The organism is Halorhabdus sp. CBA1104, assembly GCF_009690625.1.
Classification (GTDB): Archaea; Halobacteriota; Halobacteria; order Halobacteriales; family Haloarculaceae; genus Halorhabdus.
In genome coordinates, this window is record NZ_CP033878.1 from 1,908,601 (window position 1) to 1,965,456 (window position 56,856).

Here is a 56,856-nt window from a genome sequence, read left to right on the forward strand (position 1 = left end):
TCACGGCTTTACCACCCTCGATCACGAGGTTCACTGCAACGAGTGGCTCCGGGAAGAAGGCTGGCTGAGCTACGACGCCGACGAGCCCGAAGAACTGGGCGATCTCGACGAGTCGACGAAAGCCTACTCGTTGATTCCCGGCCGCTTCTACGTCAACCTAGAAGACCGCGAGGCGAACGGTAGCGTTCCGGAAGACGACTACGAGAGTGTCAGAGCCGACCTCAAAGCGAAGCTCGAAGCCTGGGAAGGGCCGGACGGCCGCCCCGTGGCCGATCGTGTCGTCACCAAAGAGCAAGCGTTCCGTGGCGAACACGACGATATCGCCCCCGATCTGGTCGTCATCCCCAACCACGGCTTCGATCTGAAAGCCGGGTTCAAGGGCGATTCAGACGTCTTCGGTGTCGGGCCACGCAACGGTATGCACAGCTTCGATAACGCCTGCCTGTTCGTCGACGACGATGACGCCCGGATCAGCGACGTCGATCTGTACGACATCGCGCCGACGCTCCTCTCGTTGCTGGACGTCGAGTACGATCGGGCTGCATTCGACGGCTCGAGCCTGGTCTGACGGGGCGATCGACCGCCCGACTCACCTGCGGGCGCGTGCCACAGATTTTTGCGCTGAGGTCGCGTATCAGCGGGCGAATGGAGCTGGATCTCGACGGGGACTTGGCTGGTGACCTCACAGCCGAGGCGACCGAGCGTGGCTTCGACAGCCCCGAGGCCTATGCCCGGTGGCTACTCGAACACCGAGAGGCCGTACTTCGTCCGCCCGGCGAGCAACTCGCGTCCCGTATCGACGCCCTGGAAAGCGAAATCGAACGGCTCCGGGGCGCGATCGAGGCTACCGGCTCGCTCGAGGACGTATCGATCGAGGCCGAAGAGTGGATCGACGAGTCTCGCGACCAAACGGCGTGGGACGACGACACGGAGACGGCTGAAGCCGGCGGTTTCGAGTTTGCCGGCGACACAGAGACGGAGAGTGATGGGCCGGACACACCGGCGGAATCGTCGCCTCCCAGCGAGACCGAAGCCGGATCCGCGACGAGTCTCGACTCCCAAGACGAGCAGCCCACGCCCGACACTCTCGAAGACACGGGCGTCAGCGAGTTCGCCTATTCGGACGATCTCGAACCGCCATCGGAGAGTGGCGACGAGCCAGCTGAAGCCGACGACGCGGGCGAGAAGCCGGAAGGCGGCGCCGACGACGACGAGATCGCCGACGCGATCGCCGATATCGATCTGGCCGAAGAAGACAAAGCGGCAGACGCCGACTCGAACGGCGAGTAAGCGACCGTCAAAAGAGGTCTTCGAGTTCGTCGTTCTGGAAGTCGTCGACCGGATCGTTCGGTTGGTCGTTTGCGCCCTGGTAGGCTTCGGCCGCACGGTCGAGGAAGGCTTCGAGCCGCTGGGAGCGTTCGACGCCGCCAAGCAACACCAGTGCGGCGAGGCGCTCACTGTCTAGTGGAAAGTCACCGCCCCGTACTTCGAGACTGCCGGTCTCTTCTTCGAGCCAGCGACGAGCGCGCTCGACGCCCTTCCGTGAGATACGGTCGGGCTGGCCGGCGATGACGAGCAGGGCCGTTTCGGCCTCGACGGCGTTCGGGAGGCTGGTCCCAGTCAGGAGGGCGTTGCGCGTGAGGCTCGTGATCGTGTTGACGTTCTCGGCGCTGTCCTCGCTTGCCTGTGCGCTTGCGTAGCCAAGCGCCGCGAGTCCACCCGGCCGGAGCGTGTTGATGATCTCACTGGAGTCGACGACGCTCTCGCCGACACCCTCGACGACTTCGCCCGAGGCAAGCAGGAGGCCGATCCGCTGGGCGATGTTGTCGTTGATCGTCGAGAACCCTTCCGCGACGCTCTCCTCGGCAGAGTGCCAGGCGTCGTTGTCCACGAGTAGCGTCGCATCGGCTTCCCGGGCAGCGGTCTTCAGCGAGCGGCCCGCGTTGGCCTGGTAGATCGAGCCCTCGCTCCGTCCGGGGAGGATACCCAGAACGTACACTGGCACGTCGTAGATCCGCTTGAGTTCCTTTGCCAGCACTGGCGCGCCGCCCGACCCGGTGCCACCGCCCAGGCCGGCCACAACCATCAGTGCCTCAGCCCGGGACGTAATTCGGCCGTCGAGGCCGTCCAATACTTCCGTCGCTTCGGCTTGCATGATCTCGGCGCCGAGTTCGTTGTCACCACCCACGCCGTGACCTTTAACCCGATCTTGGCCAATGACCATCGTCTCGATATCGAGCGCCTGGAGGTCGGTCTTAGCCGTATTGACGGCTAATGCCCCCTGAACGGCGTCGTATCCCCGTTCGTAGTCGTGGGTTGCCAGCGCCTCGGTGACCTTCCCACCGGCCTGGCCGAGACCAATCAGGACGACCTTCATACCCACAGCCTTGAGTCAGCGGGTATTCAACCTTGTGACAATTCACGAGTCGACGGAGGTTCGTCCCACCGCCGGTTCGCGTTCCGGTGGCGACGCGCCCTTGTAGGGCCAGGCCCTATCGAATCCATGTTCGACGATATCGATCCCGGCGAGCACGATGCCGTGTCACTCCGGCAGGCCTTCGAGACGGCTCTGCAGACGACCGTCGAGACGGCCGGCGTCGAGACGGTCCGGGACCAGACGGCCCTCGATCGGGAGACGATCGCGGCGATTGCCGCCGGGGAAGGACTCGATCTGACGGTCGCCGATGCGGCAGCGATCCGCGCCCTCGAGGATAGCCGTGATGCCCACGCAATCGCCGCCGACGCCCGCGACCGCCTGCTGTTGGCGATGTCGAGTGCCGTCCTCGACGTCGACGGACTGGCGGGCGCTCTCGACGCCGACGTGACTGCCAAAGAACTCCAGCAGAAAATCGAGGGGCGCCACCCGATGGGTCTCGGGGAGTATGCAGACGTGCTGGCCGCCGTCACGGAGGAACGGTGACCCGGGTCGTCATTCTTGGCTGTGGGTACGTGGGCTGTGCGCTGGCGGGCCAACTCACCGACTCCGATGTCGTCGGCGTGCGCCGGTCGGACGCAGGACTGGCAGCCGTCGAGGCAGCCGGTGGACGGCCGGTACAGGCAGACGTGACTGTGCCGGATGCCCTCGAAGCTGTGCCCGACGCCGACTGGCTGGTCTTTGCGGCGAGTGCCGGCGGTCGCGACGCCGAGGCGGCCCGGGACACCTACGTCGAAGGCCTCAAGACGGCCATCGACCATTTCGCCGCTCGATCCTCGCCCCCCGAGCGAATCGTCTACACTTCGAGTACGGGCGTCTACGGCGACCACGATGGAGCCCAGGTCGACGAAGATACCGCCCTGCAGCCGACGACCGAGAAGACCCGTGTGCTGGTCGAGGCCGAACGGATCGCCCGCCAGCGGCCCCCGGCAGGCATCGACGGGACAGTGGCTCGGTTCGGTGGGCTGTACGGTCCAGATCGGTACCGACTGGAGCGATATCTCGACGGGCCAGTCACGGCGGGCCATCTCAATATGGTCCATCGAGAAGACGCGGCCGGTGCGGTTCGCTTCCTGCTCGAAGCAAACCACGGGCGGAACGCTGTCGTCAACGTCGTCGACGACGAACCCGTCGAGAAGTGGGCGTTCGCCGACTGGCTCGCGAGTCAGTGTGAGGAACCCGACCCGCCCAAAGAGACACTGGCGAGCCGTCTCGAAGCTGTCGACTCCGACCAACGGCGACAGCGCCTTCGAGCGAACAAGCGCGTCAGTAACGACCGCCTCCGGGAACTCGGATACGAGTTTGCCTACCCCACGTTTCGTGAGGGGTATCGAGATGCGATCGCCCAGTACCTCGCCGACAGCGACGAGACCTGACGGGTGGCCCACCCGGGCCGAAAGTTCTTAACAGCCGGGGGAGACAGTGACCGGTATGTCGGCTTCGGTGCCCGCGGACATCGGGGAGGCGGCCGCGTCGCTGCTCGCCGAGGGCAGGGAGTTCGTCGCGGCCGACCCGCTTCTCGCTGGGGCGATCGTCCTCACGGGGTTGCTCGTCGTCGTCGGGCTCGCGGTGATCGTTCGCCGTCGCAGGCGCACGCCGGGCACGCGCCTTCGCAACGTACTGGCCGGGTACGATCAGGTAAGCGTCTTGCTGCACCCGAACCCCGATCCGGACGCGATGGCGGCCGCCCAGGGCGTCGCCGAACTGGCCGCAAGTGTCGACACCGATTGTACTCTCAAATACCCCGGACAGATCCGCCACCAGGAGAATCGCGCCTTCGAGACGGTTTTAGAACTGGATCTCGATCGAATCGAGGAGGCGGCTGCACTCGACGGCGAGGCGGTAGTGTTGGTCGATCACAACGAGCCACGCGGATTTGCGGGCGCTGACGGTGTCTCACCCGTAGCGGTCGTCGACCATCATCCGGGCGACGGAACGGGGTCGTCGTTCACCGACGTTCGCCCGTCGTACGGCGCCTGTGCGACACTCGTCACCGAATACCTCGACGCTCTCGGGTTCGAGCCGATCGATCCAGATGCCGCGACCGCGATCGAGACCGGCGAGCATCTCCCCCGGACGTTGCGACAGGCTTGCTGTATGGCATCCAGGCCGATACGAGCCACCTCACGAAGGGCTGTACCTCGGCCGAGTTCGAGGCTGCCTCGTATCTCTACCCAGGTATCGACGAAGATGCCCTCGATCGCGTCGCGAATCCGGAGATCGATACGGCGGTCCTCGAAACCAAAGCCCGGGCGATCATGGAACGGGACGTCCGTGGGGCCTTCGCCGCCAGCGACGTCGGCGAAGTCTCGAACGTCGACGCGATTCCACAGGCGGCCGACGAGCTCCTGTGTCTCGAAGGCGTGACAGCAGTCGTCGTACTTGGCGAGTCCGACGGCCGCCTCCACCTCTCGGGGCGCTCGCGTGACGATCGCGTCCACATGGGAAAGGCACTCCAGGCAGCCGTCGACGGTGTCCCGATGGCCGAAGCCGGCGGGCACGCTCGAATGGGCGGCGGTCAACTGCGTCTCGATCACATGGCCGGTCTCGGACCGAGCGAGGGCGTCTCCAGAGACGAGCTCTACGAACGCCTCTTCGAAGCGATGACTGGCGATCGACAGTAGCAGCCCCTGAGATGCTGCTTTTCTCGATCACTCGCAAAGGAGAGAAGCCGGCCAAGCGGTATCACGGCGGGCCTCACGAAGTGGCTGTGCGGACGTTTCGAGCCGACGAGGACCTACAAGTGTGTCGACACGAGTGGCGTCTGCGAAACCGACACGACCAAAATCAGGCGCTTCCGGAGAGAGCGAAGCGTTAGCTCGCGGCGATGACGTCGTCGATGCGGACGATCATCGTCGCGGCCTCGGTCGCACTCTCGAGGGCTTCGCGTTTGACGGCAGCAGGATCGATCACGCCTGCTTCGAGTGGGTCGGCGACGACGCCGGTCTGGCCCTCACTGATGAGCCCAGAGAGATCGCCGCCCTCGTAGGCAGCCCGGAGGTCGACCAGGGCGTCGATCGGGTCCATGCCGGTGTTCGTCGCGAGCGTGCGGGGAACGACATCGATAGCATCGGCGAACGCTTCGACGGCCAACTGCTTGCGACCCTCGACGCCGGCGGCTTCCGAGCGGACGTGGTCGGCGACCGCGATCTCGGTCGCACCGGCACCCGGGACGACACCACCGTGTTCGAGGGCAGCGGTCACGACGTCCAGGGAATCCATGATCGCGCGTTCGAGTTCGTCGACGACGTGTTCGGTGCCACCGCGGGCGAAGATCGTGACGGCCTCGGCGGCCGTGCCGCCTTCGATAAACGTCAGCTCCTCGTCGCCGTACATGCGGACGGACACACTGCCGGCCTCACCGAGGTCGCCGGCCTCGATATCTTCGACGGACCCGACGCGGCTCGCGCCGGTCGCGCCGGCGATGGCTTCCAGATCGTCCGAGCCCTCGATCGCCAGGATGCCGTGCTTGGCGAGGTACGCGCCAACCCGATCCTCGACGTCACCACTGACGAACACGACCCCGACGTCGAGATCGGCCAGTTGCTGGGCGTAGCCGCGCAGTTCCTCCTCTTCGGCCTCGATAGCGGCGTTGAGCTGATCGACGTTGTTGACGTTGTACTCGGCGTCGATGTTGCTCTCACGCAGGTCGAGATCGCTGTCGATGACGGCGATCGCGGCGTCCTCGACGGTACGAGGCATGTTGTCGTGGACCGGTTCCTCGTCGACGATGACACCTTCGACGAGTTCGGTCGCGCTAGAGGAAGAACCGACCTGAGCGTGGATCGTAATGTTCTCACGCTCGACGCGGCCGTCACGGACGTGGCTGATCGCTTCGACGACCGTCTCCGCGAGGGGGCCAGCAGCGACATCGCCGGTCCCTTTGCCAGTCATGCTGGATTCGGCGACCTCGATCAGCGATTCGTCGTCCAAGTCACCGTCGACGACGAGATCGTCGACGGCCTCGCGGGCGATCCGAGCAGCCTCGTGATACCCCTCGACGATCGTCGTCGCGTGGACATCGTCATCGAGCAGGTCCTCGGCTTTGGCCAGCAGTTCGCCGGCGAGGATCGAGGCCGTCGTCGTGCCGTCGCCGACTTCCTCTTCCTGGGTCTCGGCGACTTCGACGAGCATGTTCGCGGCGGGATGCTCGATGTCCATCTCGTCGAGAATCGTCGCCCCGTCGTTGGTGATGACGACGTCACCGTCGGAGACGAGCATCTTGTCCATCCCACGGGGGCCGAGGGTGGTGCGGACGGCCTCGCTGACCGCCTTCCCCGCGGAGATATTCGAACTCTGTGCATCTTTGCCCTGTGTGCGCTGGGAGTCGTCGCTAAGAATAAACATCGGCTGACCGCCCATGCGCGGCTGTCCGGACTGTGACATAGTGGATCTTCACTTAGTTCATCCATTGCGGTTCTATATAAATATTGCTATCCGCGCTTAGAATCCACCCAGAGCGGGACGCCCCAGGGTAGCACCGTTGGCCGTGCCAAGGGCCGTTAAGACGGCTATAGCGGCAGTCGACGGAACGTACCGCAACAAGCCACCGAGGCCGCCTTCCGAGCAATTCCAATGTGTGAACTGGGACGATCGACAGCCCACGGCACTCCCAGACGACTGTGTACGGACAACGCTCGCGGCGTGCGGGAAGGGCACCGGGGAAAGCTCGTCGGCCCACGATTGGTACCGGGACGGCGTTTGAGTGGCAGGGAGACGGCGTGATGGAGCGATGTAGCATGCATCGTTCGGGATTGAAACGCAGAAATCGCGGTTCGAATCCAACAGCCAAGGTGCCAGGAGCCGGCAGGGTTGGGTTTTTCAGCGGACGCAGAGTAGGAACAACTCGGCGACATTGGGACACTGGTGGTGAACCACCAAGAGAGGCGACCGAACTGCCGGACCGGAGCGCTGTCTCGGTCAGGAACACGCCGACAGCCTGGCGAAGTGACGGCCGGCACCGAACATCACGTCACGGTCGAGCGCCACTGAGTGCCGATTCCGACGGCGACCGCGCCCTCAGCGTTCGAGGACGAGGATATGGCGATCGAGGGACCGGTGGACACGACGCTGGAAGTGGGCTGTGACGGTCCAGCCAGCTTCCTCGGCGACGGTCTGCCAGGACCGATCGCCGACGATGACTGTCCGGGCCGCGAGTCGTCGGGCGTCCGCGAGTGCGTCGCCAACCAGCGCCGCCAGCGTCTCGCCGGTGATCTTCGTCTGTCGGCCGTAAGGCGCATCGAAGACGACCGCGTCGGCGGCATCGTCCGCGAACGGGAGTCGACGCGCGTCCCCCCGGCAGACGGCAAACTCCTCGTCGATCAGGGTGCCCAAATTCTCTCGGGTACCCTGGACCATCTTTTCGAGTGCGTCGACGCCGACGGGCGTGGCACCGACGAGCCCTGCCTCGATCAACAGCCCGCCGGTGCCACACATCGGGTCGAGAACGGTCGTGCCGGGCTGCGCACCAGCGATATTGACCAGCGCACGGGCGAGTGTGGGATCCATGCTACCGGGCTGGAAGAACGGGCGCTCGGTCGGGGCGCGTTCGGTAAACGTCCGTGGTGGGTCGGTAGCGAGCCACCCGATCGCACAGGCCCCTGCGTCCGCGCCGGACGCGACGTCAGCAGCCGGAGAGTCGCCAACCGACGGGGAGCCAGCGAAGACGACACGGAGTTCGTGATCTGGGTCCTCAAGATCGACGGTAAAGCCCGCTTCGACCAGCACCGAGCCGAGTTCGCGCTCTGTGGCCTGGGTGCTCACACCAGTCGCCCCCCTGACGTCACGGGCGCGGACGGCAACAGATCCCGTGCGGTGGAGCGCCGCCGATTCGAGAGTCTCTCGGGCCGCCGCAACTGTTGGCTGGGCCGTCCCGAGGAGGTCGCTCACGCGATGGGTAAGCGCCAGCTGTGAGATCCGATCCGAGAGAGTCTCAGCCGTCGCGAGCCCGCCGGCAACGACGGTGACGTCACTAGCAGCACTGGCTGCCTCGGTGGCCGCGAAATCGTCGTCGGTGCCGGCTAGTTCCAGCAGATACACGGTAGCACGGTCGCGGCGTCGGCGCTTGGCTCTGGCGGTTCGGTGTCGCAAACGGACGGTGGTGAGCATCGTTGGAGCAGCGTGTCAAAGAGCCCGTTATAGTCGATTTACTGCGGGGCAACCTGGGATGTGAAAATATGAAGACAGATATAGTGACAGAAGGCAGTGCAAGAGATAGAGGGTATATTCAACACGACGACCCGTTTTTCGTATCACAACTCCTGAACTCTCCGTTCACTGTGTCTTGGCACCCACGCAGAGAGCGTTCGCTTGCCGGTTCGGAAGCGGCTTTCCCACCACAAAGCCTATCCCGGCAAACTCGGTCGCTCCGCTATGACAGGTTCATCTCGTCGTGCAGTCCTTCGGTACATGGGGATCGGGTTCGGGGCTGGTCTCACAGGGTGTTCAGGCCTCTCTACTGACCAAACAGAACCGACCACCGAGCCTGTAAAGGATACGACAACAACCGCCGGGCCGACCACCGAACCGCCAGAGCCCACAGCAACCACCGAGCGGACGGACACGCCGTCCCCGTGTGCGACCGACCACGAACTCCCGTACTCAATCCCGGGAGCAGCGGAGACATACCAATCGGGAAGTGTCGAGATTCGAAACCAGACTGCATCCGAAACAACGGTCACGCTCGCCATCGCGCACGACGACAACACATTCTTTGCATGTTCACAGACACTCACCAACGGCGAATCACTGTCGTTCGACGGCGTGACAGCCACAGCTGGTCGGTATACCGTTACAGTGTCCGTCGAGGAGGGCCGGTCAACGACAACGGAGTGGCGGATCCCGTCAGAGCAGAACTATCCGATGTTACTCGTTAGTATTCGCGGCGATGATGAGCCAGTCATCGGGTGTCCAGGAGACCGCGAAGTCTCGATACAGGTCCGTAACGTGACCGACAGCAGTGCCAGGGCCGAGTTGACCCTCCGGCGTGACGACCGGGTTGTCACAGAGAGATCTGTCCAAGTAGACCCGATGTCCAACACAGATGTGTCACTCCCGCTTCCGATTGGGGATTTGTACGTACTTGAAGTTTCCAGCGAAGAAGGACGGGCTGAAAAGCGCATCTCGGCGTGTCGGGGGTACGAAGAGAAGCGAATCACGGCCACCATCGATTCTGGACAGGTCGAACTCGATTCGAGACGAATCGTTTGGGAGTAGAATCTCACTATCGTTGGGACTTACATCGCCAACATCTACCAAGATGCGTCGTCGCTGAATGGCAACCAACCGGTGACCGATCCGCACCCTGTCTCTTGGACGGAGGACCTGACAGATGTGGCAAAGGAAAGCGCCAGAATTTCGCTATGACACACTTCGGGATACCCAAGGCATATCGCCGATCCCGCCTGTCCGGGCCTGAAATGGCCGGGACCCCGAATATGGGGGTGCTTATATATCTTAAATACCAACCTTTATAAGACTTAAATACGATTTATGACGCGAACCATGGCTGATCCCAAGGAAACGATCAACATCGAAAACGTAGTGGCCTCGACGGGCATCGGTCAAGAGCTCGACCTCCAGAGCGTCGCGATGGACCTGGAGGGGGCCGACTACGACCCCGAGCAGTTCCCCGGGCTGGTCTATCGGACCCAGGAACCGAAGTCGGCGGCGCTGATCTTCCGCTCGGGCAAGATCGTCTGTACCGGTGCCAAAAGCACCGACGACGTCCACCAGAGTCTCCGCATCGTCTTCGACAAATTGCGGGATCTGGAGATTCAGGTCGACGAGGATCCCGAGATCGTCGTCCAGAACATCGTGACGTCGGCGGATCTGGGCCGGAACCTCAACCTCAACGCGATCGCCATCGGACTGGGCTTAGAGAACATCGAGTACGAACCAGAGCAGTTCCCCGGGTTGGTCTATCGTCTCGACGATCCCGACGTCGTTGCGCTACTCTTTGGCTCGGGTAAACTCGTCATCACCGGTGGCAAAGAGCCCGACGATGCCAGAGAAGCCGTCGACAAGATCGTCTCCCGGCTCGAAGAGTTAGGCCTGCTGGAGTAAGCCAGCCCCGGATCGTAGAAGACGGCTCGATTCGGATCGGTCTCTCTCGTCTGTAACCGTCGAGCGTCTGTCGACGGTCAAATCTGTTCTCTCAGGACGTCCGCCAGTCACGGATTCGGACACCGAGTTCGATCGCCGTCCAGAGTAGCGCTCCGAGTATCGCCCCGACCACCCCGTAGAACTCGACGAAGCCGATCCAGGTTGGCAAAATGTACAACGACAAGTCGTAGAACTGCCGAAAGATGGAAACGCCGCTCTCGCCATCGTCGAGCGTCGACGCGTTTCGGAGCCGGTCGATCGGCGGGCCATCCGAACCGGGGCCTGTCCCGAGGCGTTCGGCGTCGTAGGGCATCGTCGAGAGGTCCCGTTCCCAGACGATTTCGTGGTCGGGTGTGACCTCGAGAACGCGTTGTCCGTAGGTATCGACGATCAGTGTGTTACCATTCGGGAGTCGGTCCGCGTCTCGCGGCCAGTGGAGACTGCCACTGTAAGCCCAGGTCCGGGTCCAGGTGTCGTTGGTCCGACGATACTCGACGACACGATCGTTCTCGCTGTCGGCGATCAAGACGACTGGCGGATCGCGCTGGAGAAGGTCCGGATTGTGCTGTTCTTTGATGATGTCGTGGTTGTCCTGTTCGCCGAGTGTCCACTCGACGGTCTTCGTCGAGCGGTTCACGAGCACGACCCGGTCGAAGTTACGGGGACTGAGCAGGAACGCCGAGCCGTTGTCGACGACATCGACGTCGTTGAGGTGGGTGTACCCGCCGACACCGGATGGTTCACTCGACGGGGCCTCACCCGCTTCAGGATACTCCGGGAAGTGCTCGGCGAAGCGATACTCCCAGACGATTCGCTGTGCGCTTGCATCGTAGACGTAGGCGCGGTGGTTGTACTTGTCAGCGACGACGTAGCGATCGTTTCCGAGAGCGTCCACGTCGTGAGTGTCGGAAGGCACCTCGAAGCGGTCGATCAGTTCGTCCGTTTGCCAGTTGTAGACGATAGCCGATCCGTTGCCGCTTGAACGCTCTTCGACGAACAAGAGCCGTTGGGCCGAGAGGGGGTCGACGTCGTAATAGAGGACGTTCTCGGCAGCCGACTCGTTGGCGTACTCCCAGAGCAACTCCCCGGAGTCGGTATCGACTGCGACCACTCGGCCGTGCCCGGACGTGCCGAAGGGTCCCTGGATGCCAGCGAACGTGACATTCGAGAGGGCAGTCGCGTTCCCGTCCACCGTGACGTTCGTGTGAACAGTGTCGGGTTCATGCGTGAGTCCACTGACGACGGCGGGAGCGAGCAACACGAGGACGACCCCGAGGACCACTAGCCGTCGAAATCGCCAGGACGAGGTGTCGAGGGTCATGGTCCCGTCACTGTCTCTCGAACCGCACGGCCTAGGCTCAGACCGCTGTCGTGAGTCGAGTGACGCTGGACAAGATGCGTCTCGGCGAGGGACACAACCATACTAGCTGGGTGAGTAGTCAAACAGCGGCGATATCTGTCTTGTGATCTGTAGGTGAATTGACCCAGACGGCTGCTTGGTCCCCAGGAAGGCGATCGAAACCCGATCGTACATACCGGCGGCGTTCCAACGGCGAGTATGCTGCTCCAGACCGGGATCGCAGCCCCGATCGTCGCGACGATCGCGATCTTCCTGGCCGTCTCGGTGTTCTATGCGCTTACCCTCCACCTCGCTGCAACCTTCTTCCTCGGCGACGTCCCCAGTCAGAAGGCCGCCACGGTTGGTCCCGTGCCGGCGATCGTCTCGATTCTGCTGGGCCGGTGGGGCATCGAGAGTGTCGCCTTCATCTCGGCAGAACTGGGCGTGCTGGTCGTCGTCAGCGCGACGCTACTGGCCGACGGGCTAGCGATCGCGAGGACCTATCGACTCGATAGATGGGCGACAGTAGCCCTGACGCTGTTGCACTTCGCGTTCGCGACCGCACTCGGGATTTCGCTGGCGAACCTGCTGGGCTTTGTCTGACAGTATTGCTACTCCCGACCACTTCTGCGATCGTATACGAACCGAATATTTTGTCTAGGCAGTTCGTTTGAGATATATACACGCATATCGAGCGGTTTATCACTGTACGGTATTGTACTACTTACACACAATGACAGACGTCGCGATCATCGGTGGCGGGCCGGCCGGTTTGGCCGCCGCCGTCTACACGGCACGCGCAGACCAGGAAACGCTCGTCTTCGATAAGGGCGATGGCACGACCAGAGACGTCGACTGGATGGAGAACGTCTACGGCTTCCCGGAGGGGGCAAGCGGTCCCGAACTCGTCGACGTAGGCCAGGAGCAGGCGACGAAGTTCGGCGCGGAGATCGTCGAGGAGGAGGTCGTCCAAGTCGGCGAGGAGGGCAACGGCTACTCGATCGAGACCGAGGTCGACGACTACGAGGTCAAAGGCGTCATCCTCGCGACCGGCGCGTCCTACGAGAGTCCCGCGATCAAAGACGTCGACGACTACGAGGGCGGCGGCGTCTCCTACTGTGTCGAGTGTGACGCTTTCTTCTACCGCGACAAGCCGGTCGCAGTCGTCGGCGCGGGCAACTACGCCGCAAAGGAGGCGATGATGCTGCTGGATTACACCGACGACGTCCGCGTACTGACCAACGGAAACGACCTCGACATGGACGAGGCGCTGCTCGAGCAGCTCGACAGCGAGGGCATCGAAGTCATCGAAGAGCCGGTCGATCACATCGTCGGCGACGAGGTCGTCGAGGGCGTCGAACTCGACTCCGGCGAGCAACTCGACGTCGAAGGCGTCTTCATCGCGCTGGGTGCTGCTGGCGGGACCGACATCGCCGACATGCTGGGCATCGCGCGTGAAGGCTCGTACCTCGACGTCGACGAGGACCAGTACACCGGCGTCGACCGCGTCTACGCTGCCGGCGACCTGACTGGCGGCCAACGCCAGGTCAACGTCTCCGTCGGCGAGGGGACCACCGCGGCGATCAACCTGCTGGAGGACTTCCGGGGCGGCGAGTACATCGACTACAAGAAAATCGAAGCCTGAGGAGCCAGTTCGAGTCGGCAACAGAGAGCGGTCCCAAGCGTCTTCGTCCGTCGCCGACCAGCAAGCCGCCCAGGCGACGAGAGACGGGAGTTATGGATGAAAGCAGTTATTCGTCGGGACGGGAAACAGGGGGGTAATGATCCACAGTCACACAGGAGGGGGTCTCGCATGCGCGTCGTAGTGAAATTCGGCGGGACCAGTCTCGGCAGCGGCGAGCGCATCGAGCGAGCGGCCGACTCGATCGCCCAAGTGGTCGAACAGGGCCACGAAGTCGCCATCATCGCGAGTGCGATGGGGTCGACGACCGACGACCTGCTGAGCGAGATCGAGTTCGAGGCCGACGAGGCCGATCGAGCAGAGATCGTCAGCATGGGCGAGCGCACGTCGGTCCGGATGCTCAAGGGAGCCCTGGCGGCCCGCGGGATCGACTCTGCGTTCTTCGAGCCGGGCGTCGAAGACTGGCCGATCATCACCGACGAGTACGGCGAAGTCGATGTCGACGAAACCCAGAAACGTGCCCACGCACTCGCTGGCCAGCTACAAGACGTCGTGCCCGTTATCACCGGATTCCTGGCGGAAGACCACCACGGTGACGTCACGACGCTCGGCCGCGGCGGCAGCGACACGACCGCCGTGATGCTCGGCAGCTACATGGAAGCCGACGAGGTGATCATCGTCACCGACGTCGAGGGTGTCATGACCGGCGATCCGCGCGTGGTCGAAGGCGCTCGCAACGTCGGCGAGATCACCGTCGACGAACTCCGGAACCTCTCCTTTCGGGGGGCCGAAGTCGTCGCCCCCAGCGCGCTGGCGTACAAGGGCGGCACGATGGACGTCCGGGTCGTCCACTACCAACACGAGAATCTGCTGTCTGGCGGGACCTCGATCGAAGGTGAGTTCCAGAAGCTGATCGACCTCCAGGAGAACAAACTCTGCTGTGTGACCGTCGCCGGGCGGGCGATTCGAAACCAGGCGGGAATCCTCGCTGAACTCTCGACGGCACTGGCCGAGGAGGACATCAACGTCGAAGCAGTGTCCAGTGGCATGGACTCGGTCACGTTCTATCTCGACACGGACGTCGCCAAAGACGCCGAGGCGATCCTCCACGACGAGGTCGTCGACGACGACACCCTCTCGAGTATCACGGTCAAACACGAGATCGCCATCATTCGCGTCACCGGCGGTGAACTCCCGGACGAACCGGGCGTCATCCAGCAGGTAATCGATCCCGTCTCCGCGGCCCACATCAATCTCCTCGATGTCGTGACGAGTGCGACATCGATCGCCGTGTTCGTCCCCTGGGAAGACCGTGAACAGGCACTGAAGCTGATCCAGAAGGCGTTCTGACTGCGACGCGGGGCGATCTTTCAGACGAATGTCGACAGCGGTCACTGGCCACGGCTGAGTCGGGTCCCGACCCGGCGTGGTAAGGATGTCCCTCGGACAGCTGTCAGCACTTCCCCGACGTCGTATTCGACGCGGCGCAGTTCAAACGTCATCGCATCGAGATCGACGACCGCGTAGGCCGCCCGCGGGTCGCTGTCGCGAGGTTGCCCGACGCTACCCGGATTCAGGACGATCCCCTCCGTGAATTGCTCGGCGTGTTGGACGTGGGTGTGACCGAGCACCAGGACGTCTTCGTCGCCGAGCAACCCCGGCCCGAATTCCTCGGGAAACGTGTAGTGATCGGGATTGTCGGGATGGCCGTGGACGACTTTCAGCCGGCCGTCGAACAGTTCTTGCTCGGTCGGCAGCGACGCGAGCCACTCTCGCTGGTCGATCGATAGTTGCTCACGTGCGTACTCGACCCCGGCGGCCGCCATGTCGTTGAACGACGGGTACTCGCCGGTCGCGACAGCCCGGTCGTGGTTCCCCTGGACGGTCGGGATCTCGCGCTCGCGGACCCACTCCAGACAGTCCGCCGGCCACGGACCGTACCCGACGACGTCACCAGCCGAGACGATCCGATCGACGTCGGGAAGGTCGGCGACAACCGCCTCCAGGGCGACCTTGTTCGAATGAATATCGGAAATGACAGCGATTTTCACACGCTCCGTTCACACTCAAGAAAGTTAGAAGTGATAGTTTCACGTTGGCAAGACAAGACGATAGCGGCGCAGTCGTCGTGGCTCGCCTGTTGGCAACTCGCCTTACTCGTTGACGATCGCCGTCTCGAAATCGCCCGGGCTGCCGGCGACGCCGGCCGCACAGACCACATGTTCGAAGCGATGATCGTACACCTCGCGTGCGGCATCGGCGGCGGTCGTGGCGTCGAGGTCGAAGCCCACTGGCTCGTCACGCTCGTAGGTCGCCACGAGCGTCGGTTCGGTGACGGCTTCGACCAGCAGTGCGTCCCGGCGAACGATGCCGATTGCCGCCCCGGCTTCACCTGCAGTCGGATCCTCGCCATCGAGGCCGACGATCCCGGCGATCCGGGGCGTGTCGTAGTCGTCCTTCTCGAAGTCGAGGGCTTGCAGGGGACCGGCCAGTGCGTCCCGGGCCGGGACGCCGAGGGCGAGTTTCTCGGCGATCGGATCGACGTGTGAGCCGTTACCGATGACGGCACCGCGATCAGTCACCTGCACGCAGTTGTAGGAGATGTAGGGGTTGTCCGTCTCGGGGGCGTCTGCGGTCGGCGCCACCGTGATCGTCCCGTCACGATCGAGTGCCTTCCGGTTTGGAAACGAGCGCGAGGAGACCCGATACGCGCCCACGTCCGGTCCAACGACGACGAATCGGCCAACGTACATAGACGACCCCACCCAGCCATCCCAGAAAGCACGTTCGGTTTCCACTCGAAACGGGTGGCCTCACTCCAGCAACGCGAACCGCTCGGTGTGGGCAATGTCGTCGGCGGCGTGGCCCACCATGAGGTCGAATTCGCCGGGTTCGGCGGCCCACTCACGGTCGGCCGTCCAGAACGCCAGGTCAGTATCCTCGATCGTGATGGGCACGTCGGCGCGTTCGCCGGGCGCGAGTTCGACGGTCTCGAAATCTAGTAGTTCCTTCTCGGGTCGAGAGCGACTCCCGACGAGATCGCGAACGTAGAACTGGACGACGTCCCGGCCGGCGACGTCACCGACGTTCTCGACGGTGACTGTCGCTTCGAGGGTCTCGCCGGCATCGATGGCATCCGTCGACAGCGTCAGGTCGGTGTAGGCGAAGCCGGTGTAACTCTGGCCGTGACCGAAGGCGAACAGCGGTTCGTTCGGCGCGTCGATGTAGCCCGTCGTGTACCCGCTCTCGGCATCCTCAGCGGGACGGCCGGTCGGCAATCGGTCGTGGGCGAGAGGGACCTGTCCGACGGAGGAGGGGAAGCTCATCGGGAGATGGCCCGCAGGGACGTGTTCGCCAAAGAGCGTCTCGGCGACGGCCGGCCCGCCTTCGACCCCGGGATGCCAGACGTCGAGAATGGCCGGGACCGACTCGGCCAACCAGTCGATCGCGAGCGGGCGGCCGTTCATCAACACGGCCACGACAGGCGTGTCAGTCTCGGCGAGCGCCTCGACCAACCGCCGTTGGTGGCCGGGCAAGTCGATATCCGCCCGGCTGGCCGCCTCACCCGTGATTGCAGCCGTCTCGCCGACGACGGTGACTGCCACGTCGGCGTCGGTGGCCGTTTCGACCGCCGCCTCGATCGACGCCTCGGTCACCTCACCCGGGAGTTCGTAGCCCGGCGCGAAGGGGACCGCCCGATCGAGGAACGATTCGAGCCCCTCGCGGACCGTGATCGCGTCCTCGGGCCGGCCCTCGAAGCTCCAGGCCCCGAGCGTGTCCTCGCCGCTGTCGGCCAGCGCGCCGACCAGTGCGACATCGGCCTCGGGATCGAGTGGGAGCCGGTCGCCCTCGTTTTGCAGGAGGACGAAGGACTCGCGAGCGGCTTCGCGGGCGGCCTCGCGGTGTTCGTCGGCGAGCATGGCCTCCTCGCGGCGCTCGGCGTCGAAGTACCGGTAGGGGTCCTCGAAGAGGCCGAGCAGGCCCTTGACCGTCAGCACGCGCCGGACGGCGTCGTCCAGACGCTCCTCGCTGATGTCCCCCTCGCGGACGAGACCGGGGAGTTCGTCGATGACGACCTCGCTCGCCATGTCGATGTCCGAGCCAGCCTCGATGGCCTTGCGCGCTGCCTCGCGGCGGTCCGTGGCCGTGCCGTGCTGGATCTGTTCCCGGAACGAGGCCCAGTCCGAAACTAGCACGCCCGAGAAGTCCCAGTCGCCCTTGAGCACGCCGTCGACGAGCGATTCGTGGCCGCTGGCGGGGATGCGCTCGTGGACGTTGAAGGCGTTCATGAGCGAGCCGACGCCAGCCTCGACGCTCGCTTCGAACGGCGGGAGGTGACGTTCACGCAGGGCCGTCTCGGAGACGTTGACGGTGTTGTACTCCCGGCCACCCTCGACGGCGCCGTAGGCAGCGAAGTGTTTCGCGCAGGCCAGAACTGTGTCGGGATCGCTCAGATCCTCGCCCTGGAAGCCGCGGACTCGGGCCTCGGCGAAGGCACTGCCCAGGACTGGGCTCTCGCCGGCCCCCTCCATGACGCGACCCCAGCGTGGATCCCGCGAGACGTCGACCATCGGCGCGAACGTCCAGTTGTGGCCGGCGGCGGCCGCTTCCGTGGCTGCGATCCGTTCGGCCCGCTCGGCCAGGTCAGGGTTCCAAGAGGCCGCCTGGGCAAGTGGGATCGGAAAGATCGTTTCGTAGCCGTGAATCACGTCGAAGCCGATCAACAGCGGGATACCCAGGCGTGACTCCTCGACGGCCAGTTGCTGAAGGTGGCGTTTCGTCTCGAGATCGGTCGCGTTCAGCAACGAGCCGGCTTCGCCGTCGGCGACGGCACTCTCCAATGCTGCCCCTCGTCTTCGGTCCCCGTGACGAAGTGGACCGACCGCTGGTTGAGTTGGCCGACTTTTTCTTCGAGCGTCATTTGCTCCAGTAGCGAACTGACACGCGACTGGATCTCGGCCCGACGTCCGTCCGCAACGTACTGGCCGAGCCGACCGTCCGAAAGTGGCATGATATAGAGCGCTACGCTCCCGCGCCCATTTTAATCTTTGCAGAACAATTTCATCCTCGAAATAGCCGCGGCGGAATGAAGACGGTCCAACCAGCCAGTGAGGCTGCCGATCACGGACAAATATTCGCATTTCTAATACATATAGAAATTGTTAGGTTGGATGTTACACATACATCTGCGAATATCTATTCCGCCGAAAAACGGGGTTAGAAAGTTATTCAAGGCAGGTTTCCGTTTCTTGACGCATGGCGAAACGACATTTACACGACAACGAAACAACTGTCGATGACTGGGCGTTCGTCGACGACGAAGGAACGTTCAAACTGGACGCCCCCCAGCGGTCGAGCTATCTGTATTTCCCGCTGGTCAACGAGGCCGGCATCATGTCGGCGATCACGCCGAAACTCCACGGCGATATCAACGCGAGCCAACACGAGTTCCTGACGCCGCCGACAGCCGTCGAGGACCTGCACAACAAGCGCACGGCCCGAAACTTCTGGGTGTACGAACACGGCGAGGGGCCGTGGTCGGCCGCCGGCAACAGTGCCACACAGATTCCCGACGAACGGTCCGACGGCGTGGAGTCTGTCTCGATGGAGGGGGCCTCCTTTATCACGAGATCACCCGTCAAAACGACGAGCGCGGGCTGAAAGCCGAGATTACCAACTTCGCGCCGGTGCGCGACGACATGGTCGAACTGATGCGTGTCCGGGTCACGAACACCGGCGACGACGCCAAGACCATCACACCGACTGCTGCGGTACCTCTCTACGGCCGTTCGGCCGACAACATCCGCGATCACCGCCACGTCACTTCGCTGCTGCACGAGACCTGGACCGACGAGTACGGCGTCCTCGTCAGTCCGACGCTCTCCTTCGACGAGCGTGGCCACACGCGCAACGAGACGACCTACGGCGTCCTCGGAACTGACGCCGACGGGACGGCTCCCGAGAGTTTCTACCCCGTCGTCGAGGACTTCATCGGTGAGGGCGGTAACCTCGAATGGCCTGAAGCCGTCGTCGAGGATCTAGAGGGCGTTCCGGCCGGCACCGAGGTCGACGGCTACGAGAGCCTGGGTGGCCTGCGCTTTTCGACGACCGAACTCGATCCCGGCGAAACCGCCGAATACGTCGTCATGCAGACGGTCTGGGACGGGGAGCCCGATCCGGCGACGCTTGTCGACCGGTACGGCTCAAGCGAGGCCTTCGCCGAAGAACTCGAAGCCTGCCAGGCCCACTGGACCGAGAAGTCCAGTGCCGTCGCGTTCGACACCGGCGACGACACCTTCGACCAGTGGATGCGCTGGGTCACGCTCCAACCGGTCTTCCGACGTCTCTTTGGCAACTCCTTCCTGCCGTATCACGACTACGGCCGCGGTGGCCGTGGCTGGCGGGACCTCTGGCAGGACATCCTCTCGCTGTTGCTAACTGAACCCGACAACGTCACCGATCTCCTCTATCACAACTTCGCCGGCGTGCGCTTCGATGGCTCGAACGCGACGATCATCGGCGACGAGCCCGGCGAGTTCAAAGCCGACCGAAACAGCATCCCCCGCGTCTGGATGGACCACGGCGCCTGGCCGTGGCTGACGACCCGCTTCTACCTCGATCTCAGCGGCGATCTGGAGTTCCTGTTGCGCGACCAGCGCTACTACAAGGACCTCCACGTCAACCGGGCCAGCGAGCAGGACGACGCGTGGTCGCCCGCCGAGGGCACCGAGTTGTACACGGAGGACGGCGAGGTCTACGAGGGCACCGTCTTAGAGCACCTGCTCGTCCAGCACCTCACCCAGTTCTTCAACGTCGGCGAGCACAACGTGATGCGCTTGGAAGACGCCGACTGGAACGACGCCATGGACATGGCCCCCGAGCGCGGCGAGAGCGCCGCCTTCACCGCGCTGTATGCATGGAATATGCGCGACATGAGCGAGTTGCTCGGCGATCTCCAGACCGAACTCGGCGTCGAAGAGATCGAGATCGCTCAGGAGATGGAAACGCTGCTCGACACGCTCGGCGAGTCAGTCGACTACGAGGACCCCGAAGCCAAGCAGGCCCGACTCGACGAGTACCTCGACACCTGGGAACGGACGGTTTCCGGCGAGACGGTGGCCGTTTCGATTGAGGCCCTGGCAGCCGACCTGGAAACCAAGGCTGCGTGGTGCTACGAGCAGTTGCGCGACCAGGAGTTCATCGAGAACGAGGACGGCCACCAGTGGTTCAACGGTTACTACGACGACAGTGGCCGGCGCGTCGAAGGCGACCACGAGAACGGCGTCCGGATGACTCTGACCGGGCAGGTCTTCACGCTGATGGGCGAGGTCGCGACCGACGAACAAGCCGATGCGATCGTCGACGCCGCCGACGAGTACCTCTACGAACCGAAGATGCGCGGCTACCGGCTGAACACCGACTTCGAGGAGGTCAAGACCGACCTCGGGCGTGGCTTTGGCTTTGCCTTTGGCCACAAGGAGAACGGCGCGATGTTCAGCCACATGGCCGTCATGTACGCGAACGCGCTGTACCGCCGGGGCAAGGTCGAGGCCGGCCACAAGGTCCTCGCTGGCATCTACGAACAGAGCAAAGACTTCGAAGTCAGCCGCATCTACCCCGGGATTCCGGAGTACTTCAACGAGCGGGGCCGCGGGCTGTACACGTTCCTCACCGGCTCGGGGAGCTGGCTGCTGTTGACGACGGTCACGGAGGTCTTCGGCGTCACGGGTGAGCTCGGGGACCTGCTGCTGGAACCGAAGTTACTGGCCGAGCAGTTCGAGGACGGCGAGGCGAGCGTGACCTGCCAGTTCGCCGACCGCCGACTCGACGTGACTTACCACAATCCTGCCGAGGCTGACTTTGGCGACTATGCGATCAGCGAGGTCACACTGAACGGCGAAGCTATCGCCTTCGAACGGACCGACGACGGCGTCGTGATCGATCGCGACCGCGTGACTGCCCTCGACAGCGAGGCAGTCCACGACCTCGACGTCACGCTCGAATAGCGACAGAGAGCAACGATACGATCCACACTACCCCAACTATGGACCGACACTCATTCGACGACCGCAACCGATTCGTTATCAGCGAGTACGACGACCGCGATCCCTTTTCGAGCTTCCTGCCCGGCATCGCCGGCGAGATGGGCATCCCGCTGTGGGTGCTGTACGTCAACCGCGGGCAGGCCATCACCAGTATGGGCGTCGGCGACAAGGACAGCGCGATCATGGAGTTCTTGCCGGCGAACAAGGCCTACCGCCAGACAGCGAAGGTCGGCTTTCGGACCTTCCTCGACGTCGACGGCGAGTTCTACGAACCGTTCGCCCCCGATTCGGCGGGCAACCGGGAGATGGCCGTCGGCGCGAACGAACTCGAACTCACCGAGACCCACGACGAACACGGCCTCGAAGTGACCGTCCGGTATTTCACTGTGACCGAGGAGCCGTTCGCGGGACTGGTCCGGGAGGTCGATATCGAAAACACCGGGACGGAATCGGTCGAACTTTCGGTACTGGACGGTCTGCCAGTCGTCGTCCCCGACGGCGTTCCCGACGAGGAGCTCAAGTTCGTCGCCCGGACCAGCGAGGCCTGGATGGCCGTCAAGCACCTCGAGTCGGGCGTACCCTTCTACCAGGTCAACCCGACGATGGGCGAGGAAGCGACGCTCGAGGAGGCCGACGGCGGGCACTTCTACACGGCCGTCGCCGACGGCGAACAACTCGACCCGGTGGTCGATCCGAACGTCGTCTTCGGCCAGGAGACGTCCCTCTCGGCCCCCGATCGGTTCCGTGACGGCGGGCTCGATGCCGTCTACGACGCTGAACAGATCACCGTCGGGCGGACGCCGTGTGGCTTCTTCGGTACCGAGGAGACCCTCGCACCCGGCGAGACCCTCTCGCTGGAAGAGCTCGTCGGCCACGCCAGCGAGCACGAGCAGGCACTCGATCACGCCGCACGGCTGGACGCCGAGTTCGCCGCCCAGCAGCGCGAGCGAGCCAACGATCTCGCCAGGGACCTGACGGATCACGTCGCCGTCGAGACGGCAGACGAGACCTTCGACGAATATACCCGCCAGACGTTCTTCGACAACGTGCTCCGTGGCGGCTGGCCGGTCTTGCTCGGCGAAGACGAGGATGTCGTCCAGCACGTCTACTCCCGCAAACACGGCGACCTCGAACGGGACTACAACGACTTCTACGTCGCCCCCGAGTTCTACTCCCAGGGCAACGGGAACTTCCGTGACGTCCTGCAGAACCGCCGGGAGGACGTCTGGCTCAAGCCCGGCGTCGAGGACTTCAACGTCGTCTCCTACATGAATCTCGTCCAGGCCGACGGGTACAACCCGCTGGTGCTTGAGGGCAACCGCTTTTTCGTCGAACCCGCGGATCGAGACGCGATCCTCGATCTGGTCGAGGCACCCGACGCCGTCGAGGACACCCTCGAAGACGCCTTTACGCCCGGCGGGCTCCTCACCGCCGCGATCGTCGAAGACGGCGGTCTGACGGTCGATGCAGCGGCGTTCCTCTCGGTCGCCCTGGAGAAAGCCACCCGCCACTTCGAGACCTCCTTCGGGGACGGCTACTGGGTCGACCACTGGACGTACAACCTCGATTCCATCGAGAAGTATCTGGACATCTACCCCGATCGCAAGGCCGATCTGTTCTTCGGCCGCGAGGAGTACACCTTCCAGGACACCGCCGTCAAGGTGCGCCCGCGAAAGCTGAAGTACGTCGACATCGACGGCCAGATCCGCCAGGCCAACACGCTCGAACACGACGAACAGAAGCGGGAACTCATCGAATCGCGGGACGCCCGACCGTACGCGGTCCGGACCGACGACGGCCACGGCGAGGTCTTCGAGACGAACCTCCTCGGGAAACTCACCGCACTCGGGCTGGTGAAGTTCGCAACGATGGACCCGAAAGGCATGGGCATCGAGATGGAGGCCGGCAACCCCGGCTGGGACGACGCGATGGCCGGCCTCCCAGCGATTTTCGGGTCGTCGATGCCCGAGACCTACGAACTCTCCCGGCTGCTCGCGATGGCAAGAGACGCCATCGCGGACGCCCCGAGCGAGGTCGAGAGCCTCACGCTGCCCGTCGAGATCTACGATCTGCTGGAGGAGGTCCGGGACGCACTGGCGTGGTACCGCGAGACCGATCGCGATGACCGCGATCACGCCTACTGGGATCGGATCGCGACCGCCCGCGAGCGCTATCGCGATCGCGTCCACTGGGGCTTCGACGGCGAGACCGTCGACCTCGACCTCGGGGAACTGGACGAGGCCCTCGCGGCCTTCGAGGGGAAAGTCGACGACGGGATCGCTCGCGCCAAAGACCGCAACGACGGCGAGGTCCCGACGTACTTCCGGTTCCACGTCGAGGAGCACAGTGAACGCAACGTCGATGAGGTTCCCGAAGGGCTCGATCACGACGCTGCCTTCGTCGAGGTGGAGTCCTTCGAGCCCGAGCCCCTCCCGCTGTTCCTCGAAGGCCCCGTCAGAGCGCTCAAAAGCGGTGCCGAGGCGGGCAATGCGGCGACGATCTACGAGCAGGTCAAAGACAGTGGGCTCTACGACGAGAAGCTGGGCATGTACAAGGTCAACGCCGATCTCTCGGACCAACCCTTCGACATCGGCCGCGCCCGCACGTTCACGCCCGGCTGGCTCGAAAACGAGTCCATCTGGCTCCACATGGAGTATAAGTACCTCAAGGCGCTGCTGCGGGCTGGCCTCTACGAGGAGTTCTTCGCCGACCTCCAAGAAGCGGCGATTCCCTTCCAGGATCCCGAGCAGTACGGACGGAGTCCACTGGAGAATTCCTCGTTCCTCGTCTCCTCCGATCACCCCGACGAATCCCTGCACGGCCGCGGGTTCGTCGCCCGGCTGACCGGCTCGACAGTGGAGTTTCTCAGCATGCTCCATCACATGTTGTTCGGCGAGCGTCCGTTCGGGCTCGAAGACGGCGAACTCACCCTCACCCTGGACCCGCGACTGCCCGACTGGCTGTTCGACGACGGCCGCCTCACGGGCACGTTCCTGGGTGAGACGACCGTCGAGTACCGCAATCCGGCGGGCGAGGACACCTTCGGGGACGGTGTCGCCCCGGCGGCCGTGACCATCACGTTCGAAGGCGGCGAAACCGTGGAGGTCGACGGTAGGACGGTCGGCGAACCGTACAGTCGACGGGTCCGGTCGGGAGAGGCCGAACAGATCACGGTCGAGCTGCGCTGACACCCGATACGGAGACGCTCACGAGACGCCCTCTTCTTTTCCGGCGAATATCCGGCCGTCGGTGAGTCGATAGACGGCTCGTGCCGCCAGCAGTGCGATCGCGATTTCGAGGCCCCCAGCGGCCAGAAAGGCAGTGAGGAAGCCATAGCGGTCGGCGACGACGCCGCCGACGAGGAACCCCGCAAGCATCCCGAGACTACCAAAGACGTTGAACCCGCCCATGGCCGACCCACGCTCGCTGGCTGGGACGAGATCAGTCACGAGCGCCATCGTCGCTGGGGCGACCGCCGCCCCGCAGACCCCGACGACGACCATCAGCGCCGCGGCGAGGGCGAACACCGGCGCAACTCCCACGGCGACGATCGTCACACCGTAGAGGAGTGAGCCGACGACAACGGGGAGAAACCGCCCGACACGATCGGAGAGATGCCCCATGGGATACTGCAGCGCTGCGAAGGGGAAGAAAAACAGCGCGAGGGTGACGCCGGCGAGTGCGGGGCCGACGCCGAAGGCATCGGTGAAGTAGGCAACCCCAGTGAGTGCAAAAAAGCCGGCCGTCAGGCGATCGATGAACCCGAACGCGTAGGGCACGATCAATGCCGGTCTCCCGCGCAATCGAGCCAGCAGCGGGCCGAAGTCGAGACCGCCGCCCGACGTCCGGTCCGGGACCGTCGCCGCGAGTAGCGCTGCGCCGGCGAGGACGGCTGCACCCGCGTACAGCGGAGCGAGGGGATCGACCGTCGAGAGCCCACCGCCGGTAATCGAGCCAAGTGCTGCGCCAAAGCCGATCGCCGCCCCGGCAGCACCCATGTTCCGGCCGTGGCCACCGGCGAGATCCATCAACTTCGTGATCGACAACGAGAACGCACCGATCGTGAACGCGCCGCCGAGCACCCGAAGCACCAACACACCGTCGAAGCCAACACCCAGACGCGGCGCGAACGCGACAGCGAGGTAGCTAGCTGCGCCCCCGGCCGCCCCGACGACGACCAGCGGCGTCCGCCGGCCGAGCCGATCGCTTGCCAGTCCCCACAACACCGCACAGACCACGAACGCACCGAACTCGGCGACCAGAAACCAGGTTCGCGGGAGGATTCCCCCACCACCGCCCAGCGCCCGGACCAGCTGCTCGAGGCCGGGATAGAGAAACACCTGTGAGACCAACACGGCCCAGACAACGAAGGCCAGGCGCCTCCGCTCGGTCATGGGTGAGGAAAGCGAGCAGCCTGCTCGAACAGCCGACACTCCGGGGGAAGGCTGATCCAGACAGCTCCGCCTGGCTGTCCCGTTTCGAGACGCATCGTCAGGACGATCGCACCACGTCCCCTTCAATGCTGTCAGGAGGGACCAGTGGGTCCGACCAGGAGTCGAATCCAGCTACGGAAGCAGTCGCTCACGGATTCGTTCGCGACAGAAGTAGTCCATCCTGGATTCGAACCAGGGTCGCGAGCCCCAGAAGCTCGCAGGATTGGCCACTACCCTAATGGACTGGGCGTACTGCAAATCTGGTGATTCCACAACTAAACACTGTCGCTTTACCGCGAGTCTGTCATCGATTCGCGAGCGTCGAAGCGGCTAGTTCCGAGATGTCGTCGTGCCCTGTACGATGACCGTTTGGGCACGACACGTGACAGCACCCGCTGTCGGCCCGTTCGCTGCAGAAGCCGAAATCGGCATATCGTGGCCCCTCCAATGGCGCGTGTGGACGAGCAGACGATTATCGCGGAACTGACCGTAGCATCCGCACGCGTCGTGCTCGGGCCGACACTCGCCAGTGATCACGACGTGACGGTGTACGCCGAGCGATTGCCGGTCTCCCACGAGGAGACGACCTGGTTTCACGTGACCGTGCTGACGTCGGATTTCCCCGCCTTCGAGGAGGCGCTTGCGGCCGATCCGACTGTCGCCGCAAGCGAGGTCTTTGGGGCCGACGCCGACCGGCGAACGTATCGCCTGACTATCGCCCCGGACGTCCCGGTGATGACCGAACACGTGGCCAGTTTCGGCGACGAACTGCTCGATCTGCGTTCGACGGCCGAGGGGTGGCGCGTCCGTATCCGAACGACCGACCGGGAGTCGATCCGCGAGTTCCTCTCGTTCTGTGGCGACCACGATATCGATTGTCGACTCGAACGAGTCTTCGAAGCGCGCCAGCCGATCGGTGAGCTGCCGGTCCCCCTCGAAACTGATGCCCACGAGGTCTTGTCTGTGGCTCACGAGGCAGGCTACTTCGACGTACCCCGCGAAACTGACCTCGCGACCCTGGCCGACCGCTTCGACGTCGCCGAGTCCACGATGTCGGTGCGGCTCCGCCGGGCACTTGGACACCTCGTCGAGAGCGTCCTCCCCGGGGAGGACTGACGACTCCGCTCGGCGCGATCGCCGGGCGTGCCGGTCGATCGAACGCCGTGCCGTATAAACCCCGAAGTACTTCGCGACAACAGGCATTCAGCCCCATCACATACCATCGAACGGTATGACACGGAACACACCGATCGACGAAACGCTAGAACTGTCCGAGGGCCGCGCGGCGGTTCGCGTGACGGTGGACGTCGACGGTCGCCGACTCGTCTACGACCGGGCTGACCTGGCGTCGATCGGCTTCGACGCCGGCAAAGCAGAACCGCAGTGAAACCGCCCGACAACAACACGCTCCGGAGCCAGGTTAGTCGTTAGCGTCCGCCGTCGGCGTCAGTCCCCGGAGTGCTCCGTCCGAGAGTTCCCGGGCTTTGGCTTCGAGGCGATCGGCGACGGCCTCGGTCGGGTCGTCGTTGTCCGTGCCTTCGGCAACGATGTCGACCAGTGCGCTCCCGACGATGATGCCATCGGCACCGGCTGAGACGATCCGCTCGGCGTGATCGCCGGTTTTGATGCCGAAGCCGACGGCCTTGGGGACATCCCACTCGGCGAGGCGTGCGAGGCTCTCGTCGGTCTGATCGCTCACGTCGTCGCGAGCACCGGTCGTGCCCAAGCGTGCCTGAACGTAGACGTACCCCGAGACCCGCTCCATCATCCGCTGGAGGCGCTCGCCTTCCGTCGTCGGCGCGACGATGAAGACCAGATCCAGTCCGTACTCGTCACACGCTGCCCGGAGTGGGTCGGCCTCCTCGGCCGGGAGGTCGGGGACGACCAGCCCCGCGATCCCGGATTCAGCGGCCCGCGCGACGAAGGCCTCGGGTCCTGGCTCCTGGCTCGTGGCTTCGCCGCTTGGCGTTTCCGAGGCGCTGTGGGCCTCCCTCGCCCCGTATTGATAGATCAGATTGTAGTAGGTCATACAGACCAGCGGGGCCTCGACGTCCAGATCGTCGACGAACGAAAAGAAGCGGGCGGGCGTCATCCCCGCCTGCAGGGAGCGAACGATCGCGTCCTGAATCGTCGACCCTTCGGCGATCGGCTCCGAGAACGGGAGCCCGAGTTCGATGATGTCTGCCCCGCCACGGTCCAGTGCCTCGACGTACGAAAGGGAGGACTCGTAGTCCGGATCACCGGCGACCAGGTAGGGGATAAATGCGGGCTCGCCGGCCGCGAACACCGCCTCGATTGCGTCGTTGCTCATCGTTCGGCCTCCGCGAAGACACTCATGTCGACGTCGACGTCCAAATCGCGTTGCTCCGTTTCCTCGATGACAGTCTCTAAGTCCTTATCACCGCGTCCCGAGAGGTTGATGACCGTCACGTCGCCGACGGCATCCGGGTGCTCTTGGAGATACCCGAACGCGTGAGCACTCTCCAGGGCGGGGATGATCCCTTCCCGTTGGGAAAGACGATGGAACGCCTCCAGGGCAACCTCGTCGTCGACGTTTACCGCTCGGACGCGACCCGAGTCGACGAGATGAGCGAGTTCGGGGCCGACACCGGCATAGTCCAGGCCCGCGGAGACGCTGTGAGACTCCATTATCTGGCCGTCGCTGTCCTGCAGGAGTTTCGTCCGCGCGCCATGGAGGACGCCTTCCTCCCCGGTCGATAGCGTCGCGGAGTTGGGGGCAACGCCCGTCTCCTCGTCGACGTCGAGGGAGGAGCCACCGGCCTCGACGGCGATCAAATCGACGGCCTCGTCCTCACGAAACGCGTCGAAGGCACCCATCGTGTTCGACCCCCCGCCGGCACAGGCGACCACAGAATCCGGGAGGGCGCCAGTCTCCTCGCGGATTTGCTCGCGGGCCTCCTGGCCGATGACCGACTGGAAGTCACGGACCATCCGCGGGAACGGGTCCGGGCCGACGATCGACCCGATGACGTAGTGGGTGTCCTCGACGTTGGTCGCCCAGTCGCGCATCGTCTCGCTGATGGCCTCTTTCAGCGTCCCGCGGCCAGTCGTGACCGGGTTGACCGCCGCACCGTTGAGTCGCATCCGGAAGACGTTGGGCCGCTGACGGTTGATATCGGTCGACCCCATGAAGATCTCACAGGGCATGTCCAAATGGGCGGCAGCCATCGCGGTCGCGGTGCCGTGTTGGCCTGCACCAGTCTCGGCGATGATGCGGTCTTTGCCCATGTACTTCGCCAGCAGGACCTGTCCCAGCGCGTTGTTGAGTTTGTGGGCGCCACCGTGAAGCAAGTCTTCCCGTTTGAGGTAGACGTCGGTGTCGTAACGGTCGCTCAACTGCTCGGCGTACTGGAGTGGCGTGGGGCGGCCACCGAAGTCCGCCAGCCGCCGTCGAAACTCGTCCATAAAGCCGTCCTCGTTTTCGAGGACGTATCGTTCGTAGGCGTCGCGCAATTCCTCGATCGCGGGCATCAGTGCCTCGGGGACGTACTGGCCGCCGTAGGCACCGAACTTGCCGTCAGTGTCGCTGCTCATAGCTCTGTGTTCTCCGGGAGTGTTGTCAGTCGTTCCGTGTTCGCACGCACGTCGCCGTCCATGATCGCCGAGCCGATCAGTTGTCCGTCCGCACCTGCGTCCCGCATCCGGGTCACGTCCGCGGTCGTCTCGATCCCGCTCTCGGCGATCAGCGTCACGTCGTCGGGGACCGTAGGTGCAACCGACTCGAACGTCGAGAGATCCAGCTCCAAGTCGGCGAGATCGCGGTTGTTGACGCCGATGAGCTCCGCACCCGCGTCGATCGCTTGCTGGACCTCCTCGCGGGAGTGGGTCTCGACGAGTACCTGAAAGCCCCGGTCACGGGCGGCCGCGAGCATCGCTTCGAGGTCGTCTGTCCCGTCCGCTTCGAGGAATCGGACGATCAAGAGGACGATATCTGCCTCGACCACGTCGAGTTGGGCCTCATAGAGCAGGAAATCCTTCCGGAGGATCGGCACGTCGACGGCCGCCCGAACCCGCCGGAGCGTCTCGGGCGACCCCCCGAAGTGGTCGGGTTCGGTAAGCACCGACAGCGCGGCCGCACCGCCGTCGACCATCTGCTCGGCGAGGGCCACTGGATCGTCAGCGCGCGTCCCCTCTGTCGTTGGACTCGTCGGCTTGACCTCGGCGATCGTCGGCACGCGCCCGTCGCCCTCGGCCCGCTGGAAGGCCCCAGACACCGACCGGGGCTGGACGTCGATCCGCCCGTCGCCCTCGCCACGGTCGCGGGCAGCCTCGATGATCGATCGTACTTCGGGCGCCATCTCCTCACTAGCGTCCATTACCGTACACTAACGTACAGACATGTTCATAAGACTTGCGACACAGACCCGTCCCTACACGGAAGCGAAAGTGGAAAAACCGCCGTTGCCAGGGCGTTCAGAAAGTGTACCCTTCGTCGGGGTCGTCGTCGTGGATCGCGGGATCCTGCTGGTCTTCGACGGTCTGGGAGAACAGATCGTCTTCGGCCAGTTCGGTCGCTTCCTCGGTCGTCTCGTAGGCCGAGACACCCATCGTCAGGAGTTCTTCGACGGCCTGGTCGCGATTGACGAACTCACCTTGCTCGATGAGTCGGTCGATGTCGCTCTCGATACGGTCGGCCAACGAGATCGAAATTTTCGGCATATCCGACGGTGAGTGTTGCATCCGGATGAATCTATCCCTCGGTGCCGGCCGCCCAGACACACCCCAGGCCCGAAACCAGTGGCGGAGGGACCCCGTCCGTAGTGAGTAGCGGATCAGTGCCGCTGTCGTTCCCAGTGTTTTAGGCTAGCCAAAACACTGATACGTGCCACGCCACCTACGGAGAGGTAATGGCCCGAACCGACAATGGTGACGGCGGTCGCGACCGAGAGGTCCCAGTGCAGTGTTTCGAATCGTCTCCCAACCGGACCGTATTCACGGAGGACGGCAATCCCGATGGGTGGATTGCGACCGATCTGACCGTCCAACCGGACCGATGAGGATTCGCTCGGGTCGCGTCCGAACGTTTTAGCGCCCGCCTGCCCTATGCGTTGAGCGTGAGTTCCGTACCCGAACGAAGCGAGATCGACGAGGAGTACAAGTGGGCTCTGGAGTCACTGTATGCAGACGTCGAGGCGTGGGAAGACGCCTACGAGGACGCGGAGGAATTGATCGAGGTCGTCGCCAGTTACGAGGGAGAGGCAACCGCAGACGCCGAAACGTTGCTATCGGTCCTCGACGATTACGAGCAGCTGATGCGCGCGGTCTCGAACGTCAGTTCGTTCGCGCGAATGCGCCGCGACGAGGACACCCGCGACGACGACGCCCAAGCGATGGCTACTCGCGCCCAGTCACTCTCGGCACGAGCCTCCAGTGCGGCGAGTTTCCTGGAACCGGAAATACAGTCCCTGGACCGCGAGGAGGTCGAGGCGCTGATCGAGGCCCAACCGGAGCTCGAAGAGTACGAGCACTACTTCGACGACGTGTTGCGGATGAAACCGCACACGCGCTCGACAGAAGTCGAGTCCCTGCTGGCCGATCTGGGTGAGGTCATGGGCGCACCGGGGGAGGTCTACGACATGCTGACCAACGCCGACATGACCTTCCCCACCGTCGAGGACCCCGACGGCGAGGCCGTCGAGATCACGCTCAACAACTTCACCACCCTCCAGCAGCGTCACGATCGCGAGTTCCGAGAAGACGTCTACGAAGCCTTCTACGACGAGTGGGACACGGTCCACAACGCCGTGAGCACGGCCTACAAGAACACGGTCAAAACGGGGTCGAAGCTGGCGACCGCCCGCAATTACGACACTGCCCGCGAGGCGTCGCTCCATGGCCCGAACATCCCCGTGGAAGTCTACGACACGCTGATCGAAACGGTCCGGGACAATCTCGACCCGCTGCACCGCCACGCCGAACTCAAGCGAGAACACACCGACGGCGACGACCTGCAGATGTGGGACCTGTACGTCCCGCTGACCGAGACCGAGAGTCCAGATATCGAGTACGAGCAGGCCTGTGAGTACGTCGTCGAGGCTCTCGCACCACTGGGAGAGGACTACCAGTCCCGCGTCGCCGAGGGTCTGGAGTCGCGGTGGGTCGACGTCTACGAGACCCGCGGGAAACAGGCCGGGGCCTATTCGGGCGGGACCTACGACTCCCAGCCGTTCATTCTGCTGAACTACCAGGACGACGTCGAGTCGATGTACACGCTTGCCCACGAGTTGGGCCACTCGCTACACAGCGAGTACACCAGCGAGAACCAGCCCTACGTCTACTCGAGCTACGAGATCTTCGTCGCCGAGGTCGCCTCGACGGTCAACGAGGCACTGCTGACCCGCCATCTGCTTGCGACCGTCGAGGACGACCACCTGCGTCGCCACGTGCTCAATCAGTACCTCGAACGCTTCCGGTCGACGCTGTTCCGCCAGACGATGTTCGCGGAGTTCGAACACCGTGCCCACGAAATGAGCGAGGCGGGCGAGCCGCTGACGCCCGACCGGCTGAACGATCTCTATCGAGAACTCAAAAGCGACTACTACGAGCCCGCCGAGGTCGACGACCGGATCGCCCGCGAGTGGCTGCGGATCCCACACTTCTACCGGTCGTTTTACGTCTTCCAGTATTCGACCGGGATCTCGGCGGCCGTCGCGCTGGCCCGGGCCATCGACGAGGAGGGCGATGAGGCAGCCGAGCGCTATCGGGCGTTCCTCGCCAGTGGGTCCAGCGACTACCCGCTCGAGTTACTCCGAACCGCCGGGGTGGACATGTCCGAGTCCAGCCCGATCGAGGACGCGATCGCCGAGTACGACGACAACCTCGATCGGATGGCAGACTTGCTCTGAGACACGCCCTGGCGGCTAGACAGGGCGTCACGAAACGTCGGTGACGTGTCGATCGGGCGGGCAAAGCCGCGACCCAAAGGCACTTTTTCTCCGACCGACTACGTTCATACGTTAGATGTCCCGCAGTCCCTCGCTGCCGGATCGCCCCACGCTGGACCTCGACCCCGAGATGTCGCCTTCTGAGCGGCTCGCAGCGCTCAGAGAGCACTACGTCGACGTCGTTCGGGTCAACGAAGAGTTGAACGAACAACTCGCGGCCGTCCGCCAACGGCAGCGCTCGCTCGCCGAAGAAGTCGACACGCTCGAACGAGAAAACCAAGCGCTCAAGACGTCCTCGCTGTACATCGGCACCGTCGAAGAGGTCGCCGACGACGGCGTGATCGTCAAACAGCACGGTAACAATCAGGAAGTGCTGACCGATCTGCCGACCAACTTGGAAGGCGAGATCGAAGCGGGCGAGCGAGTCGCGATCAACGACTCGTTCAACGTGAAGTCGACGCTCGAAGCCGAGACGGACGCTCGCGCCCAGGCGATGGAGATTTCGGAATCGCCTGGCGTCACCTACGACGACATCGGTGGACTCGAGAGCCAGATCCGGGAGGTCCGAGAAGCCGTCGAACAGCCGTTGATCAACGCCGATCAGTTCCGCAAAGTCGGGATCGACCCGCCCAGTGGCGTCCTCTTGCACGGCCCGCCGGGAACTGGCAAGACGATGCTGGCCAAAGCCGTCGCCAACGAGACCGACGCCACATTCATCAAGATGGCCGGCTCGGAACTGGTCCGAAAGTTCATCGGCGAGGGTGCGAAACTCGTCCGTGATCTGTTCGAACTCGCCGAGGAACGGGAGCCAGCGATCATCTTCATCGACGAGATCGACGCCCTGGCCTCCGAACGGACCGACTCGAAGACCTCCGGGGACGCCGAAGTCCAGCGGACGATGATGCAACTCCTCAGCGAAATGGATGGCTTTGACGACCGCGGGGAGATCCGCATCATCGCCGCCACCAATCGCTTCGACATGCTCGATCGCGCCATCCTCCGGCCCGGTCGCTTCGACCGTCTCATCGAGGTGCCCGAACCCGATCAGGAAGGCCGCGAACGCATCCTGGAGATCCACACCCGCGAGATGAATCTCGCCGAAACAGTCGCCCTCGACGCCGTCGCGACCGAAACTGATGGGCTGACCGGCGCGGAACTGGAGAGTTTGACCACCGAGGCCGGAATGTTCGCCATCCGGGACAGTCGCACCGACGTCCGGCGTGAGGACTTCACGGACGCCATCGAGAAGATTCAGGAAGACGACCACGAGGACAGCGTCGGAACGCCGGTCATGTTCCACTGATCCGGAACGACCGCCCCCACCCCGTTACTCGAACAGCCCAGAGACGTCGTCTTCTCGGGATTGTCGTCGGCTGACGTGTTCGCCGAGTCGCTGGGTCACAATGGCCCGCGCCTGCGGTTCCCGCACGTAATCGAACAGGAACGTGACGAACTGGCTTCCCTCCTCGCCAGCATCCAGATCAGCTCTGGCATATTCGATCGCCTGCTCGATCAACGCTTCTTCGCTCTCTCCCTCGCTCTCGGCGATGGCGTCGGCCGCCAGCACAGTCCCGTCGAAGTCCAGATCGTCGAGTGCGATCGCCTCGCCGTGGTGGGTCAGGGTCGGCGGCTCTCGCCGGTCGACGACCGTCGGATCCTCTCGGACCGCAGCGAGATAGCTCCTGGCAGGCTTGAGATCGACGCCGGCGAAGGCGTCGCCGTAGCCATCGAGGTACGTCGGGGCTTTCTCGGCGAGACTTATCGCCCCGGCCGCGTTGCCCGAGGTCGCGTGGTGGATCGCGACGGCAAACTGGATCAGCCCCTGCAGGAAGTCCTTGCGTTCGTCAGCGTCGCTCATCCCGATCCAATCGTGTTCCCAGGCGTCGTGGGCGGTCCGGTAGCGCCCGGCGTTGTACAGCGCGATACCTGCCCGTAAGGCCGTGTCCATGCGCCCGGCTTGCGGACGAGCGGACTAAACGGCTCCGACGCCGGCCAGTGCCATCCGCCAGCCTATGATCACGACGCCATCAGCCAACGCGTCCGGAGTCGGCACGGTTTTTATTATCGAGTGGTATCACCGATACATGAATCGGCCGACGACTGCTGTCACAGCCGTGCGGGAGGGTGCTATCGGTGAATATCTCGGGAAGATGGGGCCGTCGTGGGTCGCAGGGGCGATCGCCGCCGGCCCGGCCACCATGGCGAGTCTGGTCACGGCGGGCGCACAGTTCGATTACGCACTGCTTTGGGTCGTCGTCCTGTCGGCGTTTGCCGGCGCGATGGCGCAGTATCTCGCGATGCGACTGGGACTGTTGACCGAGCGTGGGATCGTCGCCGTCGTCGAGGATCACGTAGGCGAGTGGTGGGCCTGGGTCCTCGTCGCCGACGCCGTGATCGCGGCCGGGGTCGCCCAGTTGGTGATCATGAACACCGCGGCGACGGTCTCGGCGTCGATCACCGGTTTCGACGCGGGCCTGTGGGGCGTCGTCTGGGCGCTCGTGCTGGCGGCCGGGCTGGCCGGGCGCGGCTATCGGTTCGTCGAACTCGTCGCGAAGCTGCTGGTCACGGCGGTCGTGATCGCGTTCGTCGCGTCGCTGTTCGTCGTCCCGATCGACCCCGGCGCGGCAGCGGGTGGCCTCGTCCCGTCGATCCCCGGCGGGGGCGCAGTCGTCGCAGCGGGCATCCTCGGGGGGCCGTCCACATCACCCTGATCACGATGCACTCCTATACGATGCGAGCGCGGGAGTGGACGATAGACGAGTACGGCCTGGCGACCGTCGACGTCGGCGCGTCGATGCTGGTCGCCTTTGGCGCCTACAGCGTGGCGATCTTCCTCGTGACTGCAAGCGTCCTGAGCGACCCCAATCTCACGACGGTCGGCGCGGCCGAGGCCCTCGGCCCGCTGGTCGGGACCAGCGCCGAGTGGCTGTTCTTGCTGGGACTCGGTGGCGCGGCCATCTCGACGCTGGGCGGCAACACGATCGTCCCACCGTTCCTCCTCGCGGACAAACTGGGATGGGGCACGACCGTCGCGGACAGTCGCTACCGGGCGCTGCTGGCTGGCTTCGCCTTGCTGTCGGCCCCCGGCGCGTTCATCGGCGGCGAGGTACTGGGCCAACTCGTCCTCGTGCTGGCGCTTGGCACCGTCGGGACCCCCTTCGCTATTGCCGTCGTCCTCTATCTGCTGAACTCGGGGGCTGTTCCGGAGGCCAACTCCACGCTTTCGAACCTCGGGGGCCTCGCGTTGCTGGTGGTCTCTAGTGGGCTGGCGGCGAACTTCGTCCGCGAGCAAGTGAACGCCGGCATCGATCCGCTTTCCGGGGCCGTGCTGACGTTCGGAGGGATACTGGGCATCGCGACTGTCGCGCTGGTTGGCAAGTACATCCACGATCGACCGAGTGCCCGGATCGACTCTGAGCCGGCATGACGGACTCGCCGGTCCCACTCAGCGGGACGACGTTGCTGGCCGGTCCCTCACAGGTCGGCAAGACCCGGACCACTGCACGGGCCTTCGAGGCGTGGCTGGACCGACACGGGACCGACGGCGTCGTCGTCCTGGAGTTCGCACCGGAAGTCGAACGCGACGGGGAGTTGCTGGGCGGTCGCCTGGATCGGTTCACGTCTGTCCCAGACGACGTCTGGCACGGCGTCCTGGACGCACACGCGCCACGGGCCGACGCCACGAGCGACGACGAAGCGCTCGCGTTGGCCCGTGAAAACGCCGAACACGCCCGGACAGTGCTGGAAGCAGCGCCGAAACCGACGGCCGTGTTCGTCAACGACGCGACGATCCCGTTCCAGGCCGACCACGGGAACGTTAGCCTGCTCGTCGATCACCTGGCCGACGCGGAGTGTGCCGTCCTCAACGCCTTCGAGAGCGACGAACTCGGGGCCGAAAATCCGGTTTCACGGCGAGAACGCGACGTTGTGGGGACGCTTCGGGAGCGCGTCGATCGGACGATCAATCTCGAATGAGCAGTCTCCGGGTTGTCGAACGCGTCAGTACTGGGAGACGCGGCCGGCGGGAGCGCCTCGGAAACGGCCAAGAGCGTGGAACGAAGTTCCACAGACAGTCGAACAGCGGGGCCGCGAGACAACGGCAAAGCCATGAGCGGTGAGGGTGGGGCACGCCCGGACGTGAACGTAGCGAGCAGAAAACTGCGAACGAAGTGAACGTCCGGACGGAGATTTGAACTCCGGTCCCTGGCTCCGCAAGCCAAGAGGATAGTCCACTACCCTATCCGGACTCAACTCACCATTTCGCGCTCCCGGATAAAGGGGTTACGGTTCAGCGAGGGCGACGGGACAAAGGCTCGTTTGAACCTACGGAAGGCCCATTTTCACCCCTCCCAACCTATCGGATATGGAACGACGCCGATTCCTCAAGACAGCAGGCATCGTCAGCGCGATCGGGCTCACGGCTGGCTGTATGGACAGTGGCGCTGAAACAGACCAGCCAAGCGAAAACGACACCGACGAGCCGAGCGATTCCGCGACGCCGACCGACGACGCCACGCCGACAGAGCGTGACAGGACGGAACCGACCGAGGACGGGGGCCAGACCGGGGATTCGACAACGACCGAAGGTGACAGTTCCAGTAGCGTCGGGTGGGCCAGCGGCGGACGGATTGACGGCGTTGCCTTCGAGTTTTCGTCCGGCCCGCCGGAGTGTGGGCAAGGAGCCGACGAGACCGATATCGAATTCGACACGGACGCCAGTGAAGTCATCGTGCAGGGGATCATCAGCGGCAGCGATCTCTGTGAGCGAGCCCAACTCACCGACATCGCGTACGACAGTGGGGAACGCTCGGTCTCGATCGCCATCGAATCTGTCGAGCGCGAGGACTGTGAGGTGAGTGCCCAGTGTATCGCCGACATCACCTACGAGGCGCGACTGACCTTCGAGGAGGAGTTGCCCGAAAACGCCTCGGTCAGTCACGACGGCCAGGGCATCGCGAGTGCGGCCCACGGGTCCGTCAGCGCCGGCCCAGACGACAGCTGAAGAGAGGGCGAGAATCGCACGCAAGCAGCGACCCCAAAGCCGACGACAACGCTTAAACGGAACGCTACCGTGCCCATCGGTAGACAGATGGGCGCGATCGAGGACGTATACGCGGATCTTGACGCCGATATTTGCGAAGCGGAGTTCCGCGAAGCAGTCGAGGAGAAAGTCGAACAGATGGGGGGCCTGGCAGACGAGGAGACAGCGGCGATGCTCATCGCCCACGAGCTCACCGAAAACGAGGTCGAAACCGTCTCAGATATCGAGGCCGGCATGGAGGAAGTGCAGTTCGTCGCCAAAGCCCTCTCGATCGGCGAGTTGCGGACCTTCGAACGGGACGGGGAAGACACCGAAGACGGCCGCGTCATCAACGTCGAGGCCGCCGACGAGACGGGCACAGTCCGGCTGGCCTTCTGGGACCAAGAGGCGACAGCCATCGACGACGGGGCACTCGAAGTCGGTGACGTCCTCCGGATCCAGGGCCGCCCCCAGGACGGCTACAACGGACTGGAGGTCAGCGTGGACAAGGCCGAACCGGACGAAGCGGTGACGATCGACGTCGAGCCAGGCGGCGGCGAAACGATCGACGCGCTGTCGCTGGGTCAATCGAGCGTCACCGTTCGGGGTGTCGTACTCGATACCGAGCCCATCCGGACCTTCGAACGGGACGACGGCTCGGAGGGGCAGGTCGCCAACGTCGCGATCGGCGACGAGACAGGTCGCGTCCGCGTGACGCTGTGGGACGAACAGGCCGACCGCGCCACGGCAGTCGAGTCGGGCGAGGCCGTCGAAGTCGTCGACGGGTACGTCCGCGAGCGCGACGGCGACCTCGAAGTCCACCTCGGCGAAGAGGGGGCCATAGAGACCATCGCAGACGCCGACGTCGAATACGCCCCGGAAACGACACCTATCGACGACGTCCAGAGAGACGAAACCGTCGACATCGGTGGCGTGGTTCGCTCGACCGATCCCACGCGGACGTTCGATCGAGACGACGGCTCGGAGGGACAGGTCAAGAACATCCGCATCCAGGACGACAGCGGTGACATCCGGGTCGCGCTCTGGGGCGAGAAGGCCGACCGTGACCTCGCGCCGGGCGAGGAAGTCGTCTGTGCCGACGTCGAGATCCAGGACGGCTACCAAGACGATCTGGAGGCTTCGGCCGGGTGGCAATCGACGGTCGTCGTGCTCGAAGACGGGGCCTCGATGGCACCCTCCGCCGACCAGGGAGAAAGCGACGCCGGGGGCGAGGAAGGCCACACCGGCCTCTCCGAGTTTGCCGACGAAGGCACGAACGACGAGAATGGATCGAGCGTCGACGAGAGCGGCGAGCAGCGCGACGGCGAAACGGTCGAGTTTACCGGCACCGTCGTCCAGACCGGTGATCCCGTCATCATCGACGACGGTGAGGAGACGGTCAGTGTCGAAACCGGTGAGTCAGTGCGTCTCGGGGAGGAAGTGACGGTGCGAGGACAGCGCCACGAGGGACGCATCGACGTCGAAGAACTGTTCTGAGAACAAAGTGATCGCCGCCGGGTGGAAACCCTTAAGACCCAAACCGCCCCCGTGTGGCGTATGAGCGTCGAGCTACCGTTCGCCCCCGTCGATTCGATCATCCGGCGCAACGCCGGTGGATTGCGGGTGAGCGCCGAGGCGACCGAGGAACTCACTCGCCGGATCCAATCCCGCGGGGCGGAGTTGGCCGTCGACGCCGCTGCACAGGCCGACAACGATGGGCGAAAGACGCTGATGGCAGCTGATTTCGGCGTCGAAACCGTCCCCGAAAAAGACGCGCTCGAAGTGCCGATCGCACCCGTCGATCGGATTGCTCGTCTCGATATCGACGACCGGTACCGGGTCGCGATGGACGCCAGGATCGCATTGGCATCGATTCTGGAAGAGGAAGGCGACGACATCGCTGCCGCCGCGGCGTCGCTGGCCGAACACGCGGGACGCCGAACGATTAAGGCAGCGGACGTCGAAGTCTACTTTCAACTCCAGCAATACGTTGAATGAAATTCGGGTACCGCGAGATCTGCCTCGAACACGACACCGGCAGCCGCCATCCGGAGAGTCCGGACCGGTTGCGGGCCATCAGGCAGACGCTCGAAGACAGTGAAGACGTCACCTACGTCGCGGCCGAGGCCGCGAGCGAGGCGGAAGTGCGTGACGTCCACGACGAGGCGTATGTCGAGTCAGTCCGGCAGTTCTGCGCCAACGGCGGCGGTAACTGGGACGCCGATACGGTCGCTGTCGAGGCAACCTGGGACGCGGCGATGGCGAGTGCCGGCCTGGCCGCCTGGGCGGCCGAAGCCGCACTCGACGGTGCGAACGGTGCCCAGACGCCGTTCGCGCTCGGCCGGCCACCTGGCCACCACGCCGTCGGCGACGACGCCATGGGCTTTTGTTTCGTCAACAACGTCGCCGTCGCCGCCGAGCGGGCACTGACCGAACGGGACGTCGATCGCGTGGCGATCTTAGACTGGGACGTCCACCACGGGAACGGGACGCAGGACATCTTCTATGACCGCGGTGACGTCTACTACGCGTCAATCCACGAAGAAGGACTCTATCCCGGGACTGGCGACATCAGCGAGACTGGCGAGGGGCCGGGAGAGGGGACGACACTGAACGTCCCGTTCCCGCCCGGATGCGGTGACGCCGACTATCGCTCGGTGTTCGACGTCATCGTCGAACCGGAGTTCGAGGCGTTCGATCCGGACCTTCTGCTGGTGAGTGCCGGGTTCGACGCCCACGAACAGGATCCGATCTCGCGGATGCTCGTCTCCACGGGTGGGTACGGAATGCTCACCGAGCGGTTGGCGACCCTGGCCGACCGTATCGACGCACCGCTGGCGTTCGTACTGGAAGGAGGGTACGGATTAGAGACCCTCTCTGCGGGAGTGCGGGAAGTCCAAGACGTACTCAGTGGCAAGGATCCCGAACCAGTCGAGGGAGATCCCGGCGAAGACGGCCGTAACGTTCGAGACGCACTGATTTATCAGGGCTTTGGCGCGCAGTAAGCGGCCAATTCCGTGCCGAAATCGGTCGCGAGATCGGCGGCCGCCGAGCCAACGAGGACCTCGTAGCCGTCTTCGAGCGCGTCTTCGATCGCCGTGCCGAGTGCGACCTGAAAGAGTTCGTCACTCCGGACCAACGCGTCGGCACAGCGGTAGTCCCGTTCCCGTTCGACGACGTACCGATCGCCCTCGACAAAGGGGCCATACGCATCAGTATCTTGATACGACTCGTAGAAGCCTTCGGCGTGGTCGCGAACGTGCACGGGTGGCCCGACGTGGCGTTCGACGGCAGGTCGCTCGGCGACCGCAAGTTCGGCCAGCAGGACAACCCGGTCGCCGGCAAACCCATCGGCACGAAGCACGTCGAATCCCCGGCGATCGAGCAGCCCGACGATACCTTCGAGGGACTTTTCGAGTTGTGGGTAGAGATCGTCCTCGACGAGATCAGGCGTCGGCAGCGTCACGGCGAGAGGAGTCGTCCCACGCCGCTCGAAGAACGCACGCACGTCGTCGGGCGAGATCGGGTCGGGATCGGCCGGCTCGAAGAGTGACTCACGGGGGTCGGCCAGTAGTTGACGGGCGTAATGCTGGAAGGTTGCGACGTTGGCTTTGGCGAGTGCAGCCCCGACGTTGCGCTCGGGATCGGTGGGATCGATCACGACGAGGGAATCGTCGAACGTCGCCTGTCCGTGGGCCGCCGGATCGAAGCGAACGGGTGGCTGCCAGTCGGCCGCAGCTTCGACGAGTGGCCGGAAGCCACCGTGTTCGACCACCAGTAATTCGGTCAGATAGCCCGAAAAGCCCCGCGTCCGCAAGTCGCTCCCGTAGACGCCGATACCTTTGAGAAAGGCCTTACAGAGCCGGACGTCGGCCGCGAGCTCGTCAGTGAGTCGAGCGTGGAGATACTGCGTGTGGAACGGCGTTCGATCGACAGCGGACTGGATGGCGGTCGCATCCTCAACGTCGTAACAAGGGACCAGATCCACGTCGTAGCCGTCGATCTCGCCGACGACGTATGGGTGTTCAGCGTATTCCTCGTGGCCGTCCGGCAAGACGTCGTGGCCGATTTCGAGGCCACGTGTCTCGAGTCGCCCCCGATCAGTTTCGGGCGGAAACCGGACGAAAACGTCGATATCACGATCGCCGGCGATCCAAGTGTCCCGGGCGGTCGAGCCGACGAGCATCACGTCCGCCGCGAGGTCGTGGCTCTCTATGGCACGCTCGGCTCGCTCGATAACCGTCTCGGTGACGTCTCGGAGTTTTCGGCGCTCCTCGGCGTCGGGGTCGACGCGTTCGCGGACGGTATCGAGCAGAGCCGTGACCTCGTCGCTCATGACTGGGAAGATTCGGCAGTGACGGGAAAGCGTAACGGTGCGCCCGCGACCGCCGGCCGGCAGCGGACTCGAAACGAAAGCCCTATCAAATAACTCCGATTACCTCGGGATGCCTGCCGCCGTAGCTCAGATGGTAGAGCACCACGCTGTTAACGTGGTTGTCCCAGGTTCGAGTCCTGGCGGCGGCGTCGTTCTACTGCGAACATGACGACGAGCGTAGCGAGGGCGAACGAAGTGAGCCCTCGATGCGAGCGGTGAAACTGCGAGCGATAGCGAGTCGTCCGTGAGCAGTGTCGACGAAATTCCGTCAGGACTCGAGCCCGGCAGTCCCAGCCCGCAAAACGAACATAGTGAGTGAGCAGGACCGTCTTGGGTCGGTTCGAGTCCTAGCGGCGGCCGTGAGTTGGGGTGAAAGTCACGGCAGGCCAGAGTTTGCTCTGACGGCGGCGTGGTTCTGCCAGCGGCAACTTGTGAAGAGCGACAGTCTCCCTCTTGACGAAGACGGTACAATTTTAGTGACCGACCGGATATGGCCGTGTGAGGGCCCGTATCTCAGTCTGGTTAGAGAGAGCGGCTCATAACCGCTTCGTCCTTGGTTCAAATCCGAGCGGGCCCATCCAGTAACTGACCGTTTTGGATTTTTTCTAATACGGCTAGTTGCTGCCTCACGACCCCGAAATCGCGTAGTATAGATTTTTCGGAAACGTGATTGTGAGATCTCGTCCAACTGCTGGACAGCCCTCTCGCGGTTGTGCGACGTTGAGACCCGAAACGAGGGGGTGTGCGTACCCGTTCGTGCTGGCAAGGCGTTCTCTCGGTGACCGCCACCGGCCACGGAGATCAAGACACGCCCTCGTGGTTCGAAGCGGCGACGAGACGGGTACGTTGGCGGTTGGCCGACGGGTACTCGATCCGTCGAGGGAGTCGCGTCAGTCGTCGTTGTCGGCAGTCTGACCCTGTGCGTCCCAGATTTCGCGCATCTTCTCGGCGAAGGCCGCCGTTCGTTGAGGATGGCCGGCCCGGCCAGTGTCGTCGATGGAGACCTCGGCCAGTTCACTGACGAAGTCGCCGTTGAAATCCATGTCTGTGATGGCCTCCGTCACGTCGAACGTGAGCGTGTTGTCTTCCAGTTCGTTCTCGAGCCACGGGACTTTCGACTGGTCGTCGTCGTACTCGATCTCGTAGGTGTCCCCGCCGAGTAGGTCACGGATCGTCGCCATCGACCCGAGTTCGAGCCAGCCATCGTCCCACTGGACGTACAGTGTCCCGTCGTCGAGTTTCGTATCGTATCGCTCCATACCTCGGGATACACCGGTGATTGTATAATACCCTCACGAAGCACGTTCGATACGTCGCTGCTCAAACTCCCGACGCTGATCGACGAACCGGTCCAGAGGGCAACTACCACTCGCCGGCGTCGACACGATCGAGCGCATCGAGAAAGCCATCGGCGAAGGCCGCGCTAGTGACATGATCGGCGGCGTCGATCGCCGCCTCGTCGGCGTTCGCGACGGCGATTGCGGTCCCCGCTCGCTCGAACGTCGAGACGTCGTTTTGGGAGTCACCGATGGCAACGAAATCGTCGGTGTCGTAGCCGAGGGCCGGCGCGACCGATTCGAGTGCATCGCCCTTGCTCATGTTCGGCGATTTGACGTGGTAGGCGTACTGGGTATCGACGACTTCCAGACCGTGCTCGGCGGCGATCGATTCCAGCGGTTCGACCGCGATATCGTGGGCTAGAGCGATCTCCGTCTCCCGCCAGCGGTTGACCAGATCGGCTGGCCCCCAGCCGAGATCGTAGCCGGCTTCGACGTAGGCGTCGGCGACCGCCTGGGCGGCCTCGCGATCGCCGTGGATACGGACTGTATCGGCCCCGTCGACGAACGAGAGGCCGCCGTTCTCGGCGATAACGTTGCGTTGCAACCCCATGTAGTTACAGAGCGCAATCGGAAAGGGGAGGACTTTCCCCGTGGCGAGGACGACCGGCCCGTTCCAGGCCCGCAGTGCCGTCCCGACGCGGGGATCGAGGATCATCTCGTCGTTGGTCAGCGTTCCGTCGATGTCTGTCACCAGCGGCACCGAGGCGGCGGACATACGTCTACGAACGCGGGCGGCCGGCATGCCGGTTGCGTTTCGCCGTCACGCTGTGAGCGTCTCGTAGGCCTCTTGGACGCGCTTGAACTGATCGGTGTCGCCATCAGGAGCATCCGGGTGGACCGCCTTGACGCGTTCACGGTAGGCCGCTCGGATCGTCGCCTGATCGGCGTCCGGATCGACGTTCAAGACGTCACGGGCGTCGCTGGGGGCCATCGACGGACCGGCCCCTGGCGCTGTACCGGGCGTTCTCTGGGAGTGACTGGCGTCGCCACTCGCCGCCCGGTGACGCCGGCCAGTGGTCCGGGGGCCACCGCCGTTGGCTGCCCGTCGATGTCGGCGCTCAGCACTCGCCCGAGCGCGGCCACCCGAACGATCCCCGGCCTGGCGGCCCGGGTCCTGGGATCCGGCGCGCCCGCCGTTGGTCGCGGCGCGGCCTTCGACGCGGCGATAGATGCGGGCCGCGAGTCGCCCCGTGCCGTGTGCCCAGAGAATGTACGTCACGGTCCCGAACAGCGCCGCCGGCCCGAGGATCGCGAGGTTGTACAGGATGCCAGCTGCGGCCAAGGCTGCTGTCATGAGTGCGAACGCAGCGGCGAGGCCCACGAGCAGCCGCGATCGGTGCACGTCGCTCACTTGTGGTGGCAGTTCCGTAAGCCTCTCGCCCCCGGCGGTCCCGCCACTCAGTGCAAGCGGCCCCCCGGGGAGATCGGATGTCCACCGGGCGATGCCGCGCTCGTCTTCCGTGCGGATTGGCTCGCCCGGTGGCGCCGAGTCTGGCTGCACGGCCCTTTTTATCCCCCGTGCCCAACCGGCGGCTATGCTCGTCTCTCAGCTCGTCTTCGTCGCCCTGTTAGTGGGGACCGAGGCGTTTTTCACCGCACTCGCCGCGCTGAACCTGCGACACGCCGAGCGGACCGTCAGCGAGGAACGTGAGTGGTTGCGGGACCGACTCGGCGTCGAGGAGCCACGGGAACTGCTGGATTACAACCGACTCGGGACGGCACTGGGACAACTCCAGACGTGGGTGACGCTGTTCGTCGTCTTGCTGGTGCTGTATTCGGGAGTGTACGCCGACGCCGTCGCGGCTCTGGAGGCGACTGGGTGGCCTCTCGTCGTCCGCGGGGCTGTGTTCGTCCTCGGGGCCGCTATCGCCCTCCAGACGATCGCGCTCCCGTTCGATGTCGTCGATACCTTCGTCGTCGAATCGCAGTTCGGCTTCAACCAGCAGACGCTCACGCTCTGGCTCCGTGATCTCGCGGTCTCGCTGGTCGTGCTGGTCGCTCTCGGCGGGGTACTCGCAGCAGCACTGTTCGCGGCGATCGACGCGATTGGGGGCCTGTGGTGGGTGGCCGCGTGGCTACTGTTCGTCGCGTTCGCGCTGGTGATGCAGGTGCTGTATCCGCGTGTGATCGCGCCGCTGTTCAACGACTTCGAGCCGATCGAGGGCGGTGACCTCGCAGACGCCGTGAGTGACGTCTTTGATCGAGCCGGCTTCACTTGCTCGCAACTGTACGAGATGGACGCCAGCCGCCGGTCGAGTCACTCCAACGCGTACTTCACCGGGTTCGGGGCCACCAAGCGCGTAGTCCTGTTCGACACGCTCATCGAGCAGCTCTCGGTGCCGTCACTGCAGGCTGTCCTGGCTCACGAACTGGCACACTACAAGCGTGGTCACGTCTGGAAACAGTTGGCCGCCGGGACCGTCCAGATCGGCGTGTTGCTGTTCGGTGCCGCCCTGCTGGTCGAGGCCACCTGGCTGTACGACATGTTCGGCATCGCGGGGGAGCCGATCTACGCCGGCCTCGGGGTGGCTGCACTGTTGCTCGAACCAGTCGCACGACTGTCCGCGCCGCTTTCGAACCGACTATCGCTGGCCCACGAGCGAGAGGCCGACGCCTTCGCTGTCGAGGTCATCGAGGCCGACGCCATGGTCGAGGCACTCTGTGATCTGACCGGCGAGAACCTCTCGAACCCGTTTCCCCATCCGCTGTATGCAACCTTCCACTACGATCACCCGCCGATCCCGGACCGGATCAAACACATTCGGGAAACAGCGGGCAAAAGCGAACAGACAGCACAAGTGTAAGTCTGTGCCCCCAAGACGGGTGGGCTAACTCAGTTCGACGACTTCGACGTCCGTGACTCGATCGTCGGCCTCCATGGCATCGACAACCTCGTCGCTGACAGGCGTGTCGAGGTTGTACACGGACATGGCTTCGCCCTCGATGGCCTCACGAGCGTTTGCCATCCCGGCGATGTTGATGTCGTACTCACCGAGGATCGATCCGAGCGAGCCGATAACGCCCGGTTCGTCGTTGTTGTACGAAATGAGCATCGTGCCGTGTGGGGTCGCATCGACGCGGAACCCATCGATCTCGACGATCCGGGGTTCGTTGTCGCCAAAGAGGGTTCCGCTGACGGTCAGTTCGTGCTCGTCGTCGGAGACGGTGATCGACACCAGATTCTGGTAGTCTTCGGTCTCGCGGCGGCGGCTCTCGACGACCTGGATCCCGCGCTGTTCGGCGATCCGGGTCGGGGCGTCGACGACGACGTCCTGCCAGCCGAAGGGGTTGAACACGGCTGCGGTGAGCAGGTCGACTTCCTCGTTGGCCAACTCGCCGGCGTACTCGATTTCGATGGACTGGACGCGACCGTCGAACAGTCGCAAGGCGAGTTTACTGGCCGTCTCGGCGACGTCGACGTACGCTCGCGTCTCGGGATCGGAACTCGCGTCCGTCGAGGGGATATTGAGCGCGTTCTGGACTTCGTCACCCTCGAGCCCGGAGATGATACTGTTTGCGGCGGTAACAGCGACGTTGACCTGCGCGTTGTAGGTCTTGGCACCGAGGTGGGGTGTGACGACAACGTCGTCGACCGCGAGCAGCGGATTGTCCTCGGCCGGTGGTTCCGTCGAGAAGACATCCACGCCGGCAGCCTCGATGTCGCCGCTCTCGACGGCATCGGCAAGCGCTTGCTCGTCGATGATACCACCACGGGAGCTCAACACGACGAGATCGCCGCCGAAACGATCGATCTGCTCGGGACCGATCAGGTCCCGCGTCTCGTCGGTCAGGCGAGCCTGGACCGAGAGGAGATCGACGCGTTCGAGCAGTTCATCGAGGTCGAGGAGTTCGATGCCCATCTGGCGAGCGCGAGCCTCTCCCAGGTACGGATCGTAGGCGAGCAGATCCATCCCGAGATTGTCAAAGCGCCAGGCGACTTCCTGGCCAAGGCGACCCAGGCCGACGATCCCGGCGGTCATCCCGCCCAGTTCCAGCCCCTCGAAAGACGCCCCATCCCAACCGCCATCGCCGACCTGCATGTGGCCCTGCGGGATGCGCTTTGCGGCGTTAAAGGCCAGGCCGATCGTGTGCTCGGCCGCGGCATAGACGTTTCCGCGGGGTGCGTTGGCCACGATGACGCCGTGGTCGGTCGCTGCCGGGATATCGATGTTGTCCACCCCGATCCCCGCCCGCGAGACGACCTTGAGATTTGGTGCGTTCTCGAAAACCTCACGGGTAATCTCCGTCCCGCGGATGAGCATTGCGTCGATATCCTCGACGATCTCGAGAACGCCGTCGGTATCGATGTCGACGTCCTCGACGATGTCCAGGCCGGCACTCCGGAGGCGCGCCAGACCAGCGTCGTCGATCGGGTCCGTGACCAGTACCTTCATGCCTGGAGGGAATTTCCCCACCACATTAACCTTTTAGAGTTCGTCGCGACGCGCGAGTCACCGCCGCCGAGAAAACGAGGGGTCGCCGAACGGAAATTCGGAGCCTCAGACCGGTTCGCCAAGCATCTCGGCGAGATCCTCTTCGGGATCGCCGATGGCCTGGAGCCCGAACTCGTCGTTGAGGAGCTCAACCACGTCGTCGGTGAGCCACTCGGGGATCGTCGGACCGATGCGGACGTCCTGGATCCCGAGGTCGAACAGGCCCAGCAGGACGGCGACGGCTTTCTGTTCGAACCACGAGAGGACGATGCTCACGGGCAGGTCGTTGACGCCACAGTCGAAGGCTTCGGCCAGTGCCTGGGCGATCTTGACCGTCGAGATGGAGTTGTTACACTGCCCCAGGTCGATGAAGCGGGGGATGTCCGTCCCGGGAACGGTGCCGTATTCGAGGTCGTTGAAGCGGAACTTGCCACAGCCGGTCGTCAGGACGACACAATCGTCAGGGACGTTCTTGGCGAGTTCGCGGTAGTAGGCACGACCGTCGGTCGGGGCGTCACAGCCCGCGATGACGAAGAAGTGCCGGAGCTTGCCCTCCTCGACGGCTTCGACGATCTGGGGTGCCAGGTCGAGGACCGTCTCGTGGTAGAAGCCCGTCGAGAGGGTTTCGTCACTGTTCCACTCGTCGTCGGCGGGTTCGGGCAGTTCCTTGGCCTGTTCGATGACGGGCGCAAAGTCACCGTCCTCGATATGGGTCGCCCCTTCAAGGCCGGCGACGGTCGTCGTGTAGAACCGATCGACGTAATCATCGACCGGCGGCATCAAGCAGTTCGACGTCCCGACGATCGCGCCGGGGAACTCACGGAACAGATCCCGCTGGTCGAACCACGCTTCGCCGACGTTACCCTTCAGGTGGTCGTATTTGGCGAGTTCGGGGTAGCCGTGGGCGGGCAGCATCTCCGAGTGGGTATAGACGTTGATCCCCTCGCCTTCGGTCTGTTCGAGCAGTTCCTTCAGGGCGTACAGATCGTGGCCGGTAACGACGATCGACTTCCCATCGACCTGATTCTCCGGGACTTCGGCGGGTTCGGGTTTGCCCAGCGTGTCGACGTGAGCCTGATCGAGCAGTTCCATGGCGTCGATGGCGGCCGAGCCCAGGTCCAGGGCCTGGCCGACCGTCTCGTCCATGTCGAAGTTGACGTTCGTCAGCGTGTGAAACAGCGTCTCGTGGACGGTCGCATCGACACCCTCATCGACGTATCCCATCTCGCGGGCATGATGGGCGTACGCCGAGACGCCTTTCGCGCCGAGGATCATCGTCTCCTGTAAACTGTCGAGGTTCGGGTCCTTGCCACAGACGCCCTGGACGGTACAGCCACCGTCGAGCGTTTGCTCACACTGCAGGCAGTCCATCATACACGTCACTGTCCGGACGCCACCCATATACCTCGTCTACCAACTCCCCGTCTTCTGGGAACGGGAGCGAACACGTTCGTCCAGGTTGTTTATACGGTGTTTGCGAACGTCGAATTTCGCGTACAGTAGCGGCCAGAACGTACAGAACAGTGAACGATTATGTAAAATGATGTTGTTCCCGGAAGTCAGGCGAGATCGGCGGGCGGCCCGCCCGGCAGGTCATCGCGATCGTGGGAGGCCTCGAAGTCCAGATCCGGTCCCGTCGGGACGATGCGCTTGGGACTCACGTCGGGATGGGTCGTGTAGTAGTGTTCTTTGATATGAGCCAGGTCGACCGTCTTGGCGACGTCTCCCGTTTGATACACGTCACGCAGATACGGCCAAAGGTGGTCGTACTCCCGAATCAGCTTGTGGTTGCACATGAAGTGGGTGTGATAGACCGCATCGAATCGGACGAGGGTAGTGAACATCGCGATGTCGGCCTCAGTCAGACGATCACCCGCGAGATAGCGCTGGTCGGCGAGCACCGAATCCCAGTGATCGAGGGCATCGAACAACTCCTCGAGTGCTTCGTCGTAGGCATCCTGGGAATCGGCGAAGCCAGCCTTGTAGACACCGTTGTTGATCGGTTCGTAGATGTCCTCGATGAGCCGGTCGATCTCCTCGCGATAGCCCTCGGGATAGAGATCGACGTCGTTGTCGGCCACATCGTCGAATTCCGTATCGAGCATCCGCATGATCTCGGCGGACTCGTTGTTGACGATCGTGTCTTCCTGTTTGTCCCAGAGGACCGGCACGGTTACGCGGCCAGTCATGTCGGGATCGGCCGCCACGTAGATCTCTCGAAGGTAGTCGCTTCCGTTGATCGTGTCGGGTGTACAGCCGTCTTTCTCGGGGGTGAACTGCCAACCGTCGTCGCCGCGGTAAGGATCGACGTAATCGACCGTGATCGCGTCTTCGAGTCCCCTCAGCGTCCGCGTGAGCAGCGTCCGGTGTGCCCACGGACAGGCCCGGCAGACGTAGAGGTGATACCGGCCGGCCTCGGGCTGAAATCGCGCGTCGGGATCGTCCTCGATGCGATCGCGGAAAGCAGTCGTCTGGCGCTCGAAAGCACCATCTTCGTTGGTCGTCTGGTAGGCGTCGGTACGCCACTCACCATCGACGAGCATGTTCATTGTACCGCTTACTTGGCGACCGCGACGCATAAACCTCAGAGTGACGTGAGTGTTACCACCAGTTGCACTGGCGTGAGATCTGCCCGGTGAAACTGGCTTCGAAGCCCTTATTTGACGCCTTTCCCTCTGATTCGCCAAGAGAAACCCATGTCGGAAAAACCAGCCTCGATGTACCGGGACATCGACAAGCCGTCCTACACCCGGCGCGAATACATCACCGGTATCCCCGGTTCGAAGATCGCACAGCACAAGATGGGCGACGCTGACACCGACCCTGAAGACTATCCCGTCCAGATCTCGCTGGTCGTCGAGGAGACTGTCCAGCTTCGCCACGGCTCGATGGAGGCCTCGCGGCTGTCGGCCAACCGCCACCTGATCAAGGAACTGGGCGAGGGCAACTACAAGATGGTCCTCCGGAAGTTCCCCCACCAGGTCATCCGGGAGAACAAGCAGGCAACCGGCGCAGGTGCCGACCGTGTTTCCGACGGGATGCGTCAGTCCTTCGGCAAGATCGTCGGCACGGCCGCTCGCGTCCAAGCGGGGGAACGGCTGTTCACCGCCTACTGTGACGTCGATCAGGCCGACGCCGTCAAGGAAGCCTTCCGTCGGGCCTACAACAAGATCACACCGCCCTGCCGGATCAAAATCGAGCGTGGCGAAGAGTTGCTGATCGCCTAACGCCACCCACTTTTCTCGTCGCCACTCTGTCCACGGTGACTCGCAGCGTTGGCCCTCCACGACTGGCACGAAGAGAGTCAACTCGCCGTCGACCGGAATGACGACGCCAACGCTACGAACAGGCACATCGAGGAAACGCCAACGAGCCACACGAGGAGTTGCGATCTGTCACGACTGGTGACTGGCCCGTGTGGTCAGTACGCCGAACGTCACCTGGGAGGTTACGAGCGGCGACGAGGCCGCGTTATCCGTCGTAAGAAATGCCCAGTTCGTCGAGGAACGTCCGTGCGCCTGCGGCCGAGGAACCAGGTCCACGCGCAGTCACGAGGTCGCCATCGACGGTGACGCTAGTCTCAGCATCGAGTTGTGCATCCCAGTCGGCCCCAGCGGCTTTGACCTCATCTTCGACCCAGTACGGTAGTTTCCGGCCGTCAGGCATGCGGTCGTGATCGTCGACGATCCCGGCTTCCCACTCGTTGGGAAAGCCAGTGACCGAGCGCCCGTCGACGAGATACCCGCCGTCGCTATCGCGCGTAAACGCCAAGATTCCGACGGTGTGACAAACGACGAGGGCTTTCCCATCGTCGCCTTCGACGGCCTCTCGAAGGGCTGTCCGTGCGTGCTTGTCTTGATTGACGTCCCATTCAGCGCCGTGGCCACCGGGGAAGACGATCGCATCGAACGACGTCGGGTCGAGGGCCGCAAGCGGTTCGGGATCGTTCAATCGCTCGTCGTTCTCGTGGATCTCCCGAACGCGTTGGGCCGTCTCCTCGCCGACCTCATCGGGATCGACCGAGCGCTCGTCCAAAACGGCAGGACCGCCAGATGGCGTCGCGACAGTGATATCGACACCCGCTTCGTCGAAAGTCGTCAACGGTTCGATACATTCTTCGCCCCAATAGCCGTGTTCACTGACAATGAATAGTGCAGTCGGCATCGATGGGAAGTAGTGGACGAACAGTGAAATACTGATTGGCTACGGCAACCCGCTGGCGAGTGTGGACACGCTCGATGCAACAAGCAGACATTCCGGACGGCTCTGGATTGCTACTCGGCACCGCGATACGGGGGCGATTTGTATCTGTTCTACGGTGACGAGCATCTCGCAGGAATCGAGTCGCTCCCGGCGACAGCGCCCCGGGGTCTGGAGACCGGTATTGACCGATCCTCGAAAGTACTCCAGCGAACTCACAGTCAAAACGCGGTGGGGTCGACGAGGTCCGACACCAAGTCGGCCGTCGGCTAGATTGAGACACAACTTGCCGTGTCGCCTTCGCAGCGGTCGGTATCGGCGATGACCAGATCGAATGGAGCGACTGCGAGCCCAGGCAGCCACCGTTCTGCCGTCAGTCCGACGATTGATGACCAGAGCAGCCCAATCGAGATGGTTAAGCCATCCAGTGGCCGTTCGGGTCGTCACGATCGAAACGGGCGTATCGCACAGTTCGATCCGCTTGGGTAGGGAAGCGACGCGAAACGATCCGACGAAGCAAAAGTGGAATGCCGCCTCCCGGATTTGGCCCCTCGGGGCTGCTGTTGCCCCTGAGTCAAGCTTTCCGGCCTGAGCTAAGCAACGTTTGGCGTTCTGCGGAGAGCAAACAATGGAACTCGAACCAATCGCTCCCGCAGACGCAAAGGAAATGTTCCTCGCACAACGGCGTGACGAGGTTTCAGAAGCAACGTTGCAGGGCTATCACTACCGCCTCAAGCCCTTCGTGCAGTGGTGTGACCAAGAAGGCATTAGGAATCTTAATGACCTGACTGCCCGCTCGCTTCACGAATACCGCTTGTGGCGGAAAGAAGACGGAGACCTGAAGACGATTACCCTGAAGGGGCAGCTATCGACCCTTCGTGTGTTCCTGAAGTTCCTCGAATCAATCGACGGAGTAGAGCAGGGACTACACGACAAGCTGCTCGTTCCCTCGGTTGAAGACGAAGAAGCAGTTAGCAACAGTATGCTTGAGGCAGAGCGGAGTGAACACATTCTCCGCTACCTCAGCAAGTACGAATACGCCTCGAAGCGTCACACGCTCTTTGCGGTGTTGTGGCACACCGGCTGTCGGATGGGCGCGGCCCACTCTATGGATGTATCCGACTTCGACCGGGAGAATCAAGCACTAAAAATCCGGCATCGGCCCGACACCGGAACGCATCTGAAGAACAAGCAGGCTGGCGAGCGTATCTGTGCCCTCTCCGAAGAGGTGTGCGAGGTGCTGGAAGACTACATTAACGTTACCCGTGACGACGTGACCGACGAACACGGACGGGAACCCCTCTTCACGACTCAGTACGGACGGATGCACAGGTCGAAGATTCGGGAGATGGTGTATGCTGTTTCCCGTCCCTGTGCCTACGGGAAGGAATGTCCACACGGTCGAGACCCTGACTCGTGTGAGGCAGGAAACTACACGCAGGCAAGCAAGTGTCCATCAAGCGTATCTCCCCACGATATTCGACGTGGAGCTATTACCAATCTCCTCAGGAACGAGGTTCCCAAGCAGGTTGTGTCCGACCGAGTGAACTCTTCCCCTGAAACGCTTGAAAAGCATTACTCGCAGTTGACCGAGGAGGAGAAGATGGAGCAACGAAGAGACTATCTTGAGGAACTGTGACCACTTGAGGCGGTAAACACACCCTCCGCCTCAGGTTTCTAAACTACCTGTCGTTAGCTTTTGTTACCCCACGGAGCCGAGTGACGACTATACGGAATAATCCGGGTACGGCGTAGCTGTACAATGACCTCCTTCGGTTCGTATCGGCTCTCGGTCACAAGCAGGGGGGAGCCTGTGTTCATCCCCCTAAAGAGGGTGCTTGTGATTCGAGATTTCTTAATGACTCAGGATGGTTGATTTCGTCGGAACTTTTCAACGTCATCACTACATCGTTCCCAGAACTCCACCCAAGTCTCTCTGTCCCAGTGCCTATGGGTATTGCTCAAGAGGTAGTGGTCCAAGCCCTTGTGATTCCAGTCAAGTTTCAGTCCCTCAAGATTCCGTCTATCAGTTCTATGGCCCGAAGCTTGTGAGTGAGTTATCTCCTTGTCGTTGATATACCGGTAGTACCACGTTGCAGCATTTTTCCCAACAAACGCAATTCGGGTTGGGTCGTGAGCATCAATCCGGTCCATCAGAGTCTCAAGACCACTCACTACTTGGTGCGCTTCAATATCGCTGTCCTTGGCTACCCTGAACTCATCAGGGTCAACAATCTCGGTGAGATAGATACCGTACTCTTTGCCGAGTTGTCGGTAATTTTCAGGAGCTATCTGTTCGTCTGTTATCCCCGCATCCCGAAGCGTTCCCCAGAACCGATTGTTGTGATAGATGTAGTAGGCGTCTTGTTCCTTGCTCTTCGAACTCCCACAGACGAACGTATGATGCTTCATATCAATGTTCACAGACCCGTGTTCAATATCTATTTTGTTGCCAAGAGTGGCTAAAGAGGTAGCTGGTCAAGGGGCTTGGGCCGGTCAGGTGCTTACAGAAGTCGTTAGAAGTCTGGGAAGTCAAGCAGGTCCGGCCACTCGAACTTTTCTCTTTGTTCGATGACCTTCGTTCCCCTGTCGTCCACCTCCTTACACTCCGCTATTCCCAGAGTTTCGAGTAATTCCATCCGTTTCAGTACGGTTGGTTCTGTGTAGGGCGTCTGTTCCGTCAGGTCGGAAGTGGACAGGCTTCCATCGTTTTTGGGATTCAACACAGCCCGGACGACTGGACGACGCTCCTTTGGCATCGTACTCAGGGCGATACGGGCACAGACTTGAGCATCCTCTATTTCAACCTGCTTTCGACCACAGAGCAATGCGCGACCACGGGCAATATCCCGAAGAGTCGTTACAATTCGGTGAGGGCCTTCTTTCTTTGTGGTTCCATCCTTGACGGGTGCGCGAGCGTGAACGACAAGCATAGTCAGGTACTCGAACACCTGTTGAAGCTCGTCGGAAAGGGAACTCTCCCATTCGACACTCCCGTAGCCACCGTGTTCACTCCATAGGTCGTTGAGCAACGTCTGAACAGCCTCTTGACACCGAGCTACCTTCTTGCCGTACTCGTCGTCGTCAAACACATCCGAGACCGCCTGCGACATATCCGTCATTTTGCTCTTCTCGTGGAACACCAGCCGATTACCAGTGTGGCCCATCACGTTCCACGCTCTTTGAGGGAGTGGGGTGGTCGCACCGAGGAAGCCGAATCGGTAATCACCGGTATATCCACGTTGACCGTGTGAACCTGTGTCCCTCACGTAGCCGTCTCCGTCCATCACATTCGCAACGACGGACATCCACTTCTTGATGGAAGCTTGGTCTCCTGCGAACCAGCCACTCATATCCTTACACGTCATCAGTTTGTGCCGAATACGAGGGAGAAGGTCCATCTTCTCCAATTCCTCTTCATCCTTCGAGGGTTCTGCACTTACGAAAGAGGCGGGAGTGGCATCGTCGCTTCTCTCTACTAAATCATCTAAGCCATTGTTGAAAAACCGGATTACAGTTGATTTGCCCGCTCCAGTTTCTCCAACAATAACAAGCCCGGTGCAACTTTGCAGACCTTCGAGGAGGAGTGAAGCCGGAACGCATAGAGACGCCTCGGTTACTTCCCACGTCTGCTGGTCAAACTCTTCAAGAACCGTTTCCCGAACATCAGAGAGAGGGCTACCGGATTCTAAGCCAGCGGTGTCACCACTATCGCCGTCAGTGTGTTCATCTGCAATGTACTCCTTGTGAAGCTCCTTCAGGGCGGTCTCTCGCTCTTCTATGCTTGAGGGAGCCTGCTCAAGTCTATCTCCTGTGACAGGATAGACACGCTCTCTATCCGTCATCTCAACGTCGCTGCTACGTTCTCCACCATCGGGAAGTGGTCCCTGTACAAGGAGGAGGATATGCGTCTGTTCAGGTCCGTATTCTGCGTATGAGTCTACCGTGTCGATAATATCCTCAGCCCATTCTTCAGGTTCTCCATCGCTAACTGCGTTTTCCAACCGAATCCCGACCAAAGGGTCGTCTTCGGTTAGTGCAAACCCAAGTCCATCCATCTCAGCAGACAGTGCATCTGAGAACATCTCGGCCGCTTCATACCCGACGAACGTATCCGGGTCAGACGGGTCTACCCGGTTGTCTGTTTTCGGGTTGGCTGGATACCTCTGCCCGTTTTCATCGGTCGACCAGCATACCCACTGGTCACGGGACTCCAACGGTTCGGGAATGTGATTGGCGAACTGTTCGTCGCTGTCGTTCGATGATTTGGTATTCGTTGACATTGTTTTCCTTCTCACAAGCGAGACCCGTAGCTGGTCATCGGCAGTAGCGCTTTCGAATCCGCTACCGATTGCTGGTGAAGCGTCCAATCCTATCAGCAATCAACTGCATCACGGCCTCTGTGTGCTGATAGCAACCTCTCGTCAGGGGTCTCGCCTTACTCTATGCATAGTGCCCGAGCCACTTATTTCTTGTCAAAAATCTGTCAGGGTAGAAGTGGTATATAAATTCACTGGAGGATGGATTATTTCCATCTGTAGAGCCGATAATCTCCGAACCTAACTAATCCCACACCCAGTTTTATTT

49 protein-coding genes, 4 tRNA genes and 2 pseudogenes (1 of these 55 only partly in view) are annotated in these 56,856 nt (G+C 63.0%); 29 read left to right on the forward strand and 26 right to left on the reverse strand.

The genetic code is table 11. The annotated features are described in order from the left end of the window. A protein-coding gene (locus Hrd1104_RS09680; protein WP_154552569.1) for an alkaline phosphatase family protein crosses the window boundary here: on the forward strand, positions 1–568 show its 3' portion. The gene continues 776 nt to the left of window position 1, outside the view; the window shows 568 of its 1,344 coding nt (coding positions 777–1,344); its start codon lies beyond the left edge, outside the window; the stop codon is at positions 566–568. A gap of 77 nt (positions 569–645) precedes the next feature. After that, the gene (locus Hrd1104_RS09685) at positions 646–1,290 is read left to right on the forward strand and encodes a hypothetical protein (RefSeq protein WP_154552570.1); all 645 of its coding nucleotides are present in this window, start codon (positions 646–648) and stop codon (positions 1,288–1,290) included. Positions 1,291–1,297: 7 nt separating this feature from the next. Here Hrd1104_RS09685 and Hrd1104_RS09690 read toward each other — a convergent pair whose 3' ends face one another. After that, positions 1,298–2,377: a tubulin/FtsZ family protein gene (locus tag Hrd1104_RS09690; protein WP_154552571.1), complete on the reverse strand. Its 1,080-nt coding sequence runs from the start codon at positions 2,375–2,377 to the stop codon at positions 1,298–1,300. A 126-nt stretch (positions 2,378–2,503) separates the two neighbouring features. On the opposite strand from Hrd1104_RS09690, the gene Hrd1104_RS09695 reads away from it, so the two are divergent. From Hrd1104_RS09695 to Hrd1104_RS13585, 3 genes and pseudogenes are all read left to right on the forward strand, one after another. Beyond that, positions 2,504–2,920: a DUF5791 family protein gene (locus tag Hrd1104_RS09695; RefSeq protein WP_154552572.1), complete on the forward strand. Its 417-nt coding sequence runs from the start codon at positions 2,504–2,506 to the stop codon at positions 2,918–2,920. Further along, on the forward strand, positions 2,917–3,810 hold the full coding sequence (locus tag Hrd1104_RS09700) for an SDR family oxidoreductase (RefSeq protein WP_154552573.1): 894 nt from the start codon (positions 2,917–2,919) through the stop codon (positions 3,808–3,810). Before Hrd1104_RS09695 ends, Hrd1104_RS09700 begins: the two co-directional genes overlap by 4 nt. 55 nt (positions 3,811–3,865) lie before the next feature. After that, positions 3,866–5,058: pseudogene (locus Hrd1104_RS13585) on the forward strand (bifunctional oligoribonuclease/PAP phosphatase NrnA). 190 nt (positions 5,059–5,248) lie between these two features. Here Hrd1104_RS13585 and thsA read toward each other — a convergent pair. Both thsA and Hrd1104_RS09715 read right to left on the reverse strand, forming a co-directional pair. Further along, positions 5,249–6,796 carry a thermosome subunit alpha gene (thsA, locus tag Hrd1104_RS09710; protein WP_154552574.1) on the reverse strand — a complete coding sequence of 516 codons (1,548 nt, stop codon included), beginning with the start codon at positions 6,794–6,796 and terminating at the stop codon, positions 5,249–5,251. A 657-nt stretch (positions 6,797–7,453) separates the two neighbouring features. Continuing rightward, entirely contained in the window at positions 7,454–8,473 is a 1,020-nt protein-coding gene (locus Hrd1104_RS09715) for a methyltransferase domain-containing protein (RefSeq protein WP_154552575.1), read from the reverse strand. Positions 8,474–8,806: 333 nt separating this feature from the next. On the opposite strand from Hrd1104_RS09715, the gene Hrd1104_RS09720 reads away from it, so the two are divergent. After that, positions 8,807–9,649 carry a hypothetical protein gene (locus Hrd1104_RS09720; protein ID WP_154552576.1) on the forward strand — a complete coding sequence of 281 codons (843 nt, stop codon included), beginning with the start codon at positions 8,807–8,809 and terminating at the stop codon, positions 9,647–9,649. 288 nt (positions 9,650–9,937) lie between these two features. After that, on the forward strand, positions 9,938–10,498 hold the full coding sequence (locus Hrd1104_RS09725) for a TATA-box-binding protein (protein ID WP_154552577.1): 561 nt from the start codon (positions 9,938–9,940) through the stop codon (positions 10,496–10,498). Positions 10,499–10,589: 91 nt separating this feature from the next. On the opposite strand, the gene Hrd1104_RS09730 is transcribed toward Hrd1104_RS09725, so the two are convergent. Continuing rightward, positions 10,590–11,858, reverse strand: coding sequence for a PQQ-binding-like beta-propeller repeat protein (locus Hrd1104_RS09730; protein ID WP_154552578.1), 1,269 nt, complete (start codon positions 11,856–11,858; stop codon positions 10,590–10,592). 237 nt (positions 11,859–12,095) lie between these two features. On the opposite strand from Hrd1104_RS09730, the gene Hrd1104_RS09735 reads away from it, so the two are divergent. From Hrd1104_RS09735 to Hrd1104_RS09745, 3 genes are all read left to right on the forward strand, one after another. After that, positions 12,096–12,479 (forward strand): hypothetical protein, encoded by a 384-nt coding sequence (locus Hrd1104_RS09735; RefSeq protein WP_154552579.1) that lies wholly within the window; start codon positions 12,096–12,098, stop codon positions 12,477–12,479. 130 nt (positions 12,480–12,609) lie between these two features. Then, the gene (locus Hrd1104_RS09740; RefSeq protein ID WP_154552580.1) at positions 12,610–13,521 is read left to right on the forward strand and encodes an NAD(P)/FAD-dependent oxidoreductase; all 912 of its coding nucleotides are present in this window, start codon (positions 12,610–12,612) and stop codon (positions 13,519–13,521) included. A gap of 168 nt (positions 13,522–13,689) precedes the next feature. After that, entirely contained in the window at positions 13,690–14,868 is a 1,179-nt protein-coding gene (locus Hrd1104_RS09745) for an aspartate kinase (protein WP_154552581.1), read from the forward strand. 41 nt (positions 14,869–14,909) lie between these two features. On the opposite strand, the gene Hrd1104_RS09750 is transcribed toward Hrd1104_RS09745, so the two are convergent. The 4 genes from Hrd1104_RS09750 to Hrd1104_RS13345 all read right to left on the reverse strand — a co-directional run bounded on the left by Hrd1104_RS09750 (position 14,910) and on the right by Hrd1104_RS13345 (position 18,529). Then, entirely contained in the window at positions 14,910–15,569 is a 660-nt protein-coding gene (locus tag Hrd1104_RS09750) for a metallophosphoesterase (protein WP_154552582.1), read from the reverse strand. Between the two features lie 102 nt (positions 15,570–15,671). After that, a complete protein-coding gene (locus tag Hrd1104_RS09755; protein ID WP_154552583.1) occupies positions 15,672–16,271 on the reverse strand; it encodes an IMP cyclohydrolase in 600 nt (199 codons plus the stop codon). A gap of 60 nt (positions 16,272–16,331) precedes the next feature. Next, positions 16,332–18,359, reverse strand: a complete 2,028-nt coding sequence (locus Hrd1104_RS09760) for a glycoside hydrolase family 3 N-terminal domain-containing protein (protein WP_229770449.1) — start codon at positions 18,357–18,359, stop codon at positions 16,332–16,334. Beyond that, positions 18,317–18,529, reverse strand: a complete 213-nt coding sequence (locus Hrd1104_RS13345; protein WP_229770450.1) for a hypothetical protein — start codon at positions 18,527–18,529, stop codon at positions 18,317–18,319. The genes Hrd1104_RS09760 and Hrd1104_RS13345 overlap by 43 nt, the downstream gene beginning before the upstream one ends. A 245-nt stretch (positions 18,530–18,774) precedes the next feature. Between Hrd1104_RS13345 and Hrd1104_RS13350 the strand changes: the two genes are divergently transcribed. From Hrd1104_RS13350 to Hrd1104_RS09770, 3 genes are read left to right on the forward strand one after another with little or no spacing between them, the layout of a single operon-like run. Further along, positions 18,775–19,179, forward strand: coding sequence for a hypothetical protein (locus tag Hrd1104_RS13350; RefSeq protein ID WP_229770451.1), 405 nt, complete (start codon positions 18,775–18,777; stop codon positions 19,177–19,179). 26 nt (positions 19,180–19,205) lie between these two features. Further along, a complete protein-coding gene (locus Hrd1104_RS09765; RefSeq protein ID WP_229770452.1) occupies positions 19,206–21,524 on the forward strand; it encodes a GH36-type glycosyl hydrolase domain-containing protein in 2,319 nt (772 codons plus the stop codon). 38 nt (positions 21,525–21,562) lie between these two features. Then, positions 21,563–24,751, forward strand: coding sequence for a cellobiose phosphorylase (locus Hrd1104_RS09770; RefSeq protein ID WP_154552584.1), 3,189 nt, complete (start codon positions 21,563–21,565; stop codon positions 24,749–24,751). An 18-nt stretch (positions 24,752–24,769) separates the two neighbouring features. Here the strand turns inward: Hrd1104_RS09770 and Hrd1104_RS09775 are convergent, their stop codons facing one another. Both Hrd1104_RS09775 and Hrd1104_RS09780 read right to left on the reverse strand, forming a co-directional pair. Then, entirely contained in the window at positions 24,770–25,957 is a 1,188-nt protein-coding gene (locus Hrd1104_RS09775) for an MFS transporter (protein ID WP_154552585.1), read from the reverse strand. 211 nt (positions 25,958–26,168) lie between these two features. Next, positions 26,169–26,241 (reverse strand) — tRNA-Gln (locus Hrd1104_RS09780). 202 nt (positions 26,242–26,443) lie between these two features. Here Hrd1104_RS09780 and Hrd1104_RS09785 point away from each other — a divergent pair. Together Hrd1104_RS09785 and Hrd1104_RS13135 are read left to right on the forward strand one after the other, a co-directional pair. Next, the gene (locus tag Hrd1104_RS09785; protein WP_229770453.1) at positions 26,444–27,112 is read left to right on the forward strand and encodes a helix-turn-helix domain-containing protein; all 669 of its coding nucleotides are present in this window, start codon (positions 26,444–26,446) and stop codon (positions 27,110–27,112) included. Between the two features lie 115 nt (positions 27,113–27,227). Further along, positions 27,228–27,383 carry a hypothetical protein gene (locus tag Hrd1104_RS13135; protein WP_195837576.1) on the forward strand — a complete coding sequence of 52 codons (156 nt, stop codon included), beginning with the start codon at positions 27,228–27,230 and terminating at the stop codon, positions 27,381–27,383. A 33-nt stretch (positions 27,384–27,416) separates the two neighbouring features. Here Hrd1104_RS13135 and trpA read toward each other — a convergent pair whose 3' ends face one another. The 4 genes from trpA to Hrd1104_RS09805 form a co-directional block, all read right to left on the reverse strand. Next, positions 27,417–28,307 (reverse strand): tryptophan synthase subunit alpha, encoded by an 891-nt coding sequence (trpA, locus tag Hrd1104_RS09790; RefSeq protein WP_154552586.1) that lies wholly within the window; start codon positions 28,305–28,307, stop codon positions 27,417–27,419. Further along, positions 28,304–29,551: a tryptophan synthase subunit beta gene (gene trpB / locus Hrd1104_RS09795; protein WP_154552587.1), complete on the reverse strand. Its 1,248-nt coding sequence runs from the start codon at positions 29,549–29,551 to the stop codon at positions 28,304–28,306. The genes trpA and trpB overlap by 4 nt, the downstream gene beginning before the upstream one ends. Next, positions 29,548–30,333, reverse strand: a complete 786-nt coding sequence (trpC, locus tag Hrd1104_RS09800) for an indole-3-glycerol phosphate synthase (RefSeq protein ID WP_154552588.1) — start codon at positions 30,331–30,333, stop codon at positions 29,548–29,550. The genes trpB and trpC overlap by 4 nt, the downstream gene beginning before the upstream one ends. 97 nt (positions 30,334–30,430) lie before the next feature. Beyond that, positions 30,431–30,676 (reverse strand): CopG family transcriptional regulator, encoded by a 246-nt coding sequence (locus tag Hrd1104_RS09805; RefSeq protein WP_154552589.1) that lies wholly within the window; start codon positions 30,674–30,676, stop codon positions 30,431–30,433. Positions 30,677–30,864: 188 nt separating this feature from the next. On the opposite strand from Hrd1104_RS09805, the gene Hrd1104_RS13140 reads away from it, so the two are divergent. From Hrd1104_RS13140 to Hrd1104_RS09815, 3 genes are all read left to right on the forward strand, one after another. Continuing rightward, positions 30,865–31,014, forward strand: a complete 150-nt coding sequence (locus Hrd1104_RS13140) for a hypothetical protein (RefSeq protein ID WP_195837577.1) — start codon at positions 30,865–30,867, stop codon at positions 31,012–31,014. Positions 31,015–31,071: 57 nt separating this feature from the next. Next, entirely contained in the window at positions 31,072–32,862 is a 1,791-nt protein-coding gene (pepF, locus tag Hrd1104_RS09810; protein WP_154552590.1) for an oligoendopeptidase F, read from the forward strand. 115 nt (positions 32,863–32,977) lie between these two features. After that, the gene (locus tag Hrd1104_RS09815; protein ID WP_154552592.1) at positions 32,978–34,204 is read left to right on the forward strand and encodes a proteasome-activating nucleotidase; all 1,227 of its coding nucleotides are present in this window, start codon (positions 32,978–32,980) and stop codon (positions 34,202–34,204) included. Between the two features lie 24 nt (positions 34,205–34,228). On the opposite strand, the gene Hrd1104_RS09820 is transcribed toward Hrd1104_RS09815, so the two are convergent. Then, positions 34,229–34,849, reverse strand: a complete 621-nt coding sequence (locus tag Hrd1104_RS09820; RefSeq protein WP_154552593.1) for a DUF309 domain-containing protein — start codon at positions 34,847–34,849, stop codon at positions 34,229–34,231. A gap of 136 nt (positions 34,850–34,985) precedes the next feature. Between Hrd1104_RS09820 and Hrd1104_RS09825 the strand changes: the two are divergent. Both Hrd1104_RS09825 and Hrd1104_RS09830 read left to right on the forward strand, forming a co-directional pair. Next, positions 34,986–36,328: pseudogene (locus tag Hrd1104_RS09825) on the forward strand (NRAMP family divalent metal transporter). Next, positions 36,325–36,876 carry a hypothetical protein gene (locus tag Hrd1104_RS09830; protein ID WP_154552594.1) on the forward strand — a complete coding sequence of 184 codons (552 nt, stop codon included), beginning with the start codon at positions 36,325–36,327 and terminating at the stop codon, positions 36,874–36,876. The pseudogene Hrd1104_RS09825 and the gene Hrd1104_RS09830 overlap by 4 nt, the downstream one beginning before the upstream one ends. Positions 36,877–37,075: 199 nt before the next feature. Here Hrd1104_RS09830 and Hrd1104_RS09835 read toward each other — a convergent pair. After that, positions 37,076–37,148, reverse strand: a tRNA-Arg gene (locus tag Hrd1104_RS09835). Between the two features lie 116 nt (positions 37,149–37,264). Between Hrd1104_RS09835 and Hrd1104_RS09840 the strand changes: the two genes are divergently transcribed. From Hrd1104_RS09840 to Hrd1104_RS09855, 4 genes are all read left to right on the forward strand, one after another. Beyond that, a complete protein-coding gene (locus Hrd1104_RS09840) occupies positions 37,265–37,903 on the forward strand; it encodes a hypothetical protein (RefSeq protein ID WP_154552595.1) in 639 nt (212 codons plus the stop codon). Positions 37,904–37,990: 87 nt separating this feature from the next. Further along, positions 37,991–39,418 carry a single-stranded DNA binding protein gene (locus tag Hrd1104_RS09845; protein WP_154552596.1) on the forward strand — a complete coding sequence of 476 codons (1,428 nt, stop codon included), beginning with the start codon at positions 37,991–37,993 and terminating at the stop codon, positions 39,416–39,418. A gap of 60 nt (positions 39,419–39,478) precedes the next feature. Continuing rightward, positions 39,479–39,919, forward strand: a complete 441-nt coding sequence (locus Hrd1104_RS13520) for a histone (RefSeq protein WP_154552597.1) — start codon at positions 39,479–39,481, stop codon at positions 39,917–39,919. Then, positions 39,916–40,926, forward strand: a complete 1,011-nt coding sequence (locus Hrd1104_RS09855) for a histone deacetylase (RefSeq protein ID WP_154552598.1) — start codon at positions 39,916–39,918, stop codon at positions 40,924–40,926. The genes Hrd1104_RS13520 and Hrd1104_RS09855 overlap by 4 nt, the downstream gene beginning before the upstream one ends. On the opposite strand, the gene cca is transcribed toward Hrd1104_RS09855, so the two are convergent. Then, a complete protein-coding gene (gene cca / locus Hrd1104_RS09860; RefSeq protein ID WP_154552599.1) occupies positions 40,905–42,257 on the reverse strand; it encodes a CCA tRNA nucleotidyltransferase in 1,353 nt (450 codons plus the stop codon). The genes Hrd1104_RS09855 and cca overlap by 22 nt on opposite strands. Positions 42,258–42,372: 115 nt before the next feature. Between cca and Hrd1104_RS09865 the strand changes: the two genes are divergently transcribed. Both Hrd1104_RS09865 and Hrd1104_RS09870 read left to right on the forward strand, forming a co-directional pair. After that, positions 42,373–42,445 (forward strand) — tRNA-Asn (locus tag Hrd1104_RS09865). A 353-nt stretch (positions 42,446–42,798) separates the two neighbouring features. Continuing rightward, positions 42,799–42,873: transfer RNA gene (locus tag Hrd1104_RS09870), tRNA-Ile, on the forward strand. 313 nt (positions 42,874–43,186) lie between these two features. Here Hrd1104_RS09870 and Hrd1104_RS09875 read toward each other — a convergent pair. The 3 genes from Hrd1104_RS09875 to Hrd1104_RS09885 all read right to left on the reverse strand — a co-directional run bounded on the left by Hrd1104_RS09875 (position 43,187) and on the right by Hrd1104_RS09885 (position 45,137). Continuing rightward, entirely contained in the window at positions 43,187–43,555 is a 369-nt protein-coding gene (locus Hrd1104_RS09875) for a hypothetical protein (RefSeq protein ID WP_154552600.1), read from the reverse strand. A gap of 103 nt (positions 43,556–43,658) precedes the next feature. After that, the gene (locus Hrd1104_RS09880; protein ID WP_154552601.1) at positions 43,659–44,351 is read right to left on the reverse strand and encodes a phosphoglycolate phosphatase; all 693 of its coding nucleotides are present in this window, start codon (positions 44,349–44,351) and stop codon (positions 43,659–43,661) included. 45 nt (positions 44,352–44,396) lie between these two features. Continuing rightward, the gene (locus tag Hrd1104_RS09885; protein ID WP_229770454.1) at positions 44,397–45,137 is read right to left on the reverse strand and encodes a J domain-containing protein; all 741 of its coding nucleotides are present in this window, start codon (positions 45,135–45,137) and stop codon (positions 44,397–44,399) included. Between the two features lie 34 nt (positions 45,138–45,171). Between Hrd1104_RS09885 and Hrd1104_RS09890 the strand changes: the two genes are divergently transcribed. After that, positions 45,172–46,440, forward strand: coding sequence for a M48 family metallopeptidase (locus Hrd1104_RS09890; RefSeq protein WP_154552603.1), 1,269 nt, complete (start codon positions 45,172–45,174; stop codon positions 46,438–46,440). 24 nt (positions 46,441–46,464) lie between these two features. On the opposite strand, the gene serA is transcribed toward Hrd1104_RS09890, so the two are convergent. The 3 genes from serA to Hrd1104_RS09905 form a co-directional block, all read right to left on the reverse strand. Next, a complete protein-coding gene (gene serA, locus Hrd1104_RS09895) occupies positions 46,465–48,030 on the reverse strand; it encodes a phosphoglycerate dehydrogenase (RefSeq protein WP_154552604.1) in 1,566 nt (521 codons plus the stop codon). A 105-nt stretch (positions 48,031–48,135) separates the two neighbouring features. Beyond that, positions 48,136–49,443 (reverse strand): hydroxylamine reductase, encoded by a 1,308-nt coding sequence (gene hcp / locus Hrd1104_RS09900; protein ID WP_199268317.1) that lies wholly within the window; start codon positions 49,441–49,443, stop codon positions 48,136–48,138. A 185-nt stretch (positions 49,444–49,628) separates the two neighbouring features. After that, on the reverse strand, positions 49,629–50,618 hold the full coding sequence (locus Hrd1104_RS09905; RefSeq protein WP_154552605.1) for a glutathione S-transferase family protein: 990 nt from the start codon (positions 50,616–50,618) through the stop codon (positions 49,629–49,631). Between the two features lie 147 nt (positions 50,619–50,765). Between Hrd1104_RS09905 and Hrd1104_RS09910 the strand changes: the two genes are divergently transcribed. Further along, the gene (locus Hrd1104_RS09910) at positions 50,766–51,296 is read left to right on the forward strand and encodes a 50S ribosomal protein L16 (protein ID WP_154552606.1); all 531 of its coding nucleotides are present in this window, start codon (positions 50,766–50,768) and stop codon (positions 51,294–51,296) included. Positions 51,297–51,540: 244 nt separating this feature from the next. Here the strand turns inward: Hrd1104_RS09910 and Hrd1104_RS09915 are convergent, their stop codons facing one another. Next, positions 51,541–52,233, reverse strand: a complete 693-nt coding sequence (locus tag Hrd1104_RS09915) for a type 1 glutamine amidotransferase domain-containing protein (RefSeq protein WP_154552607.1) — start codon at positions 52,231–52,233, stop codon at positions 51,541–51,543. A 664-nt stretch (positions 52,234–52,897) separates the two neighbouring features. On the opposite strand from Hrd1104_RS09915, the gene Hrd1104_RS09920 reads away from it, so the two are divergent. Then, on the forward strand, positions 52,898–53,908 hold the full coding sequence (locus Hrd1104_RS09920; protein WP_154552609.1) for a site-specific integrase: 1,011 nt from the start codon (positions 52,898–52,900) through the stop codon (positions 53,906–53,908). A 224-nt stretch (positions 53,909–54,132) separates the two neighbouring features. On the opposite strand, the gene Hrd1104_RS09925 is transcribed toward Hrd1104_RS09920, so the two are convergent. Together Hrd1104_RS09925 and Hrd1104_RS09930 are read right to left on the reverse strand one after the other, a co-directional pair. Next, the gene (locus Hrd1104_RS09925; RefSeq protein ID WP_154552610.1) at positions 54,133–54,681 is read right to left on the reverse strand and encodes a uracil-DNA glycosylase family protein; all 549 of its coding nucleotides are present in this window, start codon (positions 54,679–54,681) and stop codon (positions 54,133–54,135) included. 104 nt (positions 54,682–54,785) lie between these two features. Further along, entirely contained in the window at positions 54,786–56,552 is a 1,767-nt protein-coding gene (locus Hrd1104_RS09930; RefSeq protein ID WP_154552611.1) for a hypothetical protein, read from the reverse strand. Between the last annotated feature and the right edge of the window lie 304 nt (positions 56,553–56,856).

Bases quoted from the DNA above. Each gene is read 5' to 3' on its own strand.
- Hrd1104_RS09685 (WP_154552570.1), top strand. From the start codon at position 646: ATGGAGCTGGATCTCGACGGGGACTTGGCTGGTGACCTCACAGCCGAG.
- Hrd1104_RS09690 (WP_154552571.1), bottom strand. From the start codon at position 2,377: ATGAAGGTCGTCCTGATTGGTCTCGGCCAGGCCGGTGGGAAGGTCACC.
- Hrd1104_RS09695 (WP_154552572.1), top strand. From the start codon at position 2,504: ATGTTCGACGATATCGATCCCGGCGAGCACGATGCCGTGTCACTCCGG.
- thsA (WP_154552574.1), bottom strand. From the start codon at position 6,796: ATGGGCGGTCAGCCGATGTTTATTCTTAGCGACGACTCCCAGCGCACA.
- Hrd1104_RS09720 (WP_154552576.1), top strand. From the start codon at position 8,807: ATGACAGGTTCATCTCGTCGTGCAGTCCTTCGGTACATGGGGATCGGG.
- Hrd1104_RS09725 (WP_154552577.1), top strand. From the start codon at position 9,938: ATGGCTGATCCCAAGGAAACGATCAACATCGAAAACGTAGTGGCCTCG.
- Hrd1104_RS09730 (WP_154552578.1), bottom strand. From the start codon at position 11,858: ATGACCCTCGACACCTCGTCCTGGCGATTTCGACGGCTAGTGGTCCTC.
- Hrd1104_RS09735 (WP_154552579.1), top strand. From the start codon at position 12,096: ATGCTGCTCCAGACCGGGATCGCAGCCCCGATCGTCGCGACGATCGCG.
- Hrd1104_RS09740 (WP_154552580.1), top strand. From the start codon at position 12,610: ATGACAGACGTCGCGATCATCGGTGGCGGGCCGGCCGGTTTGGCCGCC.
- Hrd1104_RS09745 (WP_154552581.1), top strand. From the start codon at position 13,690: ATGCGCGTCGTAGTGAAATTCGGCGGGACCAGTCTCGGCAGCGGCGAG.
- Hrd1104_RS09755 (WP_154552583.1), bottom strand. From the start codon at position 16,271: ATGTACGTTGGCCGATTCGTCGTCGTTGGACCGGACGTGGGCGCGTAT.
- Hrd1104_RS13345 (WP_229770450.1), bottom strand. From the start codon at position 18,529: ATGCCACTTTCGGACGGTCGGCTCGGCCAGTACGTTGCGGACGGACGT.
- Hrd1104_RS13350 (WP_229770451.1), top strand. From the start codon at position 18,775: ATGGCGAAACGACATTTACACGACAACGAAACAACTGTCGATGACTGG.
- Hrd1104_RS09770 (WP_154552584.1), top strand. From the start codon at position 21,563: ATGGACCGACACTCATTCGACGACCGCAACCGATTCGTTATCAGCGAG.
- Hrd1104_RS09775 (WP_154552585.1), bottom strand. From the start codon at position 25,957: ATGACCGAGCGGAGGCGCCTGGCCTTCGTTGTCTGGGCCGTGTTGGTC.
- Hrd1104_RS09785 (WP_229770453.1), top strand. From the start codon at position 26,444: ATGGCGCGTGTGGACGAGCAGACGATTATCGCGGAACTGACCGTAGCA.
- Hrd1104_RS13135 (WP_195837576.1), top strand. From the start codon at position 27,228: ATGACACGGAACACACCGATCGACGAAACGCTAGAACTGTCCGAGGGC.
- trpA (WP_154552586.1), bottom strand. From the start codon at position 28,307: ATGAGCAACGACGCAATCGAGGCGGTGTTCGCGGCCGGCGAGCCCGCA.
- trpB (WP_154552587.1), bottom strand. From the start codon at position 29,551: ATGAGCAGCGACACTGACGGCAAGTTCGGTGCCTACGGCGGCCAGTAC.
- trpC (WP_154552588.1), bottom strand. From the start codon at position 30,333: ATGGACGCTAGTGAGGAGATGGCGCCCGAAGTACGATCGATCATCGAG.
- Hrd1104_RS09805 (WP_154552589.1), bottom strand. From the start codon at position 30,676: ATGCCGAAAATTTCGATCTCGTTGGCCGACCGTATCGAGAGCGACATC.
- Hrd1104_RS13140 (WP_195837577.1), top strand. From the start codon at position 30,865: ATGGCCCGAACCGACAATGGTGACGGCGGTCGCGACCGAGAGGTCCCA.
- Hrd1104_RS09815 (WP_154552592.1), top strand. From the start codon at position 32,978: ATGTCCCGCAGTCCCTCGCTGCCGGATCGCCCCACGCTGGACCTCGAC.
- Hrd1104_RS09820 (WP_154552593.1), bottom strand. From the start codon at position 34,849: ATGGACACGGCCTTACGGGCAGGTATCGCGCTGTACAACGCCGGGCGC.
- Hrd1104_RS09830 (WP_154552594.1), top strand. From the start codon at position 36,325: ATGACGGACTCGCCGGTCCCACTCAGCGGGACGACGTTGCTGGCCGGT.
- Hrd1104_RS09840 (WP_154552595.1), top strand. From the start codon at position 37,265: ATGGAACGACGCCGATTCCTCAAGACAGCAGGCATCGTCAGCGCGATC.
- Hrd1104_RS09845 (WP_154552596.1), top strand. From the start codon at position 37,991: ATGGGCGCGATCGAGGACGTATACGCGGATCTTGACGCCGATATTTGC.
- Hrd1104_RS13520 (WP_154552597.1), top strand. From the start codon at position 39,479: ATGAGCGTCGAGCTACCGTTCGCCCCCGTCGATTCGATCATCCGGCGC.
- Hrd1104_RS09855 (WP_154552598.1), top strand. From the start codon at position 39,916: ATGAAATTCGGGTACCGCGAGATCTGCCTCGAACACGACACCGGCAGC.
- cca (WP_154552599.1), bottom strand. From the start codon at position 42,257: ATGAGCGACGAGGTCACGGCTCTGCTCGATACCGTCCGCGAACGCGTC.
- Hrd1104_RS09875 (WP_154552600.1), bottom strand. From the start codon at position 43,555: ATGGAGCGATACGATACGAAACTCGACGACGGGACACTGTACGTCCAG.
- Hrd1104_RS09880 (WP_154552601.1), bottom strand. From the start codon at position 44,351: ATGTCCGCCGCCTCGGTGCCGCTGGTGACAGACATCGACGGAACGCTG.
- Hrd1104_RS09890 (WP_154552603.1), top strand. From the start codon at position 45,172: ATGCTCGTCTCTCAGCTCGTCTTCGTCGCCCTGTTAGTGGGGACCGAG.
- serA (WP_154552604.1), bottom strand. From the start codon at position 48,030: ATGAAGGTACTGGTCACGGACCCGATCGACGACGCTGGTCTGGCGCGC.
- hcp (WP_199268317.1), bottom strand. From the start codon at position 49,443: ATGATGGACTGCCTGCAGTGTGAGCAAACGCTCGACGGTGGCTGTACC.
- Hrd1104_RS09905 (WP_154552605.1), bottom strand. From the start codon at position 50,618: ATGAACATGCTCGTCGATGGTGAGTGGCGTACCGACGCCTACCAGACG.
- Hrd1104_RS09910 (WP_154552606.1), top strand. From the start codon at position 50,766: ATGTCGGAAAAACCAGCCTCGATGTACCGGGACATCGACAAGCCGTCC.
- Hrd1104_RS09915 (WP_154552607.1), bottom strand. From the start codon at position 52,233: ATGCCGACTGCACTATTCATTGTCAGTGAACACGGCTATTGGGGCGAA.
- Hrd1104_RS09920 (WP_154552609.1), top strand. From the start codon at position 52,898: ATGGAACTCGAACCAATCGCTCCCGCAGACGCAAAGGAAATGTTCCTC.
- Hrd1104_RS09925 (WP_154552610.1), bottom strand. From the start codon at position 54,681: ATGAAGCATCATACGTTCGTCTGTGGGAGTTCGAAGAGCAAGGAACAA.
- Hrd1104_RS09930 (WP_154552611.1), bottom strand. From the start codon at position 56,552: ATGTCAACGAATACCAAATCATCGAACGACAGCGACGAACAGTTCGCC.